The 57,134-nt window shown below is 68.1% G+C and carries 51 protein-coding genes and 1 tRNA gene (2 of these 52 running past the window's edge); 23 read left to right on the top strand and 29 right to left on the bottom strand.

What is annotated here, in order from left to right:
• Positions 1-1,181, top strand: partial view of an Hpt domain-containing protein gene (locus KA712_14680; protein MCG5054207.1) — the 3' portion only. It extends 928 nt beyond the left edge of the window; the window shows 1,181 of its 2,109 coding nt (coding positions 929-2,109); its start codon lies off the left edge, out of view; it ends in the stop codon at positions 1,179-1,181.
• On the opposite strand, the gene KA712_14685 is transcribed toward KA712_14680, so the two are convergent.
• Entirely contained in the window at positions 1,178-2,755 is a 1,578-nt protein-coding gene (locus tag KA712_14685) for a serine/threonine protein kinase (GenBank protein ID MCG5054208.1), read from the bottom strand. The two genes, KA712_14680 and KA712_14685, sit on opposite strands and share 4 nt — an antisense overlap.
• 180 nt (positions 2,756-2,935) lie before the next feature.
• Here KA712_14685 and KA712_14690 point away from each other — a divergent pair, with 180 nt between their 5' ends.
• Positions 2,936-3,274 (top strand): P-II family nitrogen regulator, encoded by a 339-nt coding sequence (locus tag KA712_14690; GenBank protein MCG5054209.1) that lies wholly within the window; start codon positions 2,936-2,938, stop codon positions 3,272-3,274.
• A gap of 41 nt (positions 3,275-3,315) precedes the next feature.
• Here KA712_14690 and KA712_14695 read toward each other — a convergent pair whose 3' ends face one another.
• Positions 3,316-4,824, bottom strand: a complete 1,509-nt coding sequence (locus KA712_14695) for a carboxypeptidase M32 (protein ID MCG5054210.1) — start codon at positions 4,822-4,824, stop codon at positions 3,316-3,318.
• A gap of 101 nt (positions 4,825-4,925) precedes the next feature.
• On the opposite strand from KA712_14695, the gene KA712_14700 reads away from it, so the two are divergent.
• Positions 4,926-6,956 carry a PAS domain-containing protein gene (locus KA712_14700; GenBank protein MCG5054211.1) on the top strand — a complete coding sequence of 677 codons (2,031 nt, stop codon included), beginning with the start codon at positions 4,926-4,928 and terminating at the stop codon, positions 6,954-6,956.
• A gap of 167 nt (positions 6,957-7,123) precedes the next feature.
• Positions 7,124-7,465 (top strand): HPF/RaiA family ribosome-associated protein, encoded by a 342-nt coding sequence (locus tag KA712_14705; protein MCG5054212.1) that lies wholly within the window; start codon positions 7,124-7,126, stop codon positions 7,463-7,465.
• A 35-nt stretch (positions 7,466-7,500) separates the two neighbouring features.
• Here the strand turns inward: KA712_14705 and KA712_14710 are convergent, their stop codons facing one another.
• Entirely contained in the window at positions 7,501-8,937 is a 1,437-nt protein-coding gene (locus tag KA712_14710) for a sigma 54-interacting transcriptional regulator (protein ID MCG5054213.1), read from the bottom strand.
• A 296-nt stretch (positions 8,938-9,233) separates the two neighbouring features.
• On the opposite strand from KA712_14710, the gene KA712_14715 reads away from it, so the two are divergent.
• Positions 9,234-9,425, top strand: coding sequence for a hypothetical protein (locus KA712_14715; GenBank protein MCG5054214.1), 192 nt, complete (start codon positions 9,234-9,236; stop codon positions 9,423-9,425).
• On the opposite strand, the gene KA712_14720 is transcribed toward KA712_14715, so the two are convergent.
• Entirely contained in the window at positions 9,422-11,332 is a 1,911-nt protein-coding gene (locus tag KA712_14720; protein ID MCG5054215.1) for a protein kinase, read from the bottom strand. The two genes, KA712_14715 and KA712_14720, sit on opposite strands and share 4 nt — an antisense overlap.
• 318 nt (positions 11,333-11,650) lie before the next feature.
• Between KA712_14720 and KA712_14725 the strand changes: the two genes are divergently transcribed.
• From KA712_14725 to KA712_14735, 3 genes are all read left to right on the top strand, one after another.
• Positions 11,651-12,571 carry a hypothetical protein gene (locus KA712_14725; protein MCG5054216.1) on the top strand — a complete coding sequence of 307 codons (921 nt, stop codon included), beginning with the start codon at positions 11,651-11,653 and terminating at the stop codon, positions 12,569-12,571.
• Positions 12,572-12,628: 57 nt separating this feature from the next.
• Complete coding sequence (locus tag KA712_14730) at positions 12,629-13,909, top strand: MgtC/SapB family protein (protein ID MCG5054217.1); 1,281 nt, start codon at positions 12,629-12,631, stop codon at positions 13,907-13,909.
• A gap of 118 nt (positions 13,910-14,027) precedes the next feature.
• The gene (locus tag KA712_14735; GenBank protein ID MCG5054218.1) at positions 14,028-15,746 is read left to right on the top strand and encodes a PilZ domain-containing protein; all 1,719 of its coding nucleotides are present in this window, start codon (positions 14,028-14,030) and stop codon (positions 15,744-15,746) included.
• Between the two features lie 2 nt (positions 15,747-15,748).
• Here KA712_14735 and KA712_14740 read toward each other — a convergent pair whose 3' ends face one another.
• Complete coding sequence (locus KA712_14740; GenBank protein MCG5054219.1) at positions 15,749-18,022, bottom strand: protein kinase; 2,274 nt, start codon at positions 18,020-18,022, stop codon at positions 15,749-15,751.
• 217 nt (positions 18,023-18,239) lie between these two features.
• Here KA712_14740 and KA712_14745 point away from each other — a divergent pair, with 217 nt between their 5' ends.
• Positions 18,240-19,004: a protein phosphatase 2C domain-containing protein gene (locus KA712_14745; GenBank protein MCG5054220.1), complete on the top strand. Its 765-nt coding sequence runs from the start codon at positions 18,240-18,242 to the stop codon at positions 19,002-19,004.
• Positions 19,005-19,055: 51 nt separating this feature from the next.
• On the opposite strand, the gene KA712_14750 is transcribed toward KA712_14745, so the two are convergent.
• Positions 19,056-19,736 (bottom strand): hypothetical protein, encoded by a 681-nt coding sequence (locus KA712_14750; GenBank protein MCG5054221.1) that lies wholly within the window; start codon positions 19,734-19,736, stop codon positions 19,056-19,058.
• Positions 19,737-19,943: 207 nt separating this feature from the next.
• On the opposite strand from KA712_14750, the gene KA712_14755 reads away from it, so the two are divergent.
• The gene (locus KA712_14755; GenBank protein MCG5054222.1) at positions 19,944-20,561 is read left to right on the top strand and encodes a hypothetical protein; all 618 of its coding nucleotides are present in this window, start codon (positions 19,944-19,946) and stop codon (positions 20,559-20,561) included.
• Positions 20,562-20,591: 30 nt separating this feature from the next.
• On the opposite strand, the gene KA712_14760 is transcribed toward KA712_14755, so the two are convergent.
• From KA712_14760 to KA712_14770, 3 genes are read right to left on the bottom strand one after another with little or no spacing between them, the layout of a single operon-like run.
• Positions 20,592-22,661 carry a hypothetical protein gene (locus tag KA712_14760; GenBank protein MCG5054223.1) on the bottom strand — a complete coding sequence of 690 codons (2,070 nt, stop codon included), beginning with the start codon at positions 22,659-22,661 and terminating at the stop codon, positions 20,592-20,594.
• A gap of 29 nt (positions 22,662-22,690) precedes the next feature.
• Positions 22,691-24,256 carry a mechanosensitive ion channel family protein gene (locus KA712_14765; GenBank protein MCG5054224.1) on the bottom strand — a complete coding sequence of 522 codons (1,566 nt, stop codon included), beginning with the start codon at positions 24,254-24,256 and terminating at the stop codon, positions 22,691-22,693.
• 52 nt (positions 24,257-24,308) lie between these two features.
• Complete coding sequence (locus tag KA712_14770; GenBank protein ID MCG5054225.1) at positions 24,309-25,505, bottom strand: hypothetical protein; 1,197 nt, start codon at positions 25,503-25,505, stop codon at positions 24,309-24,311.
• Positions 25,506-25,595: 90 nt separating this feature from the next.
• Between KA712_14770 and KA712_14775 the strand changes: the two genes are divergently transcribed.
• The 3 genes from KA712_14775 to KA712_14785 are packed head-to-tail and all read left to right on the top strand — an operon-like array spanning position 25,596 to position 29,114.
• Positions 25,596-26,156 (top strand): hypothetical protein, encoded by a 561-nt coding sequence (locus tag KA712_14775; GenBank protein MCG5054226.1) that lies wholly within the window; start codon positions 25,596-25,598, stop codon positions 26,154-26,156.
• Between the two features lie 42 nt (positions 26,157-26,198).
• Positions 26,199-27,518 carry a hypothetical protein gene (locus KA712_14780; protein MCG5054227.1) on the top strand — a complete coding sequence of 440 codons (1,320 nt, stop codon included), beginning with the start codon at positions 26,199-26,201 and terminating at the stop codon, positions 27,516-27,518.
• A gap of 21 nt (positions 27,519-27,539) precedes the next feature.
• Entirely contained in the window at positions 27,540-29,114 is a 1,575-nt protein-coding gene (locus KA712_14785) for an HAD-IG family 5'-nucleotidase (protein MCG5054228.1), read from the top strand.
• A gap of 8 nt (positions 29,115-29,122) precedes the next feature.
• On the opposite strand, the gene KA712_14790 is transcribed toward KA712_14785, so the two are convergent.
• The 5 genes from KA712_14790 to KA712_14810 all read right to left on the bottom strand — a co-directional run bounded on the left by KA712_14790 (position 29,123) and on the right by KA712_14810 (position 34,425).
• Positions 29,123-30,793: a hypothetical protein gene (locus tag KA712_14790; GenBank protein ID MCG5054229.1), complete on the bottom strand. Its 1,671-nt coding sequence runs from the start codon at positions 30,791-30,793 to the stop codon at positions 29,123-29,125.
• A gap of 65 nt (positions 30,794-30,858) precedes the next feature.
• A complete protein-coding gene (locus tag KA712_14795) occupies positions 30,859-32,028 on the bottom strand; it encodes a hypothetical protein (GenBank protein MCG5054230.1) in 1,170 nt (389 codons plus the stop codon).
• Between the two features lie 124 nt (positions 32,029-32,152).
• The gene (locus tag KA712_14800) at positions 32,153-32,608 is read right to left on the bottom strand and encodes a DUF3332 domain-containing protein (GenBank protein MCG5054231.1); all 456 of its coding nucleotides are present in this window, start codon (positions 32,606-32,608) and stop codon (positions 32,153-32,155) included.
• 77 nt (positions 32,609-32,685) lie between these two features.
• Complete coding sequence (locus KA712_14805; protein MCG5054232.1) at positions 32,686-33,270, bottom strand: hypothetical protein; 585 nt, start codon at positions 33,268-33,270, stop codon at positions 32,686-32,688.
• A gap of 12 nt (positions 33,271-33,282) precedes the next feature.
• Positions 33,283-34,425, bottom strand: coding sequence for a beta-lactamase family protein (locus KA712_14810; protein ID MCG5054233.1), 1,143 nt, complete (start codon positions 34,423-34,425; stop codon positions 33,283-33,285).
• Between the two features lie 214 nt (positions 34,426-34,639).
• On the opposite strand from KA712_14810, the gene KA712_14815 reads away from it, so the two are divergent.
• Entirely contained in the window at positions 34,640-36,862 is a 2,223-nt protein-coding gene (locus KA712_14815) for a protein kinase (GenBank protein MCG5054234.1), read from the top strand.
• A 7-nt stretch (positions 36,863-36,869) separates the two neighbouring features.
• On the opposite strand, the gene KA712_14820 is transcribed toward KA712_14815, so the two are convergent.
• Together KA712_14820 and KA712_14825 are read right to left on the bottom strand one after the other, a co-directional pair.
• On the bottom strand, positions 36,870-37,847 hold the full coding sequence (locus KA712_14820) for a CHAD domain-containing protein (GenBank protein MCG5054235.1): 978 nt from the start codon (positions 37,845-37,847) through the stop codon (positions 36,870-36,872).
• 61 nt (positions 37,848-37,908) lie between these two features.
• Positions 37,909-38,382: a helix-hairpin-helix domain-containing protein gene (locus KA712_14825; protein ID MCG5054236.1), complete on the bottom strand. Its 474-nt coding sequence runs from the start codon at positions 38,380-38,382 to the stop codon at positions 37,909-37,911.
• 193 nt (positions 38,383-38,575) lie between these two features.
• Between KA712_14825 and KA712_14830 the strand changes: the two genes are divergently transcribed.
• The 3 genes from KA712_14830 to KA712_14840 all read left to right on the top strand — a co-directional run bounded on the left by KA712_14830 (position 38,576) and on the right by KA712_14840 (position 40,517).
• Entirely contained in the window at positions 38,576-39,031 is a 456-nt protein-coding gene (locus KA712_14830) for a RimK/LysX family protein (GenBank protein MCG5054237.1), read from the top strand.
• 33 nt (positions 39,032-39,064) lie between these two features.
• Positions 39,065-39,967 (top strand): 30S ribosomal protein S6--L-glutamate ligase, encoded by a 903-nt coding sequence (rimK, locus tag KA712_14835; GenBank protein MCG5054238.1) that lies wholly within the window; start codon positions 39,065-39,067, stop codon positions 39,965-39,967.
• Positions 39,968-40,079: 112 nt separating this feature from the next.
• Positions 40,080-40,517: a DUF2452 domain-containing protein gene (locus tag KA712_14840; GenBank protein MCG5054239.1), complete on the top strand. Its 438-nt coding sequence runs from the start codon at positions 40,080-40,082 to the stop codon at positions 40,515-40,517.
• A 31-nt stretch (positions 40,518-40,548) separates the two neighbouring features.
• On the opposite strand, the gene KA712_14845 is transcribed toward KA712_14840, so the two are convergent.
• Both KA712_14845 and KA712_14850 read right to left on the bottom strand, forming a co-directional pair.
• A complete protein-coding gene (locus KA712_14845; protein MCG5054240.1) occupies positions 40,549-41,715 on the bottom strand; it encodes a LamG domain-containing protein in 1,167 nt (388 codons plus the stop codon).
• Positions 41,716-41,796: 81 nt separating this feature from the next.
• Positions 41,797-42,297: a hypothetical protein gene (locus KA712_14850; GenBank protein ID MCG5054241.1), complete on the bottom strand. Its 501-nt coding sequence runs from the start codon at positions 42,295-42,297 to the stop codon at positions 41,797-41,799.
• Positions 42,298-42,440: 143 nt separating this feature from the next.
• Here KA712_14850 and folK point away from each other — a divergent pair, with 143 nt between their 5' ends.
• Complete coding sequence (gene folK, locus KA712_14855) at positions 42,441-42,959, top strand: 2-amino-4-hydroxy-6-hydroxymethyldihydropteridine diphosphokinase (protein ID MCG5054242.1); 519 nt, start codon at positions 42,441-42,443, stop codon at positions 42,957-42,959.
• A 14-nt stretch (positions 42,960-42,973) separates the two neighbouring features.
• On the opposite strand, the gene KA712_14860 is transcribed toward folK, so the two are convergent.
• From KA712_14860 to KA712_14885, 6 genes are all read right to left on the bottom strand, one after another.
• A complete protein-coding gene (locus tag KA712_14860) occupies positions 42,974-43,522 on the bottom strand; it encodes an inorganic diphosphatase (GenBank protein ID MCG5054243.1) in 549 nt (182 codons plus the stop codon).
• A 49-nt stretch (positions 43,523-43,571) separates the two neighbouring features.
• Positions 43,572-44,792, bottom strand: coding sequence for a hypothetical protein (locus KA712_14865; protein ID MCG5054244.1), 1,221 nt, complete (start codon positions 44,790-44,792; stop codon positions 43,572-43,574).
• Positions 44,793-44,804: 12 nt separating this feature from the next.
• Positions 44,805-46,100, bottom strand: coding sequence for a PEGA domain-containing protein (locus tag KA712_14870; GenBank protein MCG5054245.1), 1,296 nt, complete (start codon positions 46,098-46,100; stop codon positions 44,805-44,807).
• A 30-nt stretch (positions 46,101-46,130) separates the two neighbouring features.
• Positions 46,131-46,448: a PilZ domain-containing protein gene (locus KA712_14875; protein MCG5054246.1), complete on the bottom strand. Its 318-nt coding sequence runs from the start codon at positions 46,446-46,448 to the stop codon at positions 46,131-46,133.
• A gap of 84 nt (positions 46,449-46,532) precedes the next feature.
• Positions 46,533-46,688, bottom strand: a complete 156-nt coding sequence (locus KA712_14880) for a hypothetical protein (GenBank protein ID MCG5054247.1) — start codon at positions 46,686-46,688, stop codon at positions 46,533-46,535.
• Positions 46,661-46,737 (bottom strand) — tRNA-Arg (locus KA712_14885). Before KA712_14885 ends, KA712_14880 begins: the two co-directional genes overlap by 28 nt.
• Positions 46,738-46,874: 137 nt before the next feature.
• Here KA712_14885 and KA712_14890 point away from each other — a divergent pair.
• The 3 genes from KA712_14890 (at position 46,875) to KA712_14900 (ending at position 49,174) form a co-directional block, all read left to right on the top strand.
• On the top strand, positions 46,875-47,276 hold the full coding sequence (locus KA712_14890) for a caib/baif family protein (protein ID MCG5054248.1): 402 nt from the start codon (positions 46,875-46,877) through the stop codon (positions 47,274-47,276).
• Positions 47,277-47,379: 103 nt separating this feature from the next.
• Positions 47,380-48,309 (top strand): MBL fold metallo-hydrolase, encoded by a 930-nt coding sequence (locus tag KA712_14895; protein MCG5054249.1) that lies wholly within the window; start codon positions 47,380-47,382, stop codon positions 48,307-48,309.
• 34 nt (positions 48,310-48,343) lie between these two features.
• The gene (locus tag KA712_14900; GenBank protein MCG5054250.1) at positions 48,344-49,174 is read left to right on the top strand and encodes an MBL fold metallo-hydrolase; all 831 of its coding nucleotides are present in this window, start codon (positions 48,344-48,346) and stop codon (positions 49,172-49,174) included.
• Between the two features lie 33 nt (positions 49,175-49,207).
• On the opposite strand, the gene KA712_14905 is transcribed toward KA712_14900, so the two are convergent.
• Both KA712_14905 and KA712_14910 read right to left on the bottom strand, forming a co-directional pair.
• Positions 49,208-50,161 carry a DUF4388 domain-containing protein gene (locus KA712_14905; GenBank protein ID MCG5054251.1) on the bottom strand — a complete coding sequence of 318 codons (954 nt, stop codon included), beginning with the start codon at positions 50,159-50,161 and terminating at the stop codon, positions 49,208-49,210.
• Positions 50,162-50,305: 144 nt separating this feature from the next.
• On the bottom strand, positions 50,306-51,073 hold the full coding sequence (locus KA712_14910) for an alpha/beta fold hydrolase (GenBank protein MCG5054252.1): 768 nt from the start codon (positions 51,071-51,073) through the stop codon (positions 50,306-50,308).
• Between the two features lie 35 nt (positions 51,074-51,108).
• Here KA712_14910 and KA712_14915 point away from each other — a divergent pair, with 35 nt between their 5' ends.
• Entirely contained in the window at positions 51,109-53,583 is a 2,475-nt protein-coding gene (locus KA712_14915; GenBank protein ID MCG5054253.1) for a PEGA domain-containing protein, read from the top strand.
• On the opposite strand, the gene KA712_14920 is transcribed toward KA712_14915, so the two are convergent.
• Together KA712_14920 and KA712_14925 are read right to left on the bottom strand one after the other, a co-directional pair.
• Entirely contained in the window at positions 53,584-54,939 is a 1,356-nt protein-coding gene (locus KA712_14920; protein ID MCG5054254.1) for a sigma 54-interacting transcriptional regulator, read from the bottom strand.
• The gene (locus KA712_14925) at positions 54,936-56,045 is read right to left on the bottom strand and encodes a serine/threonine protein kinase (GenBank protein ID MCG5054255.1); all 1,110 of its coding nucleotides are present in this window, start codon (positions 56,043-56,045) and stop codon (positions 54,936-54,938) included. Before KA712_14925 ends, KA712_14920 begins: the two co-directional genes overlap by 4 nt.
• Before the next feature lie 227 nt (positions 56,046-56,272).
• On the opposite strand from KA712_14925, the gene KA712_14930 reads away from it, so the two are divergent.
• Positions 56,273-56,743 carry a hypothetical protein gene (locus KA712_14930; GenBank protein MCG5054256.1) on the top strand — a complete coding sequence of 157 codons (471 nt, stop codon included), beginning with the start codon at positions 56,273-56,275 and terminating at the stop codon, positions 56,741-56,743.
• Positions 56,744-56,764: 21 nt separating this feature from the next.
• Here the strand turns inward: KA712_14930 and KA712_14935 are convergent, their stop codons facing one another.
• A protein-coding gene (locus tag KA712_14935) for a hypothetical protein (protein MCG5054257.1) crosses the window boundary here: on the bottom strand, positions 56,765-57,134 show its 3' portion. The gene runs 89 nt beyond the window's last position; only the last 370 of its 459 coding nucleotides appear in the window; its start codon lies off the right edge, out of view — the gene reads right to left on this strand; its stop codon occupies positions 56,765-56,767.

Genomic DNA, 57,134 nt, shown 5'->3' on the forward strand with positions numbered 1-57,134 from the left:
GCGTGGCGTTCGATCAGCTGACGTCCGAGGTGTTCCCCTTCGAGTGTGCGGCTGACCTGATGCCCAAGGACCTTCAGATCGAAGGAACCATCTACGGCCTGTCTTACCGTGCCGTCAGGCAAGGGCAGAAGCTCGAGGGCGTGCTCATCGTGCTCTCCGACGTCACCGCCCAACGAGAGGCCGAGGCCCAGGAGGCCGAGTCGAAGGAGGTGTTCAGCGTGGTGGGCTTGTGCTTCCGCGACCCGGATCTCTACGGCGGGTTCGTGGCGGACACCCTGGGTCGGCTCGCTTCGATGAAGAGCGGGGGCATCGAGCGGCAGAAAGCGGATCTGCACACGATCAAGGGGAACGCGGGCATGATCGGGTTCGTGCGCATCGCCCAGGCCTGTCACCTCATGGAGGACGAAATCATCGAGTCGGGCCGGCCTCAGGCGCCGGCAAGGTTCGATGAACTCGCTCGTCTCTTCGCCGAGAGCCGCAGCCGGGTGGAGGCGTTGGCGGGACCGGCGCAGGACATGGTCCAGGTCACGCCCTCGGAGTTCGCGTGGCTGCTCGACACCCTGGAGTCCCGAGATCCGCGCGCCGCCGCGCGGGCGGCGTCCTGGAAGTTGACGCGGGTGAGACGCATCTTGGAGCAGCTGGGTGGGCACTCGAAGCGGATCGGTGAGCGCCTGGGCAAACAGGTCGACGTGGTCGTGGAGTGCCCCGAGTTGAGAATGGATCGAACGAAGTTCGAGGGCGTGTGGGCGGCGATGGTTCACGCCATCCGCAACGCGGTCGATCACGGCATCGAGACGCCGGAGCAAAGGGAGGCCGCAGGCAAACGCCGACAGGGCCAGGTGAAGCTGTCGGGCAAAACGGAAGCCGGAGCCCTGGTGGTCACGGTCGAAGACGATGGGCGGGGCATCGATGTCGAGCGGCTCCGCGCCAAGGTGGTGGATCTACACGGAGAGGCCGCAAAGGCGTGGCCCCTTATCGATCTCGTTTGTGCCAAGGGCGCCAGCACGGCGGCGCAAGTGTCGGACACCTCGGGTCGTGGCGAGGGCGTGGGGGCGTTGCGGGAGACGGTACTAGATCACGGGGGCAGCATGACCATTCAAACCACCCGGAACCAGGGCACCCGCCTGCGCATCGAGCTGCCCCTCGAGCACGCCAAGTGGTGGCAGCTGCAGGCGGCCTAGCGCGCCCCGTCGGGGACGGTGGGCGCGAGGGCGCTCGTGTGCAGCGGTGAGGTGGCGAGGGGGGTGATGACGGGCGAGGTCCCTCGGCTCGCTTTGATTTTGCCGGAATGCGAGGCTCCCTGTCCGGGGGCCTCGGCCGGGCTCGCCGGGCGGGGCTGCGTGCGGCTCATCATCCGGGCGATGGTGTGTGGCAGATCGAGGGACTCGAGCCAGGTCAAGGCCGAAGGCCCTCCCAGCAAGGCAACGCCGAACGCCAGGAAAAACACCAGCGTGCGCGACGCCCTTCGCGGGCGGGGGCCCGCTACGATGGCCGTCGTTTCGTCCGGTCTCGAGATGTTTAGAGTCTCGAAGCGGGGAGCCGTCAGCACCCGTCGTGCGTTCAACCCCGTCGTCTGCCCGGCCAGCGGCCCGGGGCGTGGCGCGCGCTCGGCCAGGTGGCGCAGATCCGCTGGGTCCACCGGATCGGCCCTCAGAACGTCCTCGAGGGCCACCACCATGGCCTGGGCACTCGAGAATCGTGCTGCGGGATCGCGCGCCAGGGCCCGCCGCACCACCGCATCGAGCGCGGGCGGAACGTCGAGCGAGATGGTGCTTGGGGCCGGGCTTTCGGCCTCGAGAATGCGGAGGGCCATGTTCGCGTGACTGTCGGCCCCGAACAGGCGCCGCGAGGTCAGCATCTCCCACAGCACGATGCCCAAAGAGAAGACGTCGGAACGCCCGTCGAGGGCCCGGCCCGCGACCTGCTCGGGCGAGCCATAGGCCATCTTGCCCTTGAACGTGCGGGTTTGCGTGATGGACTGCGCCGACCGCCTCGCCGACAAAGCGATGCCAAAGTCGAGCAGCTTCACCTGCCCGTCCGACACCAGCATGATGTTCTCCGGGCTCACGTCCCTGTGCACCACCTGAAGCGGCTGCCCGTGTGCGTCGAGCCGGGTGTGGGCGTAGCCCAGGGCTTTGGCGATCTCGAGCGCGATGAACGCGGCGGTGGAAGGTGCCATGACTTCGTCCCGGGCCATGAGGCTGGACAGCACGTGGCCAAGATCCACCCCGTCCAGGTACTCCATCGCCAGATAGGGCGAGCCCGCCACCACACCGAACTCGTAAACCTGAACGATGTTGGGGTGATAGAGCTGGCCTACCAGCCTGGCCTCGTCCTCGAAGAGGCTCAGGAAGTAGGGCGAATGTGCGTGCTCCGGCAGGATGCGTTTGACCACGAAGGTCCGGGAAAAGCCGCGGGCACCCTCGGCGTTGGCCTTCCAAATCTCCGCCATGCCGCCCACCCCCAGCCGTTCCACCAGTTCGTAGCGGCCAAACGTTTCCCGGAAGGAGAGCTGAAGTGTGGGGACCGCGGACGCTGCCCGCGGGGGGGCGTCGTCCGCAGGGCCCGCGCTTCGCCGGCGCGTCTCCGACACGCGTGTGACCCGCTCCCCGGCCCGCAGGGGCGCCCACGGCCCCGGGCGGCCGTCCCGGGCCGCGAGGTCGCTGGCCTTCGTCGAGCCGGCGCGGCGTTGTGTAGCACCGGCCGTCATGCAGCGATGATCCCCGGCGTCCTTGCGAGTTTCGGTGTGAGGCATGGGCTTTTCTCCCCCCTACGAATCCGTTGGGGGCCACACGACCGGAACGTTCGTCATTCGAAATGCGGGGGGCCTCGAAAGGGACCACACGGGCCAGGCGGAGATTCACCTGGGTGTACGACGGCACGCCGGACCGTTTCGCAACAACCCGGATACATGACCCATGCTAGCCTTCGTTTCGTGAAGCGGGTCGAAGCCATCATTCAACCTTCGCGTCTCGACGACGTCGTGGAGCGGCTACAGATGATCGGCGTCAACGGTATGACGATCTCAGAAGTGAAGGGCTTTGGGCGCACGGGGGGCAGAACCGAGGTCTACCGGGGCTCGGCTTACGCCATCGACCTTCTGCCGAAAGTGCGCCTTCAGTGCGTCGTGCCAGACGACCGCGTGGAGCAAACGGTGGCCGCGATCGTCATTCGCGCCCGTACCGAGAACATCGGCGACGGCAAGATCTTCGTGCTGCCCGTCGACGAGGCCATTCGCATTCGCACGGGCGAGACCGGCGACGACGCCCTTTAGGGGCCGCGCGCGCCGGTCGTTCCCGGCGCGCGGATCGCGCTTCAACTGTCGAGGTAGCGCCGCCTGAGATGTGCCTTGAAGGGCTCCGCCGAAAGCGACTGGCCGGTGGCGGCCTGCAGGATCTCGTCGCCCGTGAACAGTGACGCCTTCGACCACACCTGCTCGCGGAGCCAGGCGTTGAGAGGGACGAAGTTGCCGAGGCTGAGATCGTCGTCCAATGACGGCAGCGCGGCGCGGGCCGCAGCGAAAAGCTGTGCGGCGGTGAGCGCCCCCAACGTGTACGAGGGGAAGTAACCAAACAAACCCGCGGGCCAGTGCACGTCCTGCATGCACCCGTTTTTGTCTTGGCCCAAGGTCGAAAGGCCGAGCAGCGCCATCATGCGCTCGTTCCACATGCCGGGGATGTCGGCCACGGCCAGCTGGCCTTCGAAGAGCTGCCGCTCGATCTCGTAGCGCAGGATCACGTGGCAGGGATAGGTAACCTCGTCGGCGTCCACCCGAATGTACCCACGCCGCACGCGGGTGGCGAGCCGATGCATGTTCTCGGGCGTGTAGGCTTCGGGCTGGCGCGCGACGGCGGGCCCCAAGCACGCGCGCATGAGTGGCGTGGCGAAGCGGAGAAAGGGCAGCCCGCGCGAGATCTGCATCTCCTGCAAGAGACTTTGGCTCTCGTGCATGGCCATACCGCGTGCGGCGCCTGCGGGCTGTGCCGACCACGCATGGGGCAGGCCTTGTTCATACTTGGCGTGGCCTGCTTCGTGGAGCACGCCCATCATGGACGTAGTGAAGTCCGTCTCGTCGTAGCGTGTGGTGATGCGTACGTCGGTGGGCACGCCCCCGCAGAAGGGGTGATGGCTGGTGTCGAGCCGCCCGTGCGCGAGGTCGAACCCCACCGCCTCCATGAGACGGGTGCCGAGCGCGCGCTGCGCGTCCACCGGGAAAGGGCCTTCGGGACGAATGACTGGCTCCCGGCTTTGCTTGGCCAGCACGGCCTCGGTGAACGCCGGCAAAAACGTGCCGAGGTCGGCAAAAAGCCCGTCGATGCGCGCACAGCGCATACCGGGCTCGAAGCCATCGATGAGCGCGTCGTAAGGCGACAGGGACAGCGCCTGGCCCAGCACCGCGGCCACCTCTTTTTTGAGCGCCACCACCGCCTCGAGCTTGGGGCGAAACGAGGCCCAGTCATTTTGGGCGCGCAGGGAGCGCCAGGCCTGCTCGCTGGCCGACTCGGCTTTTTTCGACGCTTCGACCAAGTCTTGTGGAAGCGCAGCGATGCGGCGCCAACTGCGGTGCATCTCTCGCAGATTCGCGGTCTGGCTGGCGCTGAGGGACCCGGCCCGGGCTTCCTCCTCGGCCGCGGCGAACCAATCACTAAGCTCGGGCTGCGTGTAATGTTGGTGGCGAATGCCGTAGAGGGTGGCCACCGCGTCGGCACGGTCGGGGCCGGCGGCGGCGGGCATCATCACGGCCTCGTCCCACTCGAGCATGGCCACGGCGTGGTCGAGGTGCCCGATGCGGCGGAACGTAGCTTCGAGTTGCGCGTAAGACATCCCCTCAGTCTACGCGCTGCCCCCGCGGGGCAGAAGGGCTGCTGCGCACGCCTCAAGCTTCTCGTGGGGCCTGCCGTTTTCCTTCTGGACCCCAGGACACTGTGACGCAGAGAGGAAACCAAACGGCTGAACTCAGCGAGGCGCACGACCTCCTCCTCACGCGCTACCAGGCGTCGGTGGAGGGGAGCGGCGAGGGCGTGTGGGATTGGTTCGTGCAAAGTGGGCGCGTGGTGTTCTCGGACGGATGGAAGCGCATGCTCGGCTACGAGCCGCACGAGATCGCCGACGAGCTGTCCGAGTGGGAGCGCCGTGTGCACCCCGAAGACCTTCCCGGCGCGATGTCCGACGTCCGGGCCCACCTCGAGGGAACGACCCCCCGCTACGACAACGAACACCGCATGCGTCACAAAGACGGCCGGTGGATCTGGATTTCGGACCGCGGTGGGGTCATTCAGCGCGACGAGCAAGGGCGCCCTCTGCGCTTCGTGGGAACCCATCAAGACGTCACCCACCGCAAGCAGATCGAGGAGGCCCTGCGCGCCACGGAGGCCCGCTACCGCGCTGCCGAGGAGCTCGCGGGGCTCGGGCACTGGGACTTCGACATCCGCACCGGAGTGGTCTCCTGGTCTCCCCAGGTGTTCCGTCTCTTCGGACTCGCCCCCGCCGCCCAGGCGCCGCCGCTCGAAGTGCATCTCGGCGAGCAGGTCCACCCCGAAGACGTGGACATGTTCCGTGACCACGTGACTCAGGCTCTTACCCTGGGCACCCCCTACGAGTTCGAGTACCGCGCGTGTCTACCCGACGGCACTCATCGCTGGTTGCTCGGGCGGGGCCCTGTTCGGAAGGACGATGCGGGCAGCCCCGTCTCGATGACCGGGACGGTGCAAGACATCCACGCGCGCAAGCAGGCCGAACTGGCGGCCGCCGCCGCCAAAGCCGAGGTCGAACGGGCCAACGCCCAGCTTGCCGAGGCGGTGGTGCAGCTGCAGGCGCTGGCCGAACAGGCCAAGGACGCCAATCTCGCGAAGTCGCGTTTTCTCGCCACCATGAGCCACGAGATTCGCACGCCGCTCAACGGCATCATCGGGATGACGTCGTTGCTGTTGTCGGGCGATCTCGAGCCCGACCACCGCGAGTCCTTGAGCACGATTGCCCGCTCCGGGGATGCGCTCTTGCAGCTCTTGAACGACATCCTCGATCTCTCGAAGATCGAAGCGGGCCGCATGCTGCTCGATCCCCAGCCGCTCGCGCTGCGGCCGCTGCTCGAAGACGCCGTCGAGCTCTTTCGTCCGAAGGCCGACGAAAAGAAGCTCCTGCTCGGCTTTCAGTGGCCTCGCGAAGGCCCGCGCTTCGTTCGCTGTGACGGGGGCCGGCTGCGCCAGGTGCTGCTGAACCTCGTGGGCAACGCCGTGAAGTTCACCGCACAGGGCTCCGTGTCGCTCCAGGTCTCCTTCGATGCGGAGGGCACCCAGACCTGGCTCGATGTCGCGGTCGTCGATACCGGCATCGGCATCAGCGACGAACAAGCGACCCACCTCTTCGAGCCCTTCACCCAGGCCGACGAGGGCACGGCCCGCCGGTTCGGGGGCTCGGGCCTGGGCCTGGCGATCAGCCGCAGGCTGCTCGAGCTCATGGGGGGCACGCTGACGCTCTCGAGCGCCCTCGCGCAGGGCTCTACCTTTCGGCTGCGCATGCCGGTGGAGATCATCGATCACGTGCCCAGCGCTCACCACACGCCGCCCCCGGTTCGGCTACGCACCCGTCGCCTGCGCGTGCTCGTGGCCGAGGACAACCGGGTGAACCAGGTGGTCACGGAACGGCTGCTCAACAAGCTGAACTGCGATGTCACGCTTGCCGCCGACGGGCGCCAGGCCATCACCCTCGCGCAGCGGCATCGCTACGATCTCATCCTCATGGATTGCCAGATGCCCGAGCTCGACGGCTTCGAGGCCGCCACGATGTTGCGCAGCGATGGAGGCCTCAGCCAGGACGCGCCCATCGTGGCGCTCACCGCCAATGCCTTTCACGAAGACCGTCAGCGTTGCCTGGCCGCCGGCATGAACGACCACGTCGCCAAGCCCATCTCCCGCGACATGCTGGAGCGGGTGTTGGCACGCTGGGGCGGCGGTTAGCCGCCCTCGCGTCGGTGCGGGGCCGCGGCACCTCGTGTGCGCGGCTTCGACAATCGGTTTTCTCGAACGCTGCCTTCCAAACTACGTCTTGGTCGCCGCCGGCTTCGGTGCCTACACCTAAAACGGGCGTGGGATTGTCGACGTTCACCAACCACAGAGGAGGGCCTATGCGCGTAGATGTTAGGTTTCGTGGTCTCGATGTCTCTGCGTGGCTCCGCGAGCATACGTTCCGACAAGCGGAAGCCTGCCTCGGGCGCTTCGAGCGTGAGCTGAACTGCGTGAGGGTGCGGATCGCAGACGTCAATGGACCCAAGGGTGGGCTCGACAAAGCGTGTCGCGTAACGGTCCACGGGCCCCGTTGTGGATCATTCACCGTGGACGAACTCAGCACCGACCCCTACGTGGCCGTGGCCTTGGCCTTCGAGCGGCTATCCCACAGCCTCAATCGGCAGTTCGCGCGGGCGCGTGTGCGGAAGACGACCCCTCTTTTGGCCGTTCGCGCTTCGTGACCCCAGCGCCGCGGTCTTGGCCCGTGCCCTTCTGGTCAGTCTTTGTACTGGTTCGGATCGAGCCCGTAGCGCCCAAGCGCGCGGTGAATGACGGCCCATTGACGATCGAGCACCTTGGCGATGCGGGCCACGCTGCCCTTGTGCTCCCGTAGTAAGCCCTCGAGGGCCTCCTTGCTGGGCAAGGGCCGGGGAGAGCGGCGGACGCTCTCGAGGCTTTCGGGGGTGGGCTCCGCGTGTGACGCCGGGGGCGTGGGCGACGGGTGGGAGCGAACCTGCGCAGACAGAGTTTGCGGCAAGTGCGGCAGGCCGATGCGTCCCACCTCGGCCGCGTAAAGCCGTGCTTCGCGCACGACCTTCTCGAGTTCTCTGACGTTGCGTGGCCACGCGTACAGCGAAAGCGCCAGGAACGCCGCGGGTTCAATCTCCATGCCTTGGGCCCCAAGCCCGGCGAGCAGATGGGACACGATGGGCCCGAGATCCTCCGGGCGTTCGCGCAGAGGGAGCAAGCGAATCGGCTCCGCGCCGAGGCGTCCCAGCAGGTCGCCGCGCAGAGCGGGGCCGGATTCCTCGAGGATCGCATCGAAGACGGTTTGGCTCGTCGCCGCCACGAAGCGCGTGTCGAGGCGTCGAGGGCTCGTGGCCCCAAGGGGGGTGAACTGCCGCGTTTGGATGAGGCGCAACAGTTTGGCTTGCGCCGCCGAGGGCATGTCGCCGATCTCGTCGAGCAGCAAGGTGCCGTTTTGGGCCTCCTCGATGAGCCCCCGCTTGGATTGACCGGCCTGGCTATGGGCGCCCCGCACGTAACCAAACAGCTCGCTCTCCAGAAGCTCGCCCGGCACCGCCGCGCAGTTGATGGGAACGAAAGGGCCGCTCCGCCCGCTGGCGGCGTGCACGGCACGGGCGTAGACCTCCTTGCCCACCCCCGTTTCGCCCACGAGCAGGATCTCCTCGTGGCTCGGCGCCAGGCGGCGGAGGCGGGCCAGCATGCGCGCCATCCGGGGGGAGGCCGTGGCCACGGGTCCCAGGGGGGCCGCCTGTTCCTCGCAAAGCGCGTCGTGATCCGTTGCGTCGACCAGGCGGAACACGGCGGCCTGACCTCCGAACAGGAAAAACATACCGTCGGAGAGCCTTGTGGGGCCGCGGATCGGGCGGCCGTTGACGAGGGTGCCGTTGGTGCTGCCAAGGTCGGTGATGAACCAGCCCTCGGGCTGCCAGCTGATGCGTGCGTGGCGGCCCGAGGCGCGTCGGTGAGCCAGCGTCCACGTGGCCGCCCCCCCTTCCGCGGACGGGCGCCGGCCGACCTCCAGGCCGCTCCGGGGCAACTCGATCCAGCGCCGCTCCCCTGGTGCGCCCCCTCGCGCCGCGTCCCCCGCGTCGATGAGCAACGCGTAACGGCCCTTGAGAGGCTGTGACGATTCAGCCTCCGTGTGGAAGGTAGGTTCGTCCGAGGGTGACGGGGTCTGCGCAGACATCAGGCGGAGGCTCACGGTCCGGAGCGAGCTGAATCATATCTGACTCATGTGACCCCTTGATGACAGGTGCCTAGTGTCAAAGGTTACATTCGATACCGCAAACACCGGAATTTCCTCAATCATAAATGAGGAAGCGGGCTCCTTGCGGGTTGGCCCGCGGCTTGAAGAGCAGTCGCCCGCCGGGCGGTCGGAGACCTGCTCGGCCCTGCGGGAGACGACAGGGGGGCGGGTCGGCGTCGTGGGAACGTCTCGAACGTGTGACCTGTCAATCGACCGAAAGGGCAGAGCCTAACGCCATGAAAACTTATTTCGCCGTGACGCCTGATGGCCATTCCCAACCCGTGGCGCTGTTCCAGCAGCTGGAAGACGCGATCGAGTGGGGCATGGGACACATCGGCGCCGACAAGTTCAGCATTCGGGGCGTGGTGGGGGCGGCCACCCGTTGGGCGGAGGGAGAGGTGCCGTCCGAGGTGGTGCAAGGAAACTAGGGGCTGGGAAGGGTGGGAGGCGCTGCATCCGGGGGCTCCGCACGGTTGGGTTGGGCACGGAGGTGAGTGGGCGTGCGGCGCCCGCCGGTGGGCAGCATCGACGAGAGATTTCCGTAGGCGCGCGAGAACCAGCCCGGTATGCGCGCTTGTTGGGCCATGACGATCTGCTGCCAAACGGCGTTCGCGCTCGGGGGGCGGGCGATGGGATCGTCCTGCAGGCACGCCGCGCAGACGTCGGTCATTTCCTGGATGGCCGGATTGTCCGAGTGCGCGAACACCACGTAGCGGCCCGCGTGCCCTTCACTGCGCTCCCAACGAGGCCGCTCTCCGTAGAGGATCTCGTGCACCACCAGGCCGAGCTGCCACACGTCGGACTGAAAGGTGGGCTTTTGGCCCATCACCACCTCGGGCGCCATGTAGCCTGGCGTGCCGCCGATGAAGGTCATGGTCTCGTCGGGGTCCATGGCCAATCCGAAATCGGCCACCGCCAGCCGACCATCGGTCATGCGCAGGATGTTCCGGGGGGTCACGTCGCGGTGAACGATGCCCGCGGTGTGGATTGCGGCAAGACCCGCGATGACGGCGCGCGCATCGGCGATCCGATCTTCATCGGGGCGTTGGGTGTCGATCTGCATCTGGCCCCGCAGCGTGCCCCCGCCCGCGAGCTGCATCGTCAGGAACGTGCCTCCCTCGGTGTGGCGGAAGTCGAGGACCTGGCAGACATTGGGATGCAGGATCTGACGTGCCAGGCGAAACTCGCGGCCGAGCCGCGCGATCCACTGCCGTTCGAGCGCCAGCTCCGGGCGCAGGAGTTTCAGAGCCACGGGCTGCGCGGTCTGCTTGTCGAGCGCCCGAAAGACGTAGGCCATGCCTCCGCGCGCCAGCAGGCCCTCGACTTCGTAGCGCTCCGCCAGCACCGTGCCAGGGCTGGGAAGATCGCCTGGCCTGGCCTCGAAGTTCCGCTCCTCGGCTTCGGTGTGGGCCCGGGCTTCGCCCACGAGCGCAAGTCTGGGCGCCGCCGTCTCGAGCCGTGCCACCCCGGCACCCACCGGGCGTCCCTGGGGCTTGGTGGTGGGTTGGGACACTTGCAGCTCTTCACTCGTATGTTCGAGAAAGCGCGTTTCGGCTGCCTTGGCCACTTCGTCGAGCTCGGCCAGATACCGCTTCCGAATGTCGCGCGCCTGGCGCCAGGTGCCCAGGGCCTGCCACCCTGCCACCGCCGCGGCCCCGGCGCCTGCCCCCAAAAACCGGCCTGAAAGCGGGGCGGACATGAGCATCGCCCCCAGCGCCCCGGCGGCCGCACCGGTTGGGTACGGCCACCACGAGAGCTTCTCGACCCAGTGCAGATGGTAGCAGCATCGCGTCCCACCCCGCTGCTGGCACTCCGTCTCGTTGATGATGGCGGGCGGAAGGCGCCACAGCGTGGGGATGGAAGCCAGGTAGGCGCGGCGCAGATGGCAGAGGTAAGGAGAGGCCTCCCGCACCCGTTCGTCGGACTGGCGGAACTCGAGGACGCCGAAGCCCCGCCGAATTTCGAGCACCTTGATGCGGCTCACCTTGCTGAGAAGCGCCGCCACCCGCGGCGTGTACTGGTACGTGGTCCGCGGAGAGCCGAAGGCCCGCAGCAGGGGCACGAGAAAGCCGAGCGACTTTTCCGAAAGAGCGGCCTCGGTGGTTCGCTCCGCCACGTGCGCCAGCCCGACGCGCTCCACCACCCACTTGGTCAAGGCCTCGCAGAACCGCTGAGAGACCCAGTTCGACTGGTTGCGCAGGTACTCGAGGTCGATCTGCCACTCTCCCAGGAACTGCATGAACTCCCCACGGTCGCACTCCTCCGTGGCGACGTTCATCAGCGTGTCGATGTAACGACAGCTGAGCTCGAAGGCGATGGCAGGAGAAGAAGGCATAGGCGAGGCTTAGGAACCTGTTCTCTCTCGCCCAAGGGGCACAAGGCAAGCACGACCGTCAGGCGTCACGCCGATCTTGCCAAAGGCCAAAAGGGGGCGCGGCGCAAGGTTGAAGGCGGGGGAGCGGTCCTGCCCTGCAGGGTCCACCCTTTACCGTTCCGTTTGGCCTATCGTGGCATCCTGCAACGCAAGAGCGTGGCCAAAGTCACGGCCGGACCGGGATCTCGAGGGCCGGGGGCACCACGCTCGCGGTGAAGCTGACTGACCCTTGAATGCCCAGGTCGCTGCGTTCGTCGACGGTGCATCGAAGGCGAGCACATGGGAGCGGCGTTCCGACGGAGCGAGTGGTTGGTGACGACGGCAGGCGTCACGCTGGTTTGTTTTGCGGGTTGTTCTTTGACACCCCCCGCGCGGCATGTCCGGCTGGCGTTACGGGCGCCTGCGGGGGCCGACGTCGAATCGACAGCCGCGGGGGAAGCGGTGGTTCGCTGGTCGGTGGGCACGACCCGCTTCGCCCTGTCGCCCCATGGGGCGCTCGACGACCTGCTCAACCTGTGGATCGCCGTGCAAAACGACGGCGCAGACCCCGTAGTCTTTCAGCCCTCCCGCGTGCAATACGCCTTTTGCCGCCCTGACCGCGCCGCGAGAACGCCACCTTCGCCCCCGCGTGACCATGACGGCGCGGCACCGCTTCCCGTCCGCTGCGGGGGGTGGACCCCGGTCCCCGACAAGTCAACCGTTCTTGCGCGTCTGCTCGAACGGGAGAGACGACGGCAGGCGGCCGACGAGGCCGACGCCACGGTCGTAGCGTTCGTCATGGCCCTGACTTTCGTGCTGCTCTTTGCCGTCGTCGCCTCTGCGGCGTCGGACTCTGGCGCGAGGCGGTCCTCGACCTCCTCGCGCCGTGGGAGCCGATGGCCGGCCCGCATCGTGGGACATGCGGCCCGGCTCACGGTCGACGCTGCCTTGGGCCCTTCGAGCAGCTTTGGGGCGGCGGATGCCTGGATCTTGCCCTTGCCTTTGCTCTTCGCCGTGGGGGCCGCTCTCGACGAAACAGTCATCGCGCCCGGCGCGTACGAAGCGGGGCATGTCTTCATCCCTCCGGACCTCGGCGCTTCGTCCTTGCGCCTCCGTATCGAAACGGGTGACGACGTCACCACCGTCGATTTCGACTATCGCGCCGAAAGGCCCCCCACCGAAGGGGACGCGCGTTTGCCGCGGCCGCGGGGGGGAGTATAGGGCCCCTCGCAGGCAACCACTTTGTCATCGGGTTTCATTCTCTCGCATACTCCCCTCGTGCCCGAACCGGACTCACTGTCGTTGGCCACCACCGCCCCGCGCCTCATGGTGGCCCTGCTCGTGGGGCTGCTCATCGGGCTCGATCGGGAACGGTCCGAGGCCCGCAAGCAGAAAAGCTCGATGGGCGGCGTGCGAACCTTCCCTTTGCTGGCCCTGCTGGGCGCGCTGTCTAGCCTGCTCGAGCCCCGCCTGGGCCTTTGGCCCCTGGGGTTGGCGTTCGGGGGCGTGATCGCGATCGTGGCTGTGGCCTACGTGCGCACCTCGGCGACGGCGCTGGGTGCTACCACGGAGATGGCCGCGCTCGTCACGTTCGTCTTGGGCGTGTTCGCGGGGCAGGGGGCGCTGCTTCTGGCAGGAGCCGTCGGGGTCGTGGTGGCGGTGCTCCTGGTGGCGAAGCTACGGCTCGAGCGCGTTTCCCGTTCGATGAGCGAAGAGGAGATCACGGCCACCCTGGAATTAGCCGTGATTTCCGCGATCGTGCTGCCGCTCGTGCCCAACAGGAGCTACGGACCTTGGGGGGGCCTCAACCCCTTCGAGGTGTGGCTGATCGTGGTCCTGGTGTCGGCCGTGTCGTTTGCGGGCTTCGTGGCCATGCGCCTGTGGGGGCTCCACAAAGGCCTGCTGGTGGCGGCGTTCGTGGGCGCCATGGTGTCGAGCACGGCAGTGACCCTGGCCATGGCGGAGCGTTCCCGCCGCTCTCCCGAGCTCGCCCGGGCCCCGGCGGCAGGCGCGGTCATGGCGTCCACCATCATGTGCGTGCGCGTGGGGGTGCTGGCCACGGCCTTTGCTCCCGCTCTGGCCCCGCGTTTGTGGCCGGCCCTGGCGGTCATGGCGCTCGTGGGGGCCGTATGCACGGTGTGGCTCCTGCGGGCGCGTCGCGATCCTGGCGCGTCCGAAGCCGCTCCGCACCTGGCGAATCCCTCCAGCGTGAAGACCGCCCTGACCTTCGGGCTGGTCTACGCCGCCGTGGGGTTTGCCGTGAGCGGCCTCGAGGCCCTGCTGGGAAACGCGGGAACGCTGCTGGCTGCCGTCGTGTCGGCGATCGTCGACGTGGACGCGATCTCGATCACGCTGGCCCGACAGGCCGGGCAAGACGAAGGCCGTCGGGCCCTGCTGGCGCTGGCCGTGGCGGTGGCCGCGATCACGAACACGCTCGTCAAAGGGGGCATCGCGGGGGCGGCGGGACGAGGCCGCTTTCGGATCTTGGTGGGCGCGGCGCTGGGCGCGATGAGCCTCGCCGGCGCGGCCGTAGCGCTGCTCTCGTGGTCGTGGGGCTGACAGCCCCGCCCGACGCCCCCGCGCGGCCCTGTGCGTCGTTTGGTTTTTTTACCTCGTCGCGCGCTCGGCATAGAACCCTCGAACGGAGCGAAACTCCGCTCGCGCAACGGATCCCAAAATGACGACTCGCAACGAACAACGCCGCGAGCCGCGTGTGGCCTTCTCGGGCCTCGTGCGATTGCGTGGCCTGGGTGAAGAAGAAAGCGTAGAGGCCGAGATCCGCAACCTGAGTGTGCGGGGCATGTTCGTGGCCTCGGACAAGGTGTTGCGCCTGGGCTCGTCCGTGTTCTGTCGCGTGGTGCTGGGCGACGATCGACGGGTGATCAAAGGCAAGGTGGCCTGGATCGCTCCGGAAAAGGACGCTGACCGCCGCTGCGCGGGGATCGAGTTCGTCGATCTCAGCCGCAAGGACAGCGAGGTACTTCAGCACGCGCTCGGAGCAGGTGGGCCTTCCCCCCCACAGGAAAATGCGTCTCCCGAAATCACGAATCTGGGGAGCGTCGAGGTGGCTTTCGAGGGCTTGCAAAACCCCATCAGGGCGCGGGCGCGCCTGAGCGAGGGCAGCCTCATCGTGACCACGAAGCTGCCCTTTTTGCGTGTGGGCTCCGAAGTGCAGGTGCGGTTCCCGCCCGCCGGGCCCGGCCAGGCCGCGCCCACGCGGGGCCGTCTCGAAGCCGTGTCGTTGGGAGATCCGGACCACGACGGTGTGCCCCGGCTGCTGGTCGAGCTCGCCACGCCCGGGCCGACCCGGGCTGAAGCCGAGGCGCCCACGCCCCCCGTGCTGGTGCCCCGGGACACCGAGCCGCAGGCGCTGACGCTTCCCCTGGCCGCCGTGCCCCTGCTCACGGCGAGCGTGCAGCCCGAGGGCGTCACCGATCCCGACATCACCCCCGTGGCCGCCACGAACGACGAGGTCACGGCGGTATCGGACATCCTCATCGATATCGGCTCCGAGCCCGAGGCCACCTTCGGTGCGCCCCTCACGCCGGGGGGCCCGGATGAGCCGCCGACAGAGGTCGAGCTCACGCCCGGGGCCGCGGTCGTCACCGATGCGGGCGCCCCGGCCTTCGGCTGGGCTACCCCGGCTTCCCCACCGCCCCGAGCCCGTTACGCCGTGGCATCGGCCGGAGCTTCCGGCCTGCCCTCTTCGATCGCGCCCGCCGTGCAGGCTGAGGGGCTGAGCGAGCCCGGTTGGGGGGCGAGTGCGTCGCACTTTCAGGCTGTCGCGTCTACCCCCTCCCCGGCAGGAGCGTTGCCCTGGAAGATCATCGCCGGTGCCGCCGTGGCCGCTGCGGCGCTGGCGTTCCTCACCGTAGGGACCGACGATCCACCGTCGCCCACCCCCCCTCCGGCCGCCGCCTTACCACCGCCCCCGGCTTCCGCGCACACGGGCATTCGCATCGAGCCCTTGCCGGCGCCGGTGGTGGCGAAGACGGTGGCTCCCAAAGCCGCGCCCAGACCGATGAGGCCCCCAGAGCCAGCGGCTCCGCCCGATGATCTGTGGGCCCCCATCGCCGATCCCTCGTGGCCGTTCACCCTGGCAGCCGAATCGCATCGCACCACGGTGTTCATCCCGCTCGGGGGGCGGCTCGCCAACCATCGTCTTTACAGCGTGACGAAGCCCGATGGCGTGGCGGGGCTCTTTCCGGAGGCCAAGCTTCGCGGCAATCCGGGCAAGTTCACGGTGAACGAGGCCGGAGTCACCCAGGTCTGGGCGGAGGCGCGAGAGGGTGGCCTGCACGTACGTGTGTTGTTCGGCACGAGCGTGCGCGAGCACGAAGCTACGCTCGAGCCGGATGGGTTGCGCGTGGTGGGCACCTTGCGGCAACCGCGCTGAGCTCACTCGAACTGAGCCAGGTCCGTTTCGATCAGCAAATAGAGCGTGCGCAAGAAGGTGAGCAGCTCTTCGGTTTGCGTGAAATGACTCATCCACTCCCGCAGGGTGCGGGAGCCGTCGAGAAAGTTGAGCACCTCGCGTGGCGTGGGCCCCAGCCGAAACGCCTCGGGCTGGATGCGTCCGTAGGGGTTGGCGCGGGGCCGGTACTCGAGAAAGGGTGTGAACTTCCGTTCGAGGAACTCATAAGGCAACGTGAGCAAACCGGCGCCCAAGATCTCGAAGGTGTCGAGACCCAGTGGGAAAGCCTCTTGAGGGTTGCGCACGCCGCGGTAGAAGCTGAAGTAGCCCTGGACCCAGGAGAAGATCTCCATCACGCGTTCACGGACTTGCTGGGACAGCAAACGGAACACGTCGAGAGGCCGCATCAGGCCGAGCCCCACCAGCGCGTCGCCCAGCTTGCCGGAAAACCGCGGCACGTTCGCCAGGGCAGCCTCCAAGTTCTGAAGGGTCAGGAACCCCCGCGAGACCAGATACTCGCCAAAGCGCTCGCTCTTCAGGCTGGAGTTGATCGACTCCGGGGCCCCCCGCACCAGGTACACCTCCTTGACGTGAGGGGATAGCTCGAAACGCAGGAGCCCCGTTTCTCCGTTGGCGGCGAGATCAGCGAACAGGCGCATCGGCGAGATGATGGAAAGGTCGCCCGCTTTGTCGGGCGGCCGCACGTCGGTGCCGAGGGGCAGGCTCAAATCGGTGGTGGGGGGAGGCCCCACGTTCGAGAGAGGATGCGTGGGCAACGGCCCGCTTCCTGGGACGGCCAGGGGGACCCCGAAGGGTGAGCCGTAGGGTGAAGCCACGGCCAGGGCGCCCGAGGACGCGGGGCTCATGGGGCCGGTCGGCGTGACGCCGTAGCTGCCCGGGGGGGCGGCATAGGGCAGGGGGCCCGTGTCGCTCGGCCGCTGGGGGGCCGGGATGGTGGGCACCGGGGTCTGGGGCTCTTCGTAACGGTCGAGCTCGACGATCGCCAGAGGCTTTTCCAGCACCCTTCCGAGCGCATCGGCCATGCCCGCAGCCGCGACGTCGTCGTCGATGACCACGTCGAGCTCCTCGGACGATCGGGACACCGCCGGCACGGCGGGCCCCTGAGGCTTCGTCGACGTGAGCTCGTGCCGCGGGGGCGGGGTCTCCTCCGTGGGCGCGTCACCGTCCACGTTGACGTTGCGCCCCCCCACCGCGGTGGGCGCCTGCGAGGCGATCCGCTTTCGCTCACCGGGGGCGGGCTCTTTCGCATGCCACCCGGCGACCTTGGTCTTGAGACGCGCCAGGCCCTCGGGGGAGGGATCGAAGTAGTCGTTGGCGGTGCTTCCGAGGTCGCGCGAGTTCACGCGCAGGCCATTGCGGAACAGAAAGTCTGCGAGCGCATCGCGGAACTCACTGGCGCTTTGGTAGCGATCTCCCACGCGCTTGCGCAGAGCCTTGCGCACGATGACGTCGAGGTCGCCGGGCACGTCCTTGCAGTACTTGTCGAGGCGCTCGAGGCGCCCATCCCGCACCATCAACAGCACGTCGAGATCCGTCGGTGCCGTGAATAAACGTCGCCCCATCAGCATCTCGGCCAACACGATGCCGATCGCAAACAGGTCGCTGCGGCCGTCGAGCGCGGCCCCCACGACCTGCTCGGGGGACATGTAGCCGTACTTTCCTTTGAGGGTGCCCGCCTGAGTTTTGCTTTCCCGCTCTTGCGCGTGCGCGATCCCGAAGTCACCTAGTTTCACGTCACCCCGGCGAGAAATGAAGATGTTCGAGGGCGAGATGTCCCGGTGAACGAGGCGCATCGGCTTGCCCGTCACGTCGACCGCGTTGTGTGCGTAGTCGAGGGCATCCAGCACCTCCATCACCACGAAAATGCTGAGCGCGACGGGAATGCGCACCTGTTTTTGTGCCGAGGTTCGCAGCAGCGCGAGCGCGTCGAAGCCTTCTACGTACTCGAGGGCGATGAAGTACTGCCCCCCCACCTCACCGAAATCGCTGACCTGGACGATCTTGGGGTGAACCAGCTGCGCCGTGAGCTTCGCCTCGTCGATGAACATGGACACGAAGTTCCGGTCCGCAGCGAGGTGCGGCAGGATGCGTTTGATGACGAGCTGCTTTTCGAAGCCGTGCGCGGAAACCATCTTCGCCTTGAAGACCTCCGCCATACCACCCGTGGCGAGCTTCTCGACGAGCGTGTAGCGCCCGAACTTCGAGGGAAGAGTGTCCTCCTTTCCCTCTTGTGCCATGCAGACCCAACTATAACACGGCGATTTTTCGTGCCGAATCAACAGGCTCTGAAAGTGCTCCGTGCAGCGGGGCTCCTATCCCACTTGCGCCGCCATGTACGTCCGGCGGAGCTGTTGCGCAATTGGGTTTCCGCATCGCTGCGCTGGTCGTTGGCTTCGGCAATTCGCCGCGCCGAACTGTACGAGGTGTCCGACCGGTAGTATCGTCGAAGAGGCGATGCACGCGATATCTACGGGCCTCTCCGATGTGGGAAGGCGTCGAAAGAACAACGAAGACAGTTTCCTGTGTGACGATGCCCTTCACCTGTTCGTCGTGGCCGATGGCGTGGGAGGCAACGCCAAGGGAGAGGTCGCCAGCGCCGAGTCCGTCGAGCTGGTGCACTCCTGGGTGCGCCGTTGGCGCAGCACCATCGAAGAGTTCAACGAAGCGCCCACCGAACAAAACGGCTTGATGGTCCGGCGGTTGCTGGAAAATGCCGTGCAGTCGGCCTGCTACATGGTCTTCGGCATGGGGCAGCTCGATCCGCGCCAGCGGGGGATGTCGACCACGTTGTCTTCGTTGCTGGTCACCAAGCGCGTGGCGTACATCGCCCAGGTAGGCGACAGCCGGGTGTATTTGTTCCGCGGGGGCCGGGCCGCCCAGCTCACGGAGGATCACACCCTCATCAACTTCAGGCTCAAACTCGGCCTCATCACCCCGGAGGAGGCGGCCAACGCCCCCGGCAAAAACGTGATCACCCGCGCCGTGGGCCATCAGGACTACGTCGAGGTGGACTGCATCGACGTGGAAATCGAAGCGGGCGATCGCTTCATGCTCTGCTCGGACGGCCTGCACGGCTACGTCGAAGACGGAGAGCTCGACGGGCTTCTGGCCGGCGATCGGGACCAGGTGGCGCAGCGGCTCGTGGCCCTGGCGAACGAGCGTGGTGGCCGCGACAACATCACCGTGGTGGTGGTGGACGTGGTCCCCTCGCTGGCCTGACGCCTCCCCCTTTTGCGAACGGAGCTCGGGTGGGCGTGCGTGGCGGCCCGGTCAGGCTTTTTTGTGCGAGCGGCTGAGGAACTTTCTCACGAAGCCCGGCTCTTGGACCTCGGCGAGCAACTCGATGGTTCGGAACGACGCCCGCCGGGCGCGGGCTTGGCTCTCTTCGGTGCGCGCGGTGCCGAGCAGGGCAAGCCGTCCCTCGTGCACGTGCTCCTGCTCGGTGGCCGGCAGAGCGCCCTGAAACAGCGCGGCCGTCTCCGGATCGCCGAGTGCCTCTGCGCGCGCGGCCAGCGCCTCGAAGCGCGCGAGCGCGAACGCCCCGTTGGTCAGCGCACCCGCCGCCGCACGCTCTTCCACGGTTTGTAGCGAGCGCAAAAACGCGAACAGCTTCGAGTACCCGAGGCAAAGGGGATCGAAGTCGGCGAGCGCCGCCGCCTCGGGGCTCGCGGCGTTCAGGTCAGCAAGGCGGGACTGCAGCAGGCCGTAGCGCTGGGCCGAGGCCCCACAGTAGGCCGCGAGCGCCACCTTGAACGGAAGCTCCTCGGTGTCGGTGAGCCAAAGCGCAGCGGCCTCCAGCGCTTCGAGGCACGTCTTGACCTCGAGTCGCATGAGGTCCGAGAGCGAGAGCGATTCGCTCTGCACCAGCTCGCGGTGCGCTGCCAGCAGGCGATCGAAGGAGGACTGATTTTTGCCCTCGAGCTCGGCAACGAAGGTTTCGACGGTGGTCATGGTGCCGAACGATTCTGGCTGCCTCCGCCCGGGCCCGTCAAGGCAAGCACCGACTTTCGCACCTCATGTCAACGCGTGTCTCGCGCGACGTGGGAACCCGCGCGCCGTCGAAGCCAAGGGATATCGTTGGACTTTGGGAGATCCGCATCCGGGTGCGATACTGGCGGCGTGGCAGCCGCTTCGAAGCAACGAGGTCCAAGGTCGGTCGTGGCCCTCGCTGTCGTGGCCTTCATGGCCGTTGGGGTGATCTACCTCTTGAATGCTTGGCGTCGCCGCCCCGCAGACCTTGCACTCAAAGGCCAGTCCGTTTCGTTTTCGTTGCCTTCGGGTGCGATGGAGCTTCGGCTTCCCAAGTTCCTCACCGAGACGTACGGCCCCGCGCGCGCCGTGGGTGATGAAAAGGTGCTGGGTCTGCGCGCCGGCGATCCGGACCGGGGTAACTTCGTCGTGATTGCCCTCTCGCAGGCAGACGCCGTGCCCTTCGCCGGCAACGGCTTCGAGCCCTGGCTCGCCGATGCCTATCTCGAGTGCCTGGCCACGGGCGATAGCAAAACGGGTCGGAACTGGTGGGCGCTCGAGGCCAACCAGGATCTGCCGTCGACGCCTTACGAGATGAAGTTCGTCGTGGCCCGCAACACCATTCCTCTCGTTTCGCGCACCTGCCTGGCGGGGACGAATACGCTGTCGGATGTCAACGTGCGTGTCTTCGGGGCCTTCACGGGCCTCAACATGGAGCGTTTTCGGAGCGACCTCGAGCTGATGTTCCGCTCGCTGGTCGTCAGCCCCGAGCGTGCGCGCGAGCGCCTTGGCATGCGCGCGGAGTGAGCGCTCGGGCCCGCCCGGGTCGGTGCCCGCTCATCTGGGCGGGTCCGGCACGGGGGTGACCTCCTCGAGTGACTTCACTACGCCGGCGTCGGCGTCCACCCAGACTTGCTCGCCTTGGCGAAGGCGTGTGCAGGCGCCTTCGGCCCCGACCACCGCCGGCAAACCCCGCTCGCGCGCCTGGGCCGCGACGTGATCGAGGGGCCCGCCGGTCTCGACCACCAGCGCGGCCACGTTCAGGAGAGGTAACTCCGTGGGCAGTATGCTCGTGGCCACCAAAATGGCGTCGGATGGCGGCGTGTTCCCCCCGGCCCGATGCAGATGGACGGTGCCGCTGGCACGTCCCCCCGTGCCGAATCCCCGCAGCGCCCCGGGCAGGCCCTCCCGTGGCAGGTGCGGAGGATTGCAGCGTTGGGCCTCTCGCAGGGCCTTTCCCGCCCGCGCCTGAGCATTCAGCTCGGCGGGCGCGGGAGAGCCCGCGGCCAGCGCCCGCGCGACGGGCAGGGGCAGCTCGAAGATCAAGGCGGGATCGTCCAGCTTGCCTTCGGTATGCAGCGAGGCGCCGAGGGCCAGCAGAGCCTGGCGAATCGGCGCTTGCAGTCGTGCGTAGAGCCAGTCGTCGGCTTCGCCGAGCGCCACGCAGCGGCGGGCGTGGTCCACGTGCGCGCGCAGCAGGGCCACGTCAGGGGCCGGGAGCGTCTGCGCGAGGGCCTCGAGCGTGACGTCGCGTGAAGAAGCCTCCTGCGGCGGCGCGGGCGCCTCCGGGCGGGGCAGACGAGGGCGCGCCAGGGTCTCGCGCAAGGTAGGCGCCGCCACGTCCCACGCCGCGGGCTCGTCGCCGAACTCCCCGAGAAGGCAGGACAGGGCGCGGGCCTCTGCCTCTTCGTTCCCGGCCCCGCGCAGCGCGCGCCACAGCGCGACCCTGCGTGTGGCCTTCGAGGGCACCCCGCCCAAGAGCCGGGGAAGCTCGGCTTGATGCGCGGGCAGGTGCGCGGCGACAAAGCGCTCGAGCGCCTGGCGGCCCTCGCGCACCACGCGTCCCACTTGGCCAAGCAGGGGTTCGTACCCTGCGAGCCACGTGGTGAGAGCCGCCTCGAGAGGCGGGGCGCCCTGCCATCGGAGCCAGGCTTCGTCGAGGTGCCCGCACAACGCATCGACGAGCGCCTCCGCATCGGCAACGGACAGCGGGGGGGCTGCAGAGGGAGCCGAGCGTCGATAAAACAGGTAGCCGCCGATCACGCGCTGGTCGTAGCCCGGGTGCGCTTGCGTGTCGGCCAGCGCCACCAGGCCAGCCTGGGCCGCCGACAGGGGCTCGGGATTGTGGCTTGCGTCCCAGACCCAGCCCGCGCTCACGGGGTCGAGGGGTTGCAGGGCGTGGGGCGCCGTTTCGCCTTCCGTCGGCACCCAGGGCTCCCGGCGCGGCGGCACGAAGGGGCGCCATTGCAGCCACGTGATCCCCCCAGCGTCCAGCAGCCATTCGAGCTCCGAGGGCCCCAGGGTTGCGGCGATCGCCAGCGCCTCGCGCGCGAGCGTTGCCTTGGTCTCGTCGTCGAGCTGCCCGTGCTGGACCCAGGTGTGCGCCGCTGGCCCGGAGCCACATGCGACGTGTCCCGAGGCGTGTGCAGGCCGGAAGGGGTGCACCAGCACGGCCACAGGGGCCGTCAGCGCCTTGCGGCCGCGGCTTCGTGCATACGCGCGGGCCGCGGGCGACACAGCCGAAGCGAGCACCGTCCGCACCGCGGCGGGGACCTCGGCGGCGCTCACGTCCACGCAGGACGTGAAGACCCCTGCGGCGAGGGCCTGGGGATCGTCTTCGAGCGCAAAGGACGAACGCACGGCAAAGCGGGTGCCGCCCAGGGCAGCGAGCGCCGCCTCGAGCGTTTCAGGAAACGAGCGGGGCCAGGCCGCGGCCCCGAGCCGTGCCGCCAAAAGAGCGAGGTCGTCTTCCTCGGAGGCCTGGCCGAGGAGGTGCCGGAACAGAGCGTCTTTGACGACGAAAGCGGGAGGGACCGGACGCCCGAGGCGGAGAAGCCGCCCCAGCGAGGCGGCTTTTCCGCCCACGTGCGCGGCATCGCCGAGCGAGCTGGTGATCCAGGAGGACACGACGGGCAGGCTAGCAGCCGTGAGGCCCTTCAGGCTTCGTCACCGAGCCCGAAGAACTTCTGCATCTTGCGAAGGATCTGCCGGCTTTGCTCCGCGGTGAGTGGGTCTTGCACACGGCCGTCCAGGTCCGTGAGCGCCTGGTCGAGTCCTTGCTGCCTGTGTGCCAGGATGGTTGCCAGCTCCGTGGCCACCTCCGGGCGCGCATGCACCAGCTGGTTTACGGCCTCCTTGTCGAGCCGATAACATTCCACCTCGGTCAGGGCCGTCACGGTGGCCGTGCGGGGAGACCCGGTCATCAGCCCGTGTTCCCCGAAGAACGCTGGCGCATGCAGCATGCCCACCACGGACTCCTTGCCGTTGCGTGCGGCCCGGATCTCCACCTCGCCCGAAAACAGAATGTAGAGCCAGTGGGCTTCGGCGCCCTGACGGGTAATCACCTCGCCGCGTGCGAACACCGAATAGCGCAGGCGCGCGGCCAGCTGCTCCCGCTCTTCGTCCGTCACGTTCGCGAACAGATCTACGCGGGTGAGCGTGTCCACGCGGCGCTGCTGTTCACGCTGCGCCTTGCGTTCGGCATGCGCTTCGTCGTCTTGCGCGACGAACACCGTGGCCGCCGGAACGGCCAGTGGGATGCCCGCGCGTTTGAGCGCGGCGAAGATGCGTACGCGCACCTCCGAGCTCGTGGGGTCGTCGAAGGCGAGATCCGTCAGCCAGTAGCGAACGGCGTAGTGGACGAAGCTGTCGCGCCCGTCGTTCGCGAGGTCGTGGCAAATGCAGTTGGGCGGGGGCTCCGCCGCCACGCCCGGGATGGGTGCTGCGCGCAGCGAGCCCTCCACCGTGGCAATCACTGTGGCGGGGCTATAGCGAAAGTCGACGTTGAAATGCACCCACGTGCGGTGTTGCACTGGCTGCCCGTCGCGTTTGCCCAGAATCACGATGTTGTGCGAGAGCAGGTTCGAGTTCGGCACGATCACCGTGTCCCAATTGCGGGTCTCGATGACCACGTGGCGCCAGCGGATCTGTTTGACCTGGCCTTCGATGCCCGGCTCGATCCGGATCCAATCACCCACGGCGATCGAGTCGTCGAGTTGCAGGGCCACGCCGCCCAGGACGTTGCCCAAGGTGGCCTGCATCGAGAACGCCAAGATCGCGGTGACCACGGCCGACGTGGCGACCAGGCTCGAGAAGTCCAGTCCGTTTCTGCGCAAGAACACGAACAGCGTCACCACGTAGGCACAGCCGAGCGCCACTTCGTGCACGATGTTGGGAATGCGCAGCCGAAGGCGCGGCAAGGCCAACTCGAAGAGCAGGAGTGCGCCCGCATTGATGAAGAGCAGCCGCACGAAGAGCCATGCCAGATCGCCCGCGAAGTCGACCCACTCGGCCTTGATGGAGCTCGTCCGAAGGGCGAGCGTGGCGAGCGCCACCTGGGCCATGACGCTGAACGTGTAAACGGCGAAGGGCACGGCCACCCGTCGCAGCCGCTTCCTGCGGTCGGGGGCGTAACGGCCCACCAGGAAAGACACCGCCACCACGAGGGCGGCGAGAGCCGAAAGACGCAGCAGAAGGTCTAACGAAAACGATGTGGCAGGCACGCCCAGGAACTCTCTTTCGCACGTCAACCGCGAGAAAACTGTCGGGCGCCCCTCAGTTCGGGCAGCCCGGGGGGAAGGCGACCGGTGTGGGCACGTTGGTGGACGCCAGAGTTCCCACGCCGAGTTGCCCGGAGGCGTTCTGCCCCCAGCACCACAAGCTCCGGTCGGCGCGCAGGGCGCAGGTATGGGCCTCGCCCACGCTGACGAAGAGGGCATCGGGCAGCGCCTCGACGGGCAGGGCCGCCGGCACCTCCAAGCGGGGGTCGGGGCCCAGTTGACCCGCGTCGTTTTTGCCGGAACAGGCTAAAACCCCCGAGCTTCGGATGACGCAGGCGTGGCCCGGACCCACAGCGAAAACCCGGTTGTCGCGGCCCCACGCGCTTTGCTCGGGCCCTTCGAGGGGAGGCACGCAAAACACGGCGCCCGACAGGTCGCCGGTGCCGAGCGTGCATGTCAGCCCCGGCGCGAGCGCTAGATTCACCACAGGCGTGGTGAAGGCGGTGGCCCGGACGGGGATGAGGCCGACGCCCGGTCCCGGTGCCACACCCAGCGCGCCCGTGTCGTTGCGGCCCCAGCAGGTCACCTCGCCCGCGGGTGTCCGCGTGCAGGTGTGGTCGCGCGTGGCCACGAGCACGCTCGTCGTGGCGGGAATGCCTGCCACCTCCACCGGCGTGGGGCGGGCGAGGGCCGTGCCATCGCCCACGAGACCTGCCTCGCCCCAGCACCACATCGTGCCGTTCGAGAGCCACGCGCAGGCATGGGCGCCGCCCAGGGCCAAGTTGGCCACGCTCCCCGGCAAGGGGACGCGGGTGGGTGTGGCCACGACCGGGGTGTCTACCGGCTGGCCGAGGGTCTCGCCCCAGCAAGCCACGCTGGTGTCGGCAAGGCGGGCGCAGGAGCTGCCCTCGGCGGCATGGGGTTCGAGGACCAGGGCAGGCGTGGGTACGAAGGTGGGCAGGGCCCGCGGCGCGAGATCGCCAAGGCCAAGCTGCGCCTTGTCGTTGGCGCCCCAGCAGTAGAGCCGTCCGTCCACCAGCACGGCGCAGGTGTGGCGCGCGCCGGCCGACACGCGGCTCACCTCACAAGTGCGGGGGTTGCGGACCACCCGCACGTCGGATTCACCAGCGTCCACGGTGGCCAGGGGCCCCTCCGGCGGACGCGTGTCTTCACACCCGGCACTCCCGAGGGTCACGAGCAAAGCGGCGCCCCAACCGAGCGTCAAAGCGGCAACGTGAGGCGGAGGCGCCATGGCGCCTCCATGATAGCCGATCCCCGAGGGGGTCGGCGTGTTGGCGCTTCGGCTTGGCCGCCGCACGAAAAGGGACTAAGAAGGGCGTACATGAAGGGGCCCTTGTTTTCAGGTGCCGTGGGGCATCGGCACACCCTCGAACGCCTCGACGCGCTTGCCCGCGGGCGGGGCGCCGTGGTGGTCCTCAGCAACATCTGGTTGGCGGCCGCCTTGTGCGCGGGCGGCCCGGTTCACCTGGTGGTGGAAGCGCGACGACAGCGCACCGCCCTTCGGGCCCGTCGCCGCGCCGAACGGCTGGGGCACACGCTGACCGTCAGCCTGGCCGCCGAGGCGCTGCCCTTTCGCCCGCGGGCCCTCGGCGCGCTGATCGTGGACGACCTGGCCGAGCTCGCCTCCGACGAACTACACGACTTCGTGCGCAGTCTGCTTCCGTTCATTGCCGAGGCGGGGCTTTTGCTCTCCCTGGACTCCACGAAAGAGCCCCGCGTGGAGAGCCGCATCGCCGGGGCCTTCCTGGCGTTCGGGTTGGTGGGCCTTGGACAAGAGCGGCCGCGTGAGGGGGCGCTTCTCACGCTGGGCGCGTCGGCTGCCGAGCCCGTGGTACGCACCTTGGCGGCGGTCTACGATCAGGCGGAGCGCGCCGCCCTGTAAAGCCAGGCGCCCCACGCGCCGCCCTCGCCGCGGAGACCTTTCGTGCCCTTCCCGAGATCTAGCAAGCGCGCGGCCCTGGCCGTGGCGATCTCGCTTGGGATTCACGTCGCCGTGGTCTTGGGCGTGATGGGCTCGGCCCTGGTACGCCTGTGGCCCCGCGCCCCGGCGATCGAGTTCGAGGTGTCGCGCACGCCGCCCACCGCGCTGCCGCTTGCCGCCGAAACCCCGGCACCCCGCCCGCAAGCAGCGCCCCCCGACGAGGAGGTGACCGCAGAGGAGGGCACGAAGCCCGCCCGCCCTCGGCGGCCGCCCCGCAAGCCCGTCGCCGACGCGGGCGCGCCCGATGGCGGGGCAGCGGACGCCGGGCAGACCCTCGACGCCGGCCCGTCGTCGCTCGCGTCGGGAGATGCGGGTACGGGGCTGCGGGCCGACGGACCCGAAGGGGCCCGCCTCGTCGTACGCCTTCGCCTCGATCGGCTTCGCCAAGCTCCGCGCAGCGCCGCGTTCGCCGCCTTGGCCGACGAGCTGCTCCTGCTCTTGCCCGATCGGCGACGGCTCCTGGAAGGAAGCGGCATCGACCTCTTTCGGGACTTCGACACCCTCGTGGTGGCCACACCGAACCCGCTCGACGACGCCGTCACGTTCTTGGGCGTGCGTCACCACCTGACCGACGACGCCCTCATGGAGTCGCTGGGCCGCGCGGCCACGGGGCGGGGGCGCCCCCTCACGTGGGAGCGCCATCGGGAGCGGCCCGTGGGCCTGCGGCCCTCGCACGCGGGGCGCGACGATCGTTTGTTCGTGCTGCCTGCCCCGGGGTGGGCCGTCATTGCGCCGGGCACATATATGCAGCTCTTGGTTCCCGAGCTGGTACCGGGCGCCGATCCCCACGCGGCTCCCGAATCCTGGGAAAGCTTGACGGGGCGCCTGCGCGGCGAAGAAGCGGTGATGCCCGAGGACGCGGTGTTGATGGCCACGATGCATGCGTTGCTCGCGGCAGATGCGGGCCAAACGATCACGGTGCCGGGCGCGGGCGCTTTGCCCGTTCCTGGCGGCATGGGGCTCTTCGTGGCGCTCGAGCCGGCCTTCGTCACCACACTGCGGTTACAGTTCTCGCGAGCCGAAGCGGCGAGAGCGTGGGCCAAAGAGATCCCTGCCTTGCAGCGCCAGTTTTCCACGCACCCGGTTGTGCTCCTAAGTGGGATGGCAGGAGCCGTGGGGCGCGTCACCTTCGAGATCGAAGCATCCCCGGAGGGCGCTGCGGACACGAATACGCTGGTGATTCGTTTTCCGATGACCTCCGACGAAGCGGAGCGCATCTTGCGACTCATCACGAACCTGGCCCGCGGCCGGCTTGCCCGCTGAGTCCGTGTTAAACTTCGTGTAGTGGCATCTTCCCTCGACGCATCCACTCCCAACGTCTCCCCCTCATCGGACGACGCCGGAGTCGACGGGCGCGTAGCTTCCGATGGATCGGCAACCGTTGGCGGGCGGGTGATGGCGCTGCTCGAAGGGCTGAGCCGTCCGAGCGAGATTCCTCGCCGCTGTCGTGTGTACGCGAACCGCAATCTTCAGCTGGATCGCGTGCGCGTGGTGGGCTTCGACATGGACTACACGCTGGCGCTTTACGACCAGCCCCGCATGGAGATGCTCTCCATCGCCGCCACGGTAGACAAGCTCATCGGCCTGCGCAACTACCCGGAGTCGATCCGCGGGCTCACCTACGACGCGCGCTTCGGCATTCGCGGCTTGGTGATCGATCGCGAGACCGGCAACATCCTCAAACCCGATCGCTACGGCTCCCCGGGACGGGCCTTCCACGGGAGGCAGCCCATCGATCGGGCCTTGTTGAATGAGCTTTACCACAAGCACCGCATTCGCCTCTCGAGCGAGCGTTTCGCCTTCATCGATACACTCTTCGCTTTGCCCGAGGCGGTGATGTACGCGTCGCTCGTGGAGTTTTTCGACGCCCGGCCCGAGCCGCGCCCGGCCTACGCACGGATCTGGGACGACATTCGCGAGTGCATCGACCTCGCCCATCGCGATGGGGCCATCAAGGACATCATCGTCAAGGACCTGCCAAGCTACATCGAGCGCGATCCGCACCTGGCCGAGGCTCTGCACAAGATGCGTTCGTCCGGAAAGAAGCTGTTTCTGCTGACGAACTCGGCGTGGGACTATACGAACCCCGTCATGAGCTACCTGCTGGACGGGGCGCTCGATGCCTATCCGGGCTGGCGCAACTACTTCGACGTGGTCGTGGTTTCGGCGCAAAAGCCCGGGTTTTTCACGGACCGTCGGCCCTTCGAGGAGCTCGATCCGGCCGGCCGGGTGGTGGGCGTGATGGGGGAAGAGCCCTTCGTGCGGGGCAAGGTCTACGCCGGAGGGAACTTGCGCGATTTCGAGGAGCGGGCGGGAGCCCGCGGCGACCGCGTCTTGTTCGTGGGCGACCACATTTACGGAGACATGCTGCGCTCTCGCAAGTCGTCGGCCTGGCGAACGGCCATGATCATCCAAGAGCTCGAGCACGAGGTGCACGTGCACGACGATCTGGTGGGCTCCATCGCGAGGCTCGAGGAGCTCGAGCGGCATCTGCGCCACCTGGATGCAGAGATCGACGAAAAACAGCACATTCTGCGATCGCTCGAAAAGCTGTCCAGCGTGGAGGCGGGCCGTGATGATCTCACCAGCGCCAAGCGGCTGGCACGCGACGTGGTCGATCGTATGCGGGGCGAGCTGCGGGCCACGATGAGCGAACACGCCGCGCTCGAGTTCAAGTTGGACGACGCGTTCAACGTGTTTTGGGGGCCTTCCTTCCGGGAGGGCCGTGAGGTGAGCAAGTTCGGCGACCAGGTGGAAGACTATGCGTGCGTCTACACCTCACGTGTCTCGAACTTCCGCTTCTATTCGCCGATGCGCCACTTCCGGGGGCCGCGCGATCTCATGCCGCACGAGCGCTAAGGCCCTCGTCAGGGGGGCTGCCGCCGCCGGCGTCGCCGCAAAAAAAGGGCGCCCACGCCCAGCAAGGCGACGGCGGCGCTGAGCGCGCCCACGAGGGTCCAGGGGTCACGTTCGTCCTGCTGCACCCGCGCCAGGGGCTCGGCTTCCTCCGTTTTGCCTTCGCGCCGCAAGCAGTACACGAGATCGGGGTAAAGGCTGGCGGTGAGTGGGGCGGCCCGCCGAGCGGGTGCGAGCGCCGCCAGCGCTTCGCCGCAGCGGTTCTCGCGCCGCCGCAGGTGCCCCAGCGCCGCGAGGTAGCGTGGGTCGTCGAGCCCCAACGTGGCGGATCGCGCGGCCACGGCGTTGGCTGAGGCGAAATCGCCCGTGGCCAGGAAAACACGGATCTGGCAGGCCGCCACGCTCGGATCGCCCGGCGCTGCGGACACGGCACGGCCGAGCGTGCTTTGGGCTTGCGCGCGCAGCCCCAGATCCAGGTATCCGCAGGCGGCCTCCGCCGCAAGGGCGCCGGGTCCTTGGGCACGCAAAGGCCGGAACGACGCCTGGAGCCCCGGGGCGTCGACGAGGTCGTGCCGCAGCAGCTGCAGCAGCAAACGTTGAGGGCTGTTCTCCGGAGGCTGGCTGGCGGTGAGCGTGTCGATGGCCTCGGCACGGCGTCCATTGAGCGCGAGCGCACTGGCCCTGATCCAAGCGGGGGTTTCCGGGGCGCCCTCGAGTGCGGCGAGCCCCACGGCATACTGGCCGGCCCCGAGCAGGGCCGCACCGCGAAGCCAGGGGTAGACGTGGGCGCAGGGGGTTTGGGGCGCCGCTGCCTCGGCCTGGGCCCGTGGATCCCCGGCGAGGAACCTGAAATAGAGCTTGGTGCGGGCCTGGCAGTCTGGGGGCTCGCCCGGGCGCACCCTCGTTGCGTAGACGTCGGCCTCGTCCTGGTCCCCCCGCTCGATGGCGCCTTTCAAGCAGGCTAGCGCTGGCTCCTGGCCCCGGTAGAGGGGGGCGGCACTGAAAAAGCGCGTGCACAACGTCTTCGTGGCGTCTCGGTCGGGCACCGAGGCGAAAAACAGGATCAGATTTGCCAGCGTGCGCGGGTCGTCCCCTCGGGAAAGCTCCGTCTGCCAGGCGTCGAGCAGGTCAGCCAGGTCGTGCTTTCCTGCGTGAAAGCGGAGGTAGTCGGCCTTTGCCGCTGCCAGTCCAGGCAGGTCGGGGCGCAGCTGCTGGGCCCGCTCGAGAAAGGCCAGCATGTCGCCGCTGCGGCCGGCGAAGTCGCTGAAGAGCGCGGCCCCCAGCTGTGCGGAGGCGGACAGGGGCATGCGCTCGGCCCGCCCCACGAGGCGAGGCTGCCAGGCAGAGAGGCGGCCCGCATGCGCCGCCAGCAACACGCCGAGCCGCATGGCGGGCACGCAATCGGGATCGAGCACCAGGGCCCGCTCGAAGGCCTCCGTGGCGTTGGCAGGGTTGCGCGTGAAGGCCTCGACGCCCGCGGCGAGGGGCCCGCGCGCCCGCTCGGTGCATGCGTGTAGCCGGGGCGGAAAGGGAGGCAGCCGCGCCGCCGGGAGGGGAGGCCCGGGGCGCCCGTGCTCGGCCAGCAGCCGGCGCTCCAGAAAATCCGAGCCCTGGGTGGCGAGGGGCCCGTCGTCTCGCAGGTAGGCGATCGCCGCAGCCACGGCCACGAGCGGCGGCAGCATGAGGGCCAGATGCACCCCGCGCGGGCGTGTGCGCCGCGCGGGCGCTCGGGGTGGGGCGGCGCCGGTCACTCGGCGGGGCAATCCACTTTCATGAACCGCCGAGGCCCTTCGCTCGGTCCCGACGCGGCGGGAACGCCCTCCCGGTAGGTGACGAAAAACGCATCGTCGACCGGCCAGGTCGAGACCAGGCCCACGGACCCCACCGAAGACGGCAGCTTCAGCTCGCGGCCCTCGCGCGCGCCGAAAATGTCGAAGAGCCACACCTCGGGGCCCTCTTTGACGCCGAACGTTACGGCCGAGCGCAGTCCCATGGAGGCCACCCCTGACACGGGTGGCTGCTGCTCGGGACCGCCAAAGCGGATGGTGCCGGCGACGAACTCGGGGATGACGCCGGTGGCGTTCGTCTCGTAATCCAGAACCCAGGTGCCCGTCTTCGTCTGCCACGACATGACGTAGCCACGAGAGCTTGGACCCATCACGGGGCATCCGACGTCATTGGTGCCGAGCCCTACATTGTAGCGCGTCAACGCGCCGTTCGAAGCACTGCCCTCTTGAATCACGATCTTGGCGTTGCCGGTGGGCGGAACCTCCACCCAGCTCAGCACCCAGTCCGTACGACTTGGCAGGAACTGCAGGCACTGCCACGAGGGCACGCCGGGCGGGAACTCGAGCGCCGGCCCCACGGGGGCTGCATTCGCGCCCAGAACCAACGTCTGAAGCTTGGTGCCTGGTTGGCTGGCCAGACCAAAGGCCAAGAGCGCCCGGGAGCCCGTCCGGGTGGAGCCCACGGCCAGGCGCACGTCACCGCTCGCAAGGCCCCGGGGCAAGGTCGCTACGGTGACCGGGGCGGCCGCCGCTTCGCCGGCCACCTGGGTCACCGCGCGCAGGGTGAGCTGCCCTTCGGCGTCGGCCGTCCCGTACACCGCCACCAGCTGATCGCCGGGGGTTGCGCGGCCCGTCAGGGCCAATTGAGGAGCGAGGGCCGTGGGCTCGGTGAGTACGAAGGTCGACGCCGCGGACAGCTCTCCGTTTGCCGACACCGGGACCCACTGCACCGTGGTCCCGTCGATGCCTGCGAGCACGAAGTTGCCGTTCGCCGCGAGGAGCTTCGCCCCCGACAAGGAGGTGGCAAGCCCCTCCGGCAACTCGCGGGACTCCGTAAAGCGGCACTTGACCGGCTCGTCCTCCCCGCAGGACGAAAGCAGAGCTCCCGCCGAGCCGAGGCCGGCAGCCATGGCAATCCAAAACCTAGCGCTCTGTATCATCTGAGACCTCGGGGAAAGCTCGATGTTAACCGAAGCGCGTCAGGGGGCGCCACAAAGCGGCCCGCCGGACCGCCCGGGTCTGCCCGCGTGAGGGTCAGAACACGCTGCGCGTCTTCACGATTTTCGCATGGGCTTCGGGGTCGGACACGAAGCGATCCGGCCCTCCGCGCAGGTCGTGCACCATGAAGCCGCCCTCGGCGCGCTGGTAACGAATCGCAGGTTGCCCGTCCAAATGAACTTCGACCTGCTCTCCCGGAAGGCTGCGGAAGGTGTAGCGGTGCCCGTCGATCTCGAGCGCGCCCGTTTCGTTGGCGGCCAGCGGGTTATCGCCGCTGAACACCTCGATGGGGTTGAAGACGAGCACGTCCACCAGGGCCGTGATGCTGTACACCGGCGCCAACACGATCATGACTGCCGAGTTGGCGAACGCGTTCTTCGTGACGCTGCCGTTCCAGCCGTAGAACTTTCGCGTGAGCGAGAACTGCCCGTAACAACCCGCCAGAAGCGAGGCGAGAGCGGTGGTAACCACGATTCCCTTGATGTGTTTCACGCCTTCAAACCAACACGCCGCACCGGGCCGGTCAAGAGGAACGTGGGTGAACACGGCAGCGCGAGGATGTGCCGAGGTCAAAGGGGCCACCCGAAGTGGTCGGCCACGCGCTTGGCCACGTCGGCGGCGTGGGCGTCGTCGGCGTCGATTCGGTGGGGCGCGGTTTCGTAAGCCGTTCGCCGCGCCTCGAACAAGGGTTCGAGGTCCGCGGGCGATGTCGGGGCAGCGGCAATGAACTCTGGATACCGTTCGGGGGCGCGGGCCCGCTCTTCCAAAAGGCGGGAAAAGCAGACCTCGAGGGGCCGCGCCAGGTAGACGAGCTCGCAGGTGTCCAGCACCAAAGCGCGGTTGAGTCCCCGTAGCAGGGCGCCGTTGCCCAGCACCAGGATCCCCGGCGGCTTGCGATGAACCACCGCCTGCAGTTGCCGGGCTTCCTCGGTGCGGCGGGCGTTCTCCCCGTGTTCGAGCTGGAGACGGGCGCAGCTCATCCCCGCGGCATGTTCCACCAACCGGTCGAGATCGGAGAACCCGAGGCCGAGCGACGCACACAGGGTGTGTCCCGTGATCGAGGTTCCCGCACCCAGAAAGCCCACGATGGCCACGGGCCGCGCGAGCGCCACGAGGGGCGCGGGATCGTAATAGTCTTGCCCGAACTCACTCACGCTCTTGAAGACCTAGCAGGTGCCGACGAGGTCTGCAGAGGGGCGCCCCCCGGTGCCATAGCCAAGTTCGGTGAGGGCCGCGTCCATCACGGCCGGTCGCAGGGCGCGAAAGCGGGGATCGTCCGTAACGTCGGGGTGAATGCGGTTCGAAAGCATCACCACGCAGGTGGCTTGCGCGGGGTCACACCACACGGAGCAGCCCGTGAAGCCCAGGTGTCCCACGGCCTGGCGGGAGATGAGGGTACCCGCTAGCGAGGCCCCGGGGCTTGGCCGATCCCAGCCCAGCGCCCAGGTGCCTCCGGCGGGGCTGCGGTGGCTCCAGAAGGCGCGCAGAGTGGGGCCTTCGATGGGGTCCTCGGACCGGGCCTGCTCGGCGTGGGCGCGCAGCAAGCTTTGCATGAGGGATGCCACGTCGGCTGCAGTCCCGAACAGGCCCGCGTGGCCTGCCACGCCCCCCATGGCCCAGGCGTTTTGGTCGTGTACCTGCCCGACGATGAGGCGTTGGCGCCAGGGGCAGCGTTCGGTGGGAGCGACCGGCGGCCGCGCGGGGCCGAAACGCAGCCGGGACAGCCCCAGTGGCGCCGCAACCCGAGACGCGAAGAGCTCGGCGAGCGAGGCCTCGTAGACCTCGCCGAGCACGTGCCCGAGTGCGATGAAGCCCAGGTCGGAGTAGAGCGTCCGGGTGCCCGGCGGTGCTGTACATGGGGTCCGGGCCACCGCATCGACCAGGGCGCGGGCCAAGCCCTGGGGCGGCACCGCCAGCGTATCTGGGGCGGTCACCAGCCCCGCGAAGAAACGCTCGTGCGCGGGCCACCCGCTGCTGTGGGTCAGCAGGTGCTCGAGCGTGAGCGTGTCAGGCACGTGCGGGAGCCAGCGGCTCACCGGATCGGAAAGCCGCAGGCGGCCCGTTGCCACCGCCTGCATCGCCAGTAAGGACGTGACCAGAGCCTTGGTAAGAGACGCCAGGTCGTAGCTGGTCGTATCCGAGACCTCTTCGCCTCGGGCGCTGAGCCTGCCGACGTTCAGCACGACCGGGCGCTCGTGGGAGGGGCCCAGCATGGCGATCGCCGCACCGGGCACCACGCCCTGCGCAACGGCGGCTTCCATTAAGCCCTGCGTACGGGGGAAGCCATGGGATGGGATCGGGGGAGCCATGGAAGAACTCCATCATGCGCCGATTCGGCAAGGCGCCCAACGCCCAGGCAGCGTCTGCAACGAACGGGTTGCCGCCCGCCCTCAGCTTTGCGCGTTATTCCGCGCCGATTCTTTGTTTTCGCGAACACGCTCTGGGCGATGTGGATATCTGTAGGTAGACTGCGCGTTCACCTGTTGCCGCCCACCCGCTGGTGTGCGCTTTATCGTTCCGTTCATGAAACTGGGCGCCTACGAGCTCCTCGAGCGTATCGCGGTTGGCGGTATGGCCGAGGTGTACCGTGGCCGCGCCGTCGGCGAAGGCGGGTTCGAGAAGCAGGTCGCGATCAAGCGCATCCTTCCGCACCTGGCGAGCGACACACGCTTCGTGGGCATGCTCGTGCAGGAAGCGCGCATCCATGCGGGGCTGTCGCATCGGAACATCGTTCAGATCCACGACCTGGGCCTGTCGGACGGGGGCGAGTACTTCATCGTGCTCGAGTATGTCGACGGCCGCGATCTCGGGGCTTTGCTGAACGTCATGAGCAAGGCGCCGCCTCCCGGAAATCGGCTGGCCGACGCCGTGGCCCTGCACGTGGCGATCGAGCTCGGGGAAGGCATTCACTGTGCCCACCAGCTCGCGAGCAGCGATGGCCGCAAGGAGGGGCTCGTTCACAGGGACATCTCCCCCTCGAACGTGCTGGTTTCGTACGCCGGCGAGGTCAAGCTCTCCGATTTCGGGCTGGCCAAGCGCCAGACCGATCACTCGGTGGTGGGCTCGCTGAAAGGCAAATTGGCGTACATGTCCCCGGAGCAGGCCCGGCGCTGGCCGCTGGACCGGCGCAGCGACATCTTTTCGTTGGGAGCGGTGCTCTTCGAGTTGCTGACGGGCCGCCGCCTGCGCGACATCGACGACGAGGCGGAGGGCTGGCGCCTGGTGGCCTCGGGTGTGATGTCGAAGGCCCGCAGTGTACGCCCCGACATCCCGGCTGTGCTGGAGCGGCTGCTGGATCGGGCGCTGGCCCCAGACCCGCAGGACCGATTCCAGGACGCATCCGTTTTCGTGGCCGCAGCGCGGGACGCCCTGGCGCAGCTCCCCCGCCCGCGTTCGGGTGAGGCCGCCGAGCTGCAGGGAGCGCTGAGGAGCTTCTTGCCGCCGGGGGCGCCCCGCCCCGAGCAGCCCCCAAGCCGGGTGATTCGGCTGCAGTCGCAGGTTCTCGGGCAGGCCGAGATCGCCATCGACATGGGGATCACTCGTCCCGCGTTGCCCCGATCGCTGCCGCGCAGTAGCTCGCAAGCGCCGACCGGCTTCGGGGCGCCGGAGGGTCACGTGTCCGACCGGACCGCCGCAGGAGCTTGGGAGGCGGGTGGCCTGCGGGCGCCGGGCATGCCACCCCCGCGGGCGCCGGAAGCAGCCTCCGGGGAAACGAGAGGACGCCGGCCCACTTTGCGCGGAACACCGCCGGTGCCATTCCCCCAGGCGCTGCCCGCGGATGTGCCGCCATCCCGGCCGGCTTCGGCGCCCCTGTCCGCGTTTCCCGCCCCCCCGCCGGGGCGCCCCCTGGGGGCTATGGCGCAGGGACGGTCGCCTGCTTCGCTGGCCGCCCGGGTGCCTGCCGACGACCTCGTTCCCGTGTCGGGCGAGCTGGCCTCGCCCGCCCGTCAGGACCGGCCCGTTTCGCCCGCCGTGTTGGCGTTGCAGCTGCCGACGCCAGGTGCACACGGTCTGCCCGTTTTGTCTTTGCCCGGAGGGGGTGGGGGCGCCGCGCGGGCGGCGTTCAGTCAGGCTGTACTGGCTGATTCCCTTGCTGCGCTGGACGCGGCTGCCGCGCGGTCGCGCCGGCCCGAGTTGAGCTTGGGAACACCGGGGCTGGACCCTGCCGCGTTGACGCCGCGGTTCGTGTCCACCGGAGCGGCCGGGGTGTGGGCGAAAGGAAGAATCCCCGGGCGGGTCCGCCACAATCTGTGGGCGCTTCTGCTCGGGCTGCTGTGTGCTGCGGCGCTCGGCGTTCACGTGTTCGTGACACCGCTCGGTGTGTTGCTGCGCTGGTGGCAACCTGCGAAGTTGGTGGTGCAGTCCGTGCCAGAAGGGGCGCAGGTCACTTTGGACGGCGAGCTGCTTGCCGCGCCCACGCCGACTTTCGTCACGATCGACCGCGATCGCAAAGATCACGTCATCACGTTGACCAAGCAGGGCTTCGAGCCGTTCGTCGGGACGGTCCGTTTGGATCGGGCGGTGCGGTTGTCGGTGAAAGCCACGCTTACGGCTTTGCCAGGTCTTCAGTTCGAAAAGCTCCCCGAGCCGCCTGAAGCGCCTGCGCCTGCGGAGGCCATGGAACCCGATCCTCTGGCGCCGGCTGCGGCCGCGGCCGCTCTCGAGGCGCCGCCGCCGCCCAAGGCCAGCCTTGCGAAGAAAAAGAAGAAGCGTCGCAAGCTCGAGCGAAAGCGGGCGCGCCGCTAAGGGCCCCTCACGCTTCAGGCTGCGCGGCCGGCCGCCCGTCCAGGGTGGTGAGCAGAGCCTGGCCCTGGCGCAGCATCCTCACGAGGGCAGGCCGTGCCCCGTACACCTCTTCCATGAGACGACCTCGCGCCTCGCGCACGGGGCGCAGCGCCGCGGGGTCCGAGAGCAAACGCTTTGCGTGCGCGAGCAACACGGTGTGGTCCTGAATCAGCCCGAGCTGATCCTGAAAACCACGCGCGGTCTTGACGATGGCCTGGCTCGCGCGCACGTGAGGCCCAGGCAGCGCGCCCAGGAATTCCAAGGTGTAGCGCAGCTTCTTCATGGCGAGACGAAGCGCGTGAAAGCCCTGGGCACGCTTCGGGCGTAGCGCCTCCACGTGGTGTTCCACCCGCTCGAGCTCGCCGCTCAACATCTCTGCCAGGGCGGGTCCCGCGGCAGGAGAGAGCCGGAGCTCCTGATCGAGCGCGGGGGCTACGAGCGCGAGCGTTCGCAGGGCCTTGGGCAGCACGCGCCGGCGCAGCCGTCCGAGTGCGGAGACCGTGAGTTCTTCCCTTTCGTGTGCGAGCGTCACCGCCACGTCCTGCAGGGCGGGGGTGTCCGTTGAAAAGCTGTCCGACAGGGCGCCGATGACCTCGAGGTCGCGCAGCGTGCCCAGCCGCTTGAAGGCCCGCTTGACCTGCTTACGAAGTTTTTTGCACGCGCGGTGCGCGTCGCCCCCTGGCAGCACGGCGGTGGTCGCCTGAAGGGCCGCGGCCAAGCGGCGTGAAGCCACGCGGAAGTCGTGAACGGCCTCTTCGTGCGGAGTGCCGTCCGCTCGGGTCAAGCGCTGCGCTTGTGTGCCGTACGCGCGCACACGGTCGGCGAGTGCATCGGCCAAGGCGATGCCGGGCGTCTCCGCTGGTGGCCGCGGCGCGCGCGTTCGGCGGGGTCGCTTCTGTGGGGTTTTCGTGCGGCGCATGGCCATCTTCGTAAACAAGGATGCCACGCCATTCCGACCGACGCAGTACCTCCGCAGGCAACAGGCCCGGGACCCCACCGCGCGTGTCCTATCGAGGGGCCGTCGCTCCCTTCGTGGGGGGGGATCTTGGCGGAAGGGACGTGGGGGGCGCTTCATGCTTTCCGGGGTGGTTTGCGGGCCCTGTCGCGTCCGCGTCCGGGCAGACGCAAGCGGCTCCCGCAGGCGCTCCGAGCTGCGTGGGGGCTGTCACCGTGAGGAAAGGGCGCAGCCGGCTGACCGTCTTGGCCCCGAACCCCTTGACGCGCACGAGCTCGGCCACTGTCCGAAAGGGGCGGTGGCGCCGATGCTCCAGGATCTTGCTTGCTTTCGAGGGACCCACGCCGGGCAGGTGCTGAAGCTCTTCCATCGTGGCCGTGTTGAGGTTGACGAGCCCCACGAAAGCGTCGCCGCTCGCCGGCCGCGCGCCCAGGACAAGCACGAGAAAGCCTGTGAGCAGGGCGACGCCAGGGTGCACGTGGTTACACAACCGAGACCAAAACTTTGCTTTGTCGTTCGCGTCCATGATGCGGTTATCGCCACGACTTCGCCGAAGTTGCGTCCCTCCTCGTGGGCCATCTTGCGTCCGTTCGGCACCCGCCTTACGCTTGCACCGGGGTTCCAGGAAGCGTTCCTTGTCAACGGGCAACAAAGCGAAGACAGGGCCACGTCCGCCCGCCCTCCCCCGAAGGCCAGCCCGTTCGCCCGGCAGGGTGCGCTTGCTGCCCCTCGTCGGGTGGCGCGAATGGGTGACGCTGCCGGGGCTCGGCATCGGGCGCATCAAGGCGAAAGTGGATACCGGGGCCCGCAGCTCGAGTCTGGACGCCCTCGACGTCCGCATCGTTCGCGTGGGTCGCCATCGAGACGTGCACTTCTCCGTACCCTACGACCGGGAGGGAGAGACGCACGTCGTGGCCTGTGCGTCGCGGCTCATCGATGAGCGGTGGGTCACGAGCTCTGACGGGCGCCGGGAGTTCCGCCCCGTGATTCAAACCGAGATCAGTCTGCACGGAGCCGTGTGGCTCATCGAGGTGACATTGACCTCGCGGGCCGTGATGGGCTTCCGTATGCTGCTTGGCCGCGAGGCCCTGCGGAGCCGGTTCCTGGTCGATCCTGGCCGATCGTTCTTGGCGGAGCGGCGGACACAGCGTTTGCGAAAAGTTTCGTCGCCTTGAGGGGTGACCCCGTTTTATGAAGGCCCTCGTCTCATGAAGATTGGCATCCTGTCGCGTAAATCGTCGCTCTATTCCACCCGCCGTTTGGTCGCCGCGGGCGTGGCCCGGGGGCATGAGGTCCGTGTGGTGGACTACTCGCGGTGTTACATGAACATCACCTCTCACAACCCGCAGGTGCTGTTCGCTGGTGAGCACCTGACCTTCGATTGCATCATCCCGCGGATCGGGGCGTCGATGACCTTCTACGGAACGGCCGTCGTGAGACAGTTCGAAATGATGGGCGTCTTCGCGGCGAACGAGTCGCAGGCGATTTCCCGTTCCCGTGACAAGCTCCGCGCTCTGCAGCTGCTGGCGCGAGCGGGCATCGGGTTGCCCGTTACGAGCTTCGCGCGCTCCACGAAAGATATCGGGGGGGTCATCGACATCGTGGGTGGGGCGCCTCTCGTGATCAAACTTCTCGAAGGAACGCAAGGCAAGGGCGTGGTGCTTGCGGAAACACGTCAAGCGGCCGAGTCGGTCATTGCGGGGTTTCGGCAACTGGACGCCAACATCTTGGTGCAGGAGTTCATTGCGGAGGCCGGCGGGGCCGACATTCGCGCGTTCGTCGTGGACGGCAAGATCGTGGCCGCGATGAAGCGGCAGGGGCCCGAGGGGGAGTTTCGCTCGAACCTTCACCGAGGGGGTACGGCAAGCGCCGTGAAGCTCACACCCGAAGAACGGACCACGGCCCAAAGAGCGGCAAAGCTGCTGGGACTGCGCGTGGCCGGTGTGGATATGCTGCGTTCGAAGCACGGCCCCCTCGTCATGGAGGTGAACTCCTCACCCGGTCTCGAAGGCATCGAGCGCGCCAGCGGCAAGGACGTGGCGGGCGCCGTGATCGAGTTTCTCGAAAAAAACGCCCGCTTCGGCGATACGCGTGACCGGATCAAGGGCTGAGCGCTCTGGCTGCCAAAACGGCGCGCCGACGAGGCCATCTGGCGCTGCTTCGACGCGGCAGGCATCCTAGACGAGGAGGCCCAGCGTCGGGCGATACACCAAGACATCACCCATGACTACCGAAAAAGAGAAGCGATACGAGGGCGACAACTTCAACGGATCCACGGCGTTGTCGCCCTACCCCACGTCACGACTGTCGCCGGTCATCGAGCTCGTGGACGTGGCCCGCCAAATTCAAGACGCAGACCTCATGCTGGGCGCCGTGGCTGCGGGCAAGCTGAAGCTCATCGCTGCTCAGATCAAGAGCTTACAGAAGCAAGCCCAAGAGGTGCTCGAGAAGGCACAGCTCGATGCCGAGCTCCACCGGACCGAGTGCCGCTTCGAGCGCCGCCCGGGACAGATCTACCATCGCTACGAACGGCAGGTGGGCACCTGCTTCTTCTCGCTCGTCGCGCCCGAGGAGTGGGGCCCGTCGCCCCCGGCCGCGTACGTGGGCTCGTATCGGCTCGAGCTGGACATGTCGTGGACGCGGGTGGACCTGGCGGGTTGACCCGCCGTCGTCCGCGTCCCCGTGCATGGGCTCAGGGGGGCTTGGCCTCTGCGAGGCTACGGATCTCAAGGTCGCGGAGGGCGCCCGCGTAAACCTGGAACGTATCGAACGAAGCGTCAGCGTACTCTGCGGAGGTGGAGTCACCCGCAGACGCCCCCACGAAGAGGGGTGACGTCGTGGCCACGGGGCTCGCTTGCCCTGTCACCAAGGCCGTGGCCACGGAGGTGCCGTTGACGAACAACTGAAGCACGAAGCCGTCGAAGGTGACCGCCACGTGTGTCCAGGTCCTCAACGGAAGGACGACGCTGGGTCCGACGCGCCAGGAGCCCGCACGCACGAAGATGCTTCCGGTCGTGTCGAGATCGAGCTGAAACACCACGTTCTGGAAATCGTCCGTCGGACGAGCGAAGTAGGTCTTCCGCCCGGGCTCGAGGCGCCGATAGACCCAAGTGGCCACCGTCCAGGCACCATTGGTGGCGTTGAGCGAGGGTGACGCGGCGATGGTGCCTCGATGCTGCCACTTGAAAGCGGTGGCGATGCGCCCGCCCTCGTCGTGGTTCAAGACGTCGCCGTTTTTGCAGGGGGTGTCACACGACAACGCCAGGTGGTTCCCATATCCCGAGCGATCGAGGACCAAGGGGGTGGTCGCCCCAAGGTCGAGGTCCACCACGATGCCGCGCAACGCGGGCCAGCTGACGCCCCCCGCTCCCGCGTCCGCCCCACCACCCGCGCCGCCTATCCCTGCATCTACCACGAGGCCGACGCCCGCCTCTCCTGCGAAGCCGCCCGCCTCCCCCGCGAAGCCGCCCGCTGCGGCCCCTCCCGCTGCGAAGCCGCCCGCTGCGGCCCCTCCCGCTGCAAAGCCGCCCGCTGCGGCCCCTCCCGCTGCAAAGCCGCCCGCTGCGGCCCCTCCCGCTGCGGATCCGCCCATGGCCGTGCCCCCGGCGCCGTTTCCCCCGGCGCCCGTTCCCGCGTCATCTCGTCCCGGGGCTCCGCCGTTGGGCAGGGGCGGCGAAGCGCCCCCCGTGGGGCCGTCGGCGCTCGGGGCTGCGTCCCCGGGCAAGCCTCCTGGCGCGGTGTCGGGGGCGGGTTCCTCGGCACCGTCGTACGCGGGGTTTGGCACCTGGCATCCGTCGAGGGCCGTGGCTGCCCCCACGAGCGACAACACGAACCACGCGAGCCGCGGCGACGAAAGCACGACCGGGAGAGCATCGGCGGTCAGGTGCCGAGTCTTGAGCGCCGGCCCGTCGAGGACGCACCGGCGCCCGGCGTGGCGCGCTCAGCCCCGCGGGGCGCAGAACTTCGCGCGGCCTATCGCTTTCGGATCGAGCGAGCTGCTCCCGCGCTCGCCGACCAAGCGGCAGTCGTAACCGTCCCGGCAGTCCCCGCCGTCGCTGCAAGAGAGGGCGCAGTAGCGCCGTTCGCTCGCGCGGGGGGCGCAGAGGCCGCTTTCGAGGCAGAGCTCGTCAGCCGCACAATCGTCCGACCCGAAGTCCTCGGTTTTGGGGTCGCAGGGCTTGGTCAGGTACATCGAAGGGAAGAACCGCACGCAGATCGCCTCGTCCGGGCACGAGGTCCGGTCGCAGCCCTGAACCGTGCAATAGCCGCCCGGCTGGGAGATGTCGCAGGCGCGTGACCCCTCGATGCTGCAATCGATGCTGGTGGTGCAGCTGTCGCCGATCTTGTTGCCGCACGCGCCGAGCCCCAGGAGCGCGAGCGCCGACCACAACGCGCCCGAAAGCACGAAACCAAGTCGGGAGGAGGTCGAGATGAGCGGCACCTGCCCGTTTTAGCCCCGGAAGGCGGTTGCCGCAACCGTGGCCGCGGGGGGCCGCTCTGCGCGCGGAACAGAAGCGACAGGCCGGGCCCTTTTTCCCCGCCTGAACCTCGCCATGGCCTTCGCTGCCGCATAGCCTGCGGGCGATGTCCGACCACGCAAAGGACGCGTCGCGCTTGCACGAAGCCTACCTCGCCCTGGGTGCCAACCTGGGCGACCGGCTCGGTAACCTGAACAAGGCCTGTGAGCGGCTCCTGGCCTCGGGGGTTCGGATCGAGGCGCGTTCCCCCGTCTACGAAACCGATGCCGTGGCCAAGGAACCTCAGCCGCCCTACCTCAATGCGGCCCTGCGCGTTGCAACCGTGTTGGCGCCCGAGGCGTTGCTGCGTCTTGTGCTCTCCATCGAGCGGAGCCTCGGGAGAAACCGCGACACCGCTGCGCGATGGGCCTCCCGCGCCATCGACATCGACGTGCTCCTTTACGAGGATCAGACGAGCGACTCGCTTTTCCTGGAACTCCCCCATCCGCGGCTCCTCGAGCGGCCTTTCGTCCGCGTCCCGCTGGCAGAGGTGGCTCGCTCCGGCCTACGTCACCCGGTGTCGGGAGAGCCGCTCGACCGCAGCCTGCCTCACCCGGGGGTCAGGCTTTTCGACGGCCGCCTCTAGCACGGCCGGACCCGTCAACGCTTGTTGACTTCGCCGCGACGAAGTTTGCGGTAAAGGTCGAGGGCCTCCCGAATGACGGTGAGGGCCTCGTCCGGTCCCAGCAGGTCCTCTACCTCGACCATCTTGTTCTCGAGGACTTTGTAGTCCTGAAAGAAGCGCTTGATCTCGCGGCCCACGTGCGCCGGAAGCTGCTTGTGGCTGCTGTAATCGGACACAGCTGGGTCGTGCACCGACACGGCGATGATTTTGTCGTCGAGGCCCTTGTCGTCACGCATGCGCATGAGCCCGATGGCGCGCGCCTCGACGACCACCAAGGGATCCACCGGCTCTTGGCCCAGCACCAAAGCGTCGAGCGGGTCGCCGTCGTCGCAAAAAGTGCGTGGAATGAAGCCGTAGTTCGCCGGGTAGTGGACCGCGCTGTACAGCACGCGGTCGAGCCGGAGAAAGCCGGTTTCTTTGTCCAGCTCGTACTTGTTCTTGCTTCCCTTGGGGACCTCGATCACCACGGGAAACGTGTCTTCGACGATCTTGTCGTCGACATAAATGTCGTGCCAGGCGTGCACGTCCCGAAACTAGCACGAAAAAGCCCGAGGTCTTTGTTTCAAAAAGCACTCAAAGCGCTTCGAGCAGCTGCTTCACCTCGGCTTCCGCGGGCTTGCCTCTCGGCGTGTAGCCGAGGGTGCCAGGGCCTCCGTAGCCGTACCAGTTCCACACGTAGAGCCCCGCCAGGGTGCCGCCCTCGCTGAAGGCCAGGCGGAAGGCCAAAAAGGCGCGCCGCTGCTCGTCCAGGTCGGGCGTGCCTCCGGCTGTCTCATCCCACGGCGTGGCGCTGGCGCCGGCGCGGGAGCGGTAACCGAGCTCGGTCAACAGCCAGGGCTGTTTCCGGGTCGCAGCCCACGCTTCCAAGGTTCCACGCACCAGCCGCCAGCGCGCGGCCAGGCTCGCCACGTCGGCGGGCCCGTCGGGCTTGCGCAGATCGAAGTACCCCGTGATCCCCGCCTCATCCACCAGATCCAACACGCCTGCGTCCCGGTAGTGATCCCAATTGGCCGAGTACACCAACGTGCCGGAAAACACGGCGCGGACACGGGTGATGAGAGCGCGCCACGCGTCCACGTGACCGTCGAGCGTGGAAAGTTCGCTGCCCACCACCAGGCGGCTGGCGCCCGTGAAGCTGCCCAGTGCGGCCAACGATCCGAGAAGCTTCTCGTAGCTTTTGAACCAAGCGGCTTCATCGGCCGGTGCCAGGGTGCCGCGCCACTCGGTGGGCGTGCGGGGGCGTTCGAGACGTACGATCGGAAACAGGGTCACCTCGAGGCCCTCCCGGCGGGCCAGTCGGGCGGTGTCGGCGACCACCTCGAGGCTAGGCGAGTAGCGGGTGTGCAGATAGAGCGACGTCGAGGCGCCGTGCTCCTGATAAATCGGGACGATGAGCGCCACGTGGGTGGCTCCCAGCGCCGCGATCTCGGCGAGTAAGGGTGCGTAGGAGAAGCTCACGTCTTCGGCGAAGAGGCCGAGCGCCACCCCCTTTTGCCTGCGGGGCGGTCCCCACGTGGCAGGCCCCTGCCGCGCGGGCGGCTCGGGGGGCTCCCGCGCCGGTGACGCCTCGGTGTCGGCATCCGTCCCGGGAGGCGGCCACCCGGGAGGAGATCCGTGGCCTCGCAGGGGGGCCGCGAGCGGCCTCGGATCGGGAGCGCTCGGGGCGCTGGGCAGTCCTTGAGGCGGGCGGGAGGCCCACAGCGCCCCGGAGGCCATGGCCCACAGCGCCGAAGCCAGGCCAAAGCCCAGGATCCGACGCGTCCATGCAACGGGCTTTCCTGCGGCGGGGGGCATGGGGGTGGAGAGTCAGAACCGGGCGTTGACGTCGATGGTGTCGCTTCGGCGCGGCTGGTCGACGATGACCGCCGTGGCGATGGCGCCGGCGACCGCGGCCGCGATCAGCCACCCCCACCAGGGCGCTTTGCCCGTGTTGGGGCGCCGAACGGCGGCGGGTTCCTTGTAGGTTTGTGCGAGGCCGGTCTCCGTATCATTTCGCACCTGCGGAAGGCCCGGGCTGCCCTTTGCGGCGCGGCCATCTTTGCCTACCGGCGCCAGGACGCCCGGACGGCCGCCCGCGGGCCGGGCGGACTTCGGTGTCTCGCGCGCGGCCAGGGCCTCGATACGTCCCGTCTCTGCGTCGAAAGCCGACTCGATCACCTCCTGCGCCAAGGCCCCACGCTCGGCGTCGAAGAACCGTATGCGTAGCCCACTGTCAGCGGTGCGAAGCAAAACCAAGGTGTCGACGCGCGCACCCTGGGCAAGGCGCGCCAGCGTGCCCTGTCGCTGAGCCAGGTCTTCCTCTTCGGACAAGATGCCGAGCGCATTCACGGCAAGGTCGGTGCGATCGTGGCGCAGGTCCGTCAATCTGAAGACGGTTCGTTCGGGCCTGGACTCGGTGAGTTCAAGGCGCCGAAACGCTTTTTTGTAGCCGTCTTTTTGGATCTCCACGAGCAGCTCTCCGGGGGGGACCTTCAAGGTGCGTGGGGTGGCGCCTTCGCTGTGGAAGTTCAGGATGATCTGCGCGTTCGGGGGTTCACTGTCTACCTGGAGTTCGACGCTGGGTGGGGCGGCGACCGCGTTGGCGACGTGGGCATCCCAAAGCTCCTGGGAAAGCGCGTCGGGCTTCATCCCAACCAGCGCGCGGAGGCGGCGTGCGGCCCGGTCCCGAGGCTCCGCACGGCCAAGGCTTTCTTCACAAGCCACGAGCACCGTGTAGATGCGCTTGAGGGGGTCACGGTTGTCGTCGACCGACACGGCGTTGAGGGCCACCTCTTCGGCTTGTCGGGCCAAAGGGATGGCCTCGTCGCAAGCGCCCAGGTTCCGCTTCGACTCTGCTTCGTCGACGAGCCGGCTCATCGCCGCGAGCGGCGCTTCGCCGCTCGCGAGGAGGCGCCGCATGGTGGGCTCCGCGATCGGGGAGACGCCGGGACGAAGACGCGCGTACTCACGTTCCGCTTCATCCACGACGGCGGCGGGCAGCGCGGGTCCTGACAGATTGACGACGGCGAAGCGAACCTCGTCGGCGTGGATCGAAGGCGAGGCGACCCACACGGCCGCGGCCAGCACTCCGGCGAGACGATGGGGCAGGTCGAGCGTTTTCAACAGCTCGAGTTTACGACCTCGCGGCGCTCGTCACGACTGAAAGTAGCGGTTCAGGGCCCAGACCTCGCGGGCACGGAGTCCGTCCCAGCGAATGCCCATGCCGCAGATGCCGTCGCCGGGCTCGATCCAGCGGACCTCGCCCGACACTTCGATGAGCTCCGGCTGGGTCGGCACCCGGAACTTCACGACGAGCGGGGCAAACACCGACAGAGGCTCCTGGGTCTCCACGAACATGCCACCCAGCGAGACGTTGCGGGAAACCGCGGTCAGACGCGTCGAACCCACGAGGATCTCGACTTCCAGGCGCCGGTCGTATCTGGGGTCTGTGCGCCGGAAGTGCTCTGACAATTTCGGTGTCTCCGCGGCGGTCTTCGAGGATGGGCCCGACACCATTTGAGTGTAAGGCAGGTCGCGGGCGCGAGCAACGAGCCGCTAACAAAGAAAGCCTCCCGCGCTCTTCATGAGCCTTCTTCGCTGGAGGCGGTGTGAGGCGAGCACGCAGAGATCGACCGCCGGCAGGTCGGCGGGCTCGTGCTGCCGTTCCCCTGCGGGAACGGGCTTGGTGGGCGCGGCGAGATTCGAACTCACTACCCCCGGCTTCGGAGGCCGGTGCTCTATCCAGATGAGCTACGCGCCCAGAAAGAGGCATCCTCTTTACTCCGGGGGGCGACAGCGCGCAAGGGCGGCCTGGCGTCTGCCCCATTTCCCCGTCGCCCTCCGAATTCGGAACGTGCCGCGGCCTCGGCCGCCTGCGGCCGGCTATAGTGCGCCGCCATGGATCTCGAGGAATTCCAGGCCGCCCTCGCCACGCTCCGCGAACAGGTGCTCGGCCCAGGAGGCAATCAGGCCAGCCTCAACTGCGAAGCGTGCGAGAACTGCGTCCGGTGCATGTTCTGTACGGGTTGCGATGATTGCTACCACTGCACGCACTGCGAGGCGTGTCGCGGCTGCACCGAGTGCTCGCATTGTCTGCGCTCGGGGGGCTGCCACGGCTGCTCTCACCTGATCGATTGCGAAAGCTGCCACGGCTCAGCGTACCTGGTTTCCTGCGCGAACTGCTCGGAGTGCACGTACTGCCTGGGGTGCGTGGGACTCCAAAACAAGGAGTTCCACATCCTAAATCAGCCCTACACACGCAGCGAGTACTTCGCCATCCTGAAGGGCCTCGGGCTCTGACGTAAGGCGGGGTGGCCCGGTTTTGCCCGTCGGGCCCGCTGGGTGGTAAGTTTGCCTTCGTGCAGTCGCGCTGCCCGTTGTCTTTCGTTCCGGCGAGGCGCCCGTGAGGGTGCGCTTTTGGGGCGTGCGCGGCTCCGTGCCGGTGCCAGGGTCGGGCACGGTTCGCTATGGCGGCAACACGTCTTGCGTCGAGGTGGAGTCCGGGGGAACCCGCGTCATCATCGACGCAGGCACGGGCCTGAGACGCCTGGGCAAGCAGCTCGTGCGCGGCACGCCCTCTGAAGGAAAGGGCGATGCCCATATCCTCATCAGCCACACGCACTGGGATCACATCCAGGGGCTGCCTTTTTTCGCTCCCCTCTATCAGGCGGGCAACCGCCTCAACATTTACGCCCGCAAGCGCGACGACCTGCGGTTGCGCACCGTCCTTGCGGGACAAACGGAAGCTCCCTACTTCCCGCGCCCCTTCGATACCGCACGCGCCGAGGTCGACTTCTGTGAACTGCCCGACAATCACCGCTTCGAGATTGCCGATGTGAGGGTGACCACGGCCCAGCTCAACCACCCCTACGTGGCCACGGCGTACGCGCTCGAAGCCGGTGGGCGCAAGGTGGCCTACGTCTCCGATACGGCGCCGTTCGAGAAGATCTTGTTCGGGGAGGAGTTCATCGCCAGGCCCCCGGCCGATGACGAGCCTCTGTCATCTTCTGATCAAGCCCATCTCGCCCGGCTACGGCAGGGGGTCGTGCGGCTGTGCGAGGGGGCCGACCTGGTCGTGTACGACACGATGTTCACAGACGCCGATTACGAGCGCTCTCCCCACTTCGGGCATTCGCGTCCCGCCGACGCCATCGCGATTTGCAGGCAGGCTGGCGCCAAGCGTCTGGCGCTCTTCCACCACGCGCCCGAACGCACGGACGAAGAGGTGGATCGCATGCGGGACGAAGCGCGCGCCCACGCTGCCCGACACGCACCGGGGCTCGAAGTGGTGGCGGCCTTCGAGGGCCTGGACGTGGGGCTGGGGCCCACGTGAGCGCAGGGAGCGAAAGCATGTGGAGGCACGTGTGATGGAGGTGACATTCTGGGGCGTTCGCGGTTCGATCCCGTCTCCGGGTCCGGGCACAGTCCGCTACGGAGGCAACACAGCCTGCGTGTCCGTGCGCCTGGCCAGCGGCGAGCTCGTGATCCTCGATCTCGGCACCGGCGCGCGAAACCTGGGCAACGCTCTCATGGAAGGGCCCTTCGGCAAGGGGAAGGGCCGCGCCACGATTTTGTTGTCCCTCGCGCAGTGGGATCACATCCAGGGGTTTCCCTTCTTCGTGCCGTTCTACGTGCCTGGAAATCAGTTCACGATTTACGGTGGCCCCCGGCAGCGTGCGGAGCTCGAGGGAATCCTCGAACGGCAAATGGCCGCTCAATACTTCCCCGTGCAGACGTACAAGAACATGGCGGCCCAGCTGTCGCTTGCGTCCCTGCCCGAGGGCGACACGCTGGTCTTGGGCAGCGCCACGGTGAGGGCCGCGCGTGAGGGCGGCCCGCTCGGGGCCACCGTTTACCGCATCGAGGAGGGGGGCAGGTCGCTGGCGTATGCGGGCCACGGGGCCTGTGCCGATCGGGGAGATGGGCGCCGCAGCTTGTTGGCCGGGGTGGACTTGCTCATCCACGAAGCGTCCTTTTCCGTGGACGACGGTCGACGCTATCCCGATCGAGGGCTGTCCTCGGTCGATCAGGCGGTCACCTGTGCCGTGGAAGCGGGAGCCAAAACGCTGGCGCTCTTTCACTACGACCAGGACTACACCGACGCCGAGGTCGACGCCTTGGCCAATGAGGGCAAGCGCTTGGCTTCAGGCGGGCTGCGCGTGGTGGCAGCCGCCGAGCGTCAGCGTTTCACCTTGTGAGCGGCGTAGGCCCCGGACGGCAGGGCGCGCGCGTCACGAGGCTTGAAGGTAGCCCTTCTCGATGAGCTGCTTGAGCGCTTCTGCTGTTTCGAGATCGGGAAGCCGCGAGCGGTCGAAAAGGCTCTGCAGGGTGCCACCCGCGAGCGCGAGCTGAAAGAGATCGAGCTCGTCGGGTTTGAGGTCGCGCAGCTTGGCTTCGAGCGGGCGGGGCAGGGCAATGACGGACGAGGGGGCCGGCAGCTTCTCCCCGATCACCTTCAGCTCGTCCATCTGGCGCATGCCCTCCATGAGCAGCGCCTCGGTGGACTCCTGTATTTCTTCGAGTACGGTTCGCTCGTCCGGGGCTTCGAGCTCGAAGAAGCCCGCGGTCCAGGAGAGCATGCGGTACATGGCCTTGCGGGGGCTCACGTCGAAGCTTTCGTCGATGCTGGCAAAGTAGATCTGGCCGGTGCGGAAGTAGATTCGGCCGGTGCCGAGATCCGAGCGCAACACGAGAACACCCGACTTCCGGCTGGTGGAGAGCAGCTGAATGAGATCCGGCAGCGGGATCTCCTCGATGCTTCCCGACATCGTGCGAGACGGGGGGCGGCGCGTGGCGTCCACCTGCATCTTCGAGCGGGCTTCGGTCTCGGAGAGGTTGTTGGCGGAGACCTCGCCGTTGAGGCCCACCAGCTTGATGATCGAGGTGCCGATCAGAATCCGATCGCCGTCTTTCAGCTCGACGCTGCGGATCTTCTCCCCGTTGACGAAGGTGCCGTTCGTGGAACCCAAGTCCTGGATGGTGATGTTCTTTTCGTTCGTGGCGATCTTCGCGTGCTTGCGGGAGACCATGTCTTCCACGAGGACCATGTCGAGGTCGGAGGAGCGCCCGATGATGATTTCCCGGTTCGGCCGAAGGGGAAACTCCCCGCCCTGGTACTTGCCGGAAATGAAGCGCAGGGCCCAAAGGGCCGCATCCTGTCCGCTGCTGTTGTCTTGATCGTGCACGCGCGTGTTTCGGCTGTAAGTCTGCCCAGTTAGAGCCCATGGTAAGGCCGGTGCGCGGGACCGTCAACACACGGCTCGCCCGCCGGGCCCAAATCGGGCGGGGCCGGGACGGGGTCTGCCGTCCGCGCGGTGTCGCGACCCGGGCTACGCCGGCGGGGGCTGGCCTCGCAGGATGCGGTCCAGGGCCTCGGCCACGGGCTCTTCCACCAGCAGTCCCGAGTGGGTGGTGGGCAGTTCGATGTGCCGGGCCCCCTGCAAGACCGTGGTGCGCACGGGAGCAAAAAAGTCCCGCTCCCCCGAAATGGTGACCAATTCGACCCCCGGAGGCAGGGGCGTCTCCTTGAGCTCGCGGAGGAAGCTGCTGCCGGGCAGCAACTGTCGGCTCGCCGCTCCCAGGGGGGCCGTGATCAGCCCAAAAACCGCTGACCAGGTCCCTGCGGCTGGCGAGCCCAAGAGCACCATGCGGCGCACGCGGTGACGGCCCCCGAGCCGCTTGACGTAGTAGAGCCCCACGAGGCCGCCCATCGAGTGGCCCACGATGTCCACGCGGTCGACCCCCGTCTGCTCGACGAGCGCCTCCACCTTGCGGGCCACGAGACCCGCTGTGTCGCGGATGTCGCCCACATTCATCCGCCCCAGCTTGTAAGTGAGAACGACGTGTCCCCGCTCGTGCAGGCGCTTGGCCAAAAGATGCACCGAGCCCCGGTTCGCCAGATAACCTTGAAGCAGCAGGACCGGGGCGGGCGGGGTGTCAGGCGCCGCGGTGTCGTGTTCGGGCGGACCAACGCTCGCTGCGTGGGGGCCGTAGTTGCCGCGCAGCAGCTGCCGCACGTACACGGCGGCTTGGCTCGTGTCCGTGACCTGTTGCCCCAGGGTCCGCGTGGCGTCCAGTAGGCGGTCCAGAATCCCCATTGATCAGTCGATGGTAGCACCCCGTGGATGCCTCCATGAGACCGAACGCGCCCGCTGCCCGGGCTCCCTCGCGGATCTTTGGGCGCTTCCACTTCCAGGAGATTCTGGAGGGGCCCGAGCCCTTCGTGACGTACCGGGCGCGCACCCAGGGCCTGGCAGGGCTCGAGCGGGCGTTTGCGCTCAAGACCCTGCCCGTAGCCGCGGTCCGGGCTCGGCCAGATGCGGCGCGCAGACTGCTCGACGTGGCCTCGCGTACGGCGGCCCTGCGAGAGGCGCGGATCGGCCAGGTGGTCGACTTCGGAATGGCGCCTGAGGGCACGGTGTACGTGGCCACCGAGTTTCTGTCAGGTGTGAACCTTTCGGCCTTGCGGGAGGGCCTGTGCCGCGAACCCGAGGTCCGCGCCGTGGCCGCGCGGGTTCTGGCTCATGTGGGGGCCGAAGTGGCGGCGGCGCTCGCGGCGGGGCACCAGGCAAGCCCCCCGCTCGTCCACGGAGGCCTCACGCCCTCGAACGTCTTCCTGACTCTGCGGGGCGCGGTCAAGGTGGTCGATTTCGGCCAGCGCTTGGCCGTGCTTTCGAGCGAGGACCCGGGGCCGAGGCCATCGGCCGGCCCTCACGCGGCGCCGGAGCTGGTCTCGCCTGAACAGGGCTCGCCGGCCGCGGACGTGTTTGCGCTGGGGGTGCTCGTCGTCGAGCTCGGCACCGGCACGAGACCGTCGGTTTCGCGGGACGTGCGGAGCGGTTCGGAGCTCAGTCGGTCCCTGTTGAAGCTTCCTGGCGAGTTGGCGGTGCCCCTGGCGGGCCTGCTTCGTGTGGATCCGGCGCAACGGCCCTCGGCGCGTGAGGCGGAGCGCCAGCTGCGGCGTATCGCTACGGGGATGGCGGATACGGAAGTGCGCGCCCTGCTAGCGGCCCTGGCCCGGCGCTTGTCCGCGCCCCCCCCGGGCACGCCCAGCGAAAGTGCGGTGTTGCCTGCTCTCGAGGGCGGGGCGGGGGCGGTACCTCGAGCCCCGAACGCCGCCGCCCAAACCACCGAGATGGCGCCGTGCCCGGCAGATGTGGCGCTCTCGGCGGGCGACCTCCGCGCCGTGGCCTTGGACCCGGGGCGCACCGAGGCGTCGGCCATGTTCGAGCTGTCGGTCGAGGACTTGGTGGAGGCCTTGCCCGAGGGGGCGTCGCAGGCCGTCACCAGCGCGCCTCGTTCGGTGGCTCTGCGGCCCAAGCCCCCCCCGGTTCCCACCGCTGGGGCAGTGCCGCCTCCGGGACGCCCCAACATGGACAATCTCACCACCGGTGAGCTCGAGGCAATGTTTGCGCCTGGCCTCGCGCCGGGGGCGGGGCCCGCCGGCCAGGCAAACGCCATGGTCGACCCCGCTGCGCCACCGCCCGAAAACGACTTTTCGGAGGATGCAAAGACGAACGCCTTCGAAGGGCGCAAACTAAGGCCCCTTCTGGGCGATTCCTTCGAACGGCCTCGGCGGCTCTCCTCGACCGCCGGAGATGTGTTTCCCCCGCTGCCCGAGGCCCAAAATGTCGGGGCCGCGCTTCCCTGGGACCTGGACGCCCCCGGCGTTTCGGGGGCATTCCTGCCGGGCTTGGCCGAGCCCACCGTCGAGATGGATGCCCGACAGCTGTTGCGATCGGAGCTGCTCACGGGGGATCCCTTGCCGGAAGATCCCGCGGGTGCGCCCGCGGACCTGGCGCCCGCCTACTCTGCGGACGCGGGCGAACCCGAGGAAGGGGCGGACGCGCTCGATTCTTCGAACGAAGCCTGGGAGCATGAACTGGTCACGGCCCAGGTGCGCAGCACGGGCCGGCTCCGGCTGATCGTCACGCTGGCCACGGCCGCGTGTGTGGCGCTCGTCACCGGTGTGGCTGGTGGGTATCTGCTGGGGGAGCGCAAGGCCCCGCCAAGAGCGTCAGGCGACGCCGTGGGCCCGCAGGCGTTTCCGTCGCCACCAGCGCTGCCGCCCCCGGCGCAGGCACCTGCTCCGCCTCCGGTCGCGCGCCCCCTGCCAGCACCCCTCGCTGCGGCAGAGCCCGCTGTGGCCCCACCCGCGCCCCGGGACGCGCAGGGCCGCGTGCGGGTGGAACTGTCGAGCGCCCCCCCAGGCGCCGTCGTCTGGATCAACGGCGGTGAACGCGGCGTCACACCGACGACGGTCGAGCTCAAGGAGAGACACAAGCGGCTCCTGTTGGTCTTGCCTGGCCACCTGCCCGTCGAGGAGACGCTGGATCACGCCACCCTGCCGGCGACGCGTTCGTGGACCCTCGTGCCGGCCACCCTGCCCGAACCAGGCAGCGCTGCGGTGAGCGTGACGTGCCAGGCTCTCGGCAAATATCCCATTTCGGTCGATGGGAAGGAGACAGGGCTCTTGTGCCCTGCCGACATCGCGCTTGCGCCGGGTGCACACGAGGTGTCCGTGTTCGTGCCCTGGCGCTTCAAGCGCTACGTCACCCGGATCGACCTGCTCGAAGGGCAACGAAAGAAGATCACCCTCAGCCGGTGATCACGTCAGGCTTGCGTCGGGGTCGCGCAGACCGTGTTTGCGCAGCAGCTCGCGCAGGTGCTTGCGGTCCAGCTCTGCCGCGCGGGCGGCGGCCGACAGGTTGCCGTGGTGGGTCTCGAGCAGCTTGGCGAGGTACGCGCGCTCGAAGGCATCGACCATCACGGCCTTGGCGTCCTTGAAGGGAAGCTCGAAGGGGATCTCGGCGGGGGCCGGCGTGCTCGAGGGCGCTCCGTCCGGGAAGGTCTGGGAAAAATCGAGCTCGTTGTCACGGCAGAGCGCGACGACACGTTCGATGGCGTTTCGTAACTCGCGGACGTTGCCCGGCCATCCGTGCTGCTTGAGGCGCTCCAGATCGTGCTTGTGCACACGAAGTGCCTTGCCATGGCTCATCTCCTTGACGAAGTGACGCGCGAGCAAGGGAATGTCGTCGTGGCGTTCGCGCAAGGGCGGAATGGTGATGCGCACCACGGCCAGCCGGTAATAGAGATCCTCCCTGAATCGCTTCTGGCTGACCTCCACGCGCAGATCACGGTTGGTGGCGGCCACCACGCGCACGTTCACCTTGCGATAGGCGTCGCCTCCGACGGGGCGAACCATCTGCTTGTCGAGCACGCGGAGCAAGGTGGGCTGCAGATCCAGCCCGAGCTCCCCAATCTCGTCGAGAAACAACGTGCCGCCGTCCGCTTCGCCGAACGCACCCCGTCGCTCGCTGATCGCACCCGTGAAGGCGCCCTTGACGTGCCCGAAGAGCGCAGACTCGATGAGTTCGTGGGGCACCGCCGCGCAATCGAACACCACCAAGGGTTGTCCTTTGCGGTGGCTGTGCCGGTGGATCTCTTCGGCGAACAGCTCCTTGCCCGTGCCGGTCTCACCCTCGAGCAAAACCGTGGCGTCGGTCTGCGCGACGTCCTCGAGCAGCGAGAACAGGCGCCGCATCTTCGGGTCGCGTCCGAAGAGGGCGCCGAAGCGCTCTTTGTCGCCTGGGAGCACCTCGACGGCTTGCTCGTCGGGCACGTACTTCATGACCGTCTGCCCCACCTGGATCTCCATGCCGTAGCCCAGTTCCAGCTCTCGGAAGCGGGCGCCCTTGACGAACGAGCCGTTGGTCGAACCCAAGTCACGCAGCAGCAGACCGCCGTCGGCGAGGCGAATCTCGAGGTGTCGACGGGACACCGTGGGATCGGTGAGCTGGAGTTGGCAGTCGTTTCCCGACCCGAGCAGGAGCGGGCTGGTCTCGAGGACGAAAGACTCCCCCCGATCCTGCCCATGCAGGACGATGAAGCGACCGCGACCAGACTGGCGCGTGATCGGCGCTTCCGGGTTGATGATCCGGGTGGGCGACTTCGGGGCGTTCATTCCGAGGCAAAGCGGGGCACGGCGGCGTGCCGGGCGGCGGTCTCTCGCAGGCTGTCCAGGGAATCGAAGGGGGTGGCTTCTTTGCCGATGGGCAGAGCTTCACCCGGGTGGCCGTGCCCCTCACCCACGGCGAGACGTTCCGTATCGGCGCTGACGGCGCTATCGTCGTGGGCCCACCTCTCCGGGTCCGGGCCCAAGAGCTGGCCGAGCTCGCGCGCCAGATCGGCCGCTCCATAGGCCAGCCCATGGTGGTGACACACGGCGCGCAAGGTCTGGTGAAACTCCGCGGCCGAGCGAAAGCGATCGTTGGGTTGCCGACACAGGGCGCGGGCGAAGACCTGTTCCACGTCCTCCGGAAGGCCGGGCACCACCTGCCTCAGGCTGGGCAACGCTCTTGCGTAGACCTCTTCGGGCGGAGTCTGGAGATCGCCGACGAACAAACGTGAACCCAAGAAGGACTCGAAGAGGCAGACCGCCAGAGAGAACGCGTCGCTGCGACCGTCGAGGGGCTCGCTGCGGGCTTGCTCGGGAGACATGTAGCCCACCTTGCCGCGCACCCGGTAGAACACCGAGGCGAAGGCCGAGGCCTTGGCGATTCCGAAGTCGGACAGCTTCACCTCGCCCTGGGCCGAACACAGGATGTTCGAGGGCGACACGTCGCGATGGATGATGCCGAGCGGTTTGCCCTGGCCGTCGGCCTTGCCATGCATGTACGCAAGACCAGCCAAGATCTCTTGCCCGATGAACAGGATCGCCGCCGGGGACAGGGCACGGCGCCGCAGGCGGGCGCGCCAATTGATCGTGCGAAGATCCGTTCCCCGTACGTACTCCATGACGATGAAGAGCGTGTCGTCGGAGCGGACCAGATCGTAGGTGCGCACGATGTTTACGTGATCGAGCGAGGCCGAAATGCGCGCCTCGCGGAAGAACAGATCGCGAAACTCGGGCCGGGACGTAAACTCGGGCAAGAGCTGCTTGAGCACCACGGGTCTTTCGAACCCACCGGCCCCGAGGCGTTTGCCCAGGTAGATGGCTCCCATGCCGCCTTCGGTGAGATAGCGCTCGATGCGATACCGCCGCAAAGCGGGTGGCGGTGGCGTGCTCATCAGGCCCAGACTAACCGTTCGACTCCACGATTGCGAAGCCTTAAGAGGCAGGGGCTACACGGCTCACTGCAAGACGAGGGTCGGCGTGCTTGACAAAGACTGAACAGATGTTTAGGTTGTCATTCCACCAATGGCCGCCTCGTCGGGGCGGCGCGCGTGCTCTGCGTGTCACAGCACTCTCCCCTGCGCGCCGTCCCGGCGAGCTTGGGCGTGTTAGCCTGGAAGACGTGCGCGGGCCGCCGAACAAGCTGCAGGGGTTGCACGACCTGAGGTCGCAAACGCGCGACGAGAGGGCGCAGGCGCTGGTCGCGGCGGAAGAGGCGCTCACCAGGGCCGAAGCTGCGCAGGCGGCGCTCGACGCCGCCTACGAAGCCGCGCGGGGGCACTACGAGCGCCGTGCGCGGTCCGCCAGCGGTGCGCGCCCCGTCCGCGAGGTGCAGGCCGCGGAAGACGAGCTTCGGGCCGCCTTCGAGGCGTGCGGCTTGGCCGAGCGGACGGCGCGGGTGCACCGCGAGACCGTAGTGCCGACAGCGCTCGTGACTCGTGACGGCGCCGCGCGTGCGCTCGTCGAAGCTGAGCGAGACCTGGAACTGGTCGCCCGGCATCAGGCGCGGCAGCGCGCCCAGGCCGAACAGGACGAGGCCCGGCGACGCGAAGCCGAGCTCGACGACTGGACGGCCGAACGCCGCGGGCCTTGAGCCGTCCGGCGGTCGCTCGAATCAAACGTCGCGCGCGCCCTGAAGCAGGGCCGTGCTTCGGCGTTGCTGCTCGAGCTGCTGTTGCCGCAAGCTCTCCATCAGCGTGATCACACCGGGCGCTTCCGTGCGGCGCGCGAGATCCGCGTAGATGCCGATCAGGGCTTCGTCGAACTCCGTGAATCTGCCCACGATGTCTTCGGCGTCGCCACCGCTGATTCTCCCCAGGAGATCTTGATCGAGGCTCACCTCGGGCGTGTATTGGAAGTACGTCTGCAGCAGCTCTTCCGGCCCGTTGTGGAGGTAGCCCTGGAGCGCCTCCAGCCAACGCCGCCGCTCGGACGCGAGCGCCCCGAGCGTCATTGCATCGCGCGGCGCGCTTTCTTTGCGGTGT

This window comes from Myxococcales bacterium (assembly GCA_022184915.1).
GTDB lineage: Bacteria > Myxococcota_A > Polyangia > Fen-1088 > Fen-1088 > JAGTJU01.

Bases quoted from the DNA above. Each gene is read 5' to 3' on its own strand.
- KA712_14685 (MCG5054208.1), bottom strand. From the start codon at position 2,755: ATGCCTCACACCGAAACTCGCAAGGACGCCGGGGATCATCGCTGCATG.
- KA712_14695 (MCG5054210.1), bottom strand. From the start codon at position 4,824: ATGTCTTACGCGCAACTCGAAGCTACGTTCCGCCGCATCGGGCACCTC.
- KA712_14705 (MCG5054212.1), top strand. From the start codon at position 7,124: ATGCGCGTAGATGTTAGGTTTCGTGGTCTCGATGTCTCTGCGTGGCTC.
- KA712_14710 (MCG5054213.1), bottom strand. From the start codon at position 8,937: ATGTCTGCGCAGACCCCGTCACCCTCGGACGAACCTACCTTCCACACG.
- KA712_14715 (MCG5054214.1), top strand. From the start codon at position 9,234: ATGAAAACTTATTTCGCCGTGACGCCTGATGGCCATTCCCAACCCGTG.
- KA712_14720 (MCG5054215.1), bottom strand. From the start codon at position 11,332: ATGCCTTCTTCTCCTGCCATCGCCTTCGAGCTCAGCTGTCGTTACATC.
- KA712_14725 (MCG5054216.1), top strand. From the start codon at position 11,651: ATGGGAGCGGCGTTCCGACGGAGCGAGTGGTTGGTGACGACGGCAGGC.
- KA712_14735 (MCG5054218.1), top strand. From the start codon at position 14,028: ATGACGACTCGCAACGAACAACGCCGCGAGCCGCGTGTGGCCTTCTCG.
- KA712_14740 (MCG5054219.1), bottom strand. From the start codon at position 18,022: ATGGCACAAGAGGGAAAGGAGGACACTCTTCCCTCGAAGTTCGGGCGC.
- KA712_14745 (MCG5054220.1), top strand. From the start codon at position 18,240: ATGCACGCGATATCTACGGGCCTCTCCGATGTGGGAAGGCGTCGAAAG.
- KA712_14750 (MCG5054221.1), bottom strand. From the start codon at position 19,736: ATGACCACCGTCGAAACCTTCGTTGCCGAGCTCGAGGGCAAAAATCAG.
- KA712_14770 (MCG5054225.1), bottom strand. From the start codon at position 25,505: ATGGCGCCTCCGCCTCACGTTGCCGCTTTGACGCTCGGTTGGGGCGCC.
- KA712_14775 (MCG5054226.1), top strand. From the start codon at position 25,596: ATGAAGGGGCCCTTGTTTTCAGGTGCCGTGGGGCATCGGCACACCCTC.
- KA712_14790 (MCG5054229.1), bottom strand. From the start codon at position 30,793: ATGCTGCCGCCGCTCGTGGCCGTGGCTGCGGCGATCGCCTACCTGCGA.
- KA712_14795 (MCG5054230.1), bottom strand. From the start codon at position 32,028: ATGGCTGCCGGCCTCGGCTCGGCGGGAGCTCTGCTTTCGTCCTGCGGG.
- KA712_14810 (MCG5054233.1), bottom strand. From the start codon at position 34,425: ATGGCTCCCCCGATCCCATCCCATGGCTTCCCCCGTACGCAGGGCTTA.
- KA712_14815 (MCG5054234.1), top strand. From the start codon at position 34,640: ATGAAACTGGGCGCCTACGAGCTCCTCGAGCGTATCGCGGTTGGCGGT.
- KA712_14825 (MCG5054236.1), bottom strand. From the start codon at position 38,382: ATGGACGCGAACGACAAAGCAAAGTTTTGGTCTCGGTTGTGTAACCAC.
- rimK (MCG5054238.1), top strand. From the start codon at position 39,065: ATGAAGATTGGCATCCTGTCGCGTAAATCGTCGCTCTATTCCACCCGC.
- KA712_14840 (MCG5054239.1), top strand. From the start codon at position 40,080: ATGACTACCGAAAAAGAGAAGCGATACGAGGGCGACAACTTCAACGGA.
- folK (MCG5054242.1), top strand. From the start codon at position 42,441: ATGTCCGACCACGCAAAGGACGCGTCGCGCTTGCACGAAGCCTACCTC.
- KA712_14865 (MCG5054244.1), bottom strand. From the start codon at position 44,792: ATGCCCCCCGCCGCAGGAAAGCCCGTTGCATGGACGCGTCGGATCCTG.
- KA712_14890 (MCG5054248.1), top strand. From the start codon at position 46,875: ATGGATCTCGAGGAATTCCAGGCCGCCCTCGCCACGCTCCGCGAACAG.
- KA712_14900 (MCG5054250.1), top strand. From the start codon at position 48,344: ATGGAGGTGACATTCTGGGGCGTTCGCGGTTCGATCCCGTCTCCGGGT.
- KA712_14910 (MCG5054252.1), bottom strand. From the start codon at position 51,073: ATGGGGATTCTGGACCGCCTACTGGACGCCACGCGGACCCTGGGGCAA.
- KA712_14915 (MCG5054253.1), top strand. From the start codon at position 51,109: ATGAGACCGAACGCGCCCGCTGCCCGGGCTCCCTCGCGGATCTTTGGG.
- KA712_14920 (MCG5054254.1), bottom strand. From the start codon at position 54,939: ATGAACGCCCCGAAGTCGCCCACCCGGATCATCAACCCGGAAGCGCCG.
- KA712_14925 (MCG5054255.1), bottom strand. From the start codon at position 56,045: ATGAGCACGCCACCGCCACCCGCTTTGCGGCGGTATCGCATCGAGCGC.